55 protein-coding genes are annotated in these 54482 nt (G+C 65.8%); 30 read left to right on the top strand and 25 right to left on the bottom strand.

What is annotated here, in order from left to right; all coding sequences use genetic code 11:
* The first annotated feature begins 144 nt into the window (after positions 1–144).
* Positions 145–1053 carry a LysR substrate-binding domain-containing protein gene (locus FXN65_RS27435; protein WP_151138480.1) on the top strand — a complete coding sequence of 303 codons (909 nt, stop codon included), beginning with the start codon at positions 145–147 and terminating at the stop codon, positions 1051–1053.
* A gap of 20 nt (positions 1054–1073) precedes the next feature.
* Here the strand turns inward: FXN65_RS27435 and adhP are convergent, their stop codons facing one another.
* Positions 1074–2153, bottom strand: a complete 1080-nt coding sequence (adhP, locus tag FXN65_RS27430) for an alcohol dehydrogenase AdhP (RefSeq protein ID WP_394351309.1) — start codon at positions 2151–2153, stop codon at positions 1074–1076.
* Between the two features lie 219 nt (positions 2154–2372).
* On the opposite strand from adhP, the gene purE reads away from it, so the two are divergent.
* From purE to FXN65_RS27410, 4 genes are all read left to right on the top strand, one after another.
* The gene (gene purE, locus FXN65_RS27425; RefSeq protein WP_151138478.1) at positions 2373–2864 is read left to right on the top strand and encodes a 5-(carboxyamino)imidazole ribonucleotide mutase; all 492 of its coding nucleotides are present in this window, start codon (positions 2373–2375) and stop codon (positions 2862–2864) included.
* A 3-nt stretch (positions 2865–2867) separates the two neighbouring features.
* A complete protein-coding gene (locus FXN65_RS27420; RefSeq protein ID WP_151138476.1) occupies positions 2868–3953 on the top strand; it encodes a 5-(carboxyamino)imidazole ribonucleotide synthase in 1086 nt (361 codons plus the stop codon).
* Between the two features lie 95 nt (positions 3954–4048).
* Entirely contained in the window at positions 4049–4294 is a 246-nt protein-coding gene (locus FXN65_RS27415; RefSeq protein WP_151138474.1) for a GlsB/YeaQ/YmgE family stress response membrane protein, read from the top strand.
* An 85-nt stretch (positions 4295–4379) separates the two neighbouring features.
* The gene (locus FXN65_RS27410) at positions 4380–4916 is read left to right on the top strand and encodes a DUF3299 domain-containing protein (RefSeq protein WP_151138472.1); all 537 of its coding nucleotides are present in this window, start codon (positions 4380–4382) and stop codon (positions 4914–4916) included.
* 140 nt (positions 4917–5056) lie between these two features.
* Here FXN65_RS27410 and FXN65_RS27405 read toward each other — a convergent pair whose 3' ends face one another.
* Entirely contained in the window at positions 5057–5965 is a 909-nt protein-coding gene (locus FXN65_RS27405; protein WP_151138471.1) for a D-hexose-6-phosphate mutarotase, read from the bottom strand.
* 359 nt (positions 5966–6324) lie between these two features.
* Between FXN65_RS27405 and FXN65_RS27400 the strand changes: the two genes are divergently transcribed.
* Genes FXN65_RS27400 through FXN65_RS27385 form a run of 4 tightly spaced genes read left to right on the top strand, consistent with a single transcriptional unit; the run spans position 6325 to position 10569 of the window.
* Entirely contained in the window at positions 6325–7479 is a 1155-nt protein-coding gene (locus FXN65_RS27400) for an efflux RND transporter periplasmic adaptor subunit (RefSeq protein WP_151138470.1), read from the top strand.
* Positions 7476–8162, top strand: a complete 687-nt coding sequence (locus FXN65_RS27395; RefSeq protein ID WP_151138469.1) for an ABC transporter ATP-binding protein — start codon at positions 7476–7478, stop codon at positions 8160–8162. The genes FXN65_RS27400 and FXN65_RS27395 overlap by 4 nt, the downstream gene beginning before the upstream one ends.
* The gene (locus FXN65_RS27390; RefSeq protein ID WP_151138468.1) at positions 8162–9373 is read left to right on the top strand and encodes an ABC transporter permease; all 1212 of its coding nucleotides are present in this window, start codon (positions 8162–8164) and stop codon (positions 9371–9373) included. The genes FXN65_RS27395 and FXN65_RS27390 overlap by 1 nt, the downstream gene beginning before the upstream one ends.
* On the top strand, positions 9373–10569 hold the full coding sequence (locus FXN65_RS27385; protein WP_151138467.1) for an ABC transporter permease: 1197 nt from the start codon (positions 9373–9375) through the stop codon (positions 10567–10569). Before FXN65_RS27390 ends, FXN65_RS27385 begins: the two co-directional genes overlap by 1 nt.
* Before the next feature lie 128 nt (positions 10570–10697).
* Here FXN65_RS27385 and FXN65_RS27380 read toward each other — a convergent pair whose 3' ends face one another.
* Positions 10698–11105 (bottom strand): acyl-CoA thioesterase, encoded by a 408-nt coding sequence (locus tag FXN65_RS27380; protein ID WP_120653904.1) that lies wholly within the window; start codon positions 11103–11105, stop codon positions 10698–10700.
* A 276-nt stretch (positions 11106–11381) separates the two neighbouring features.
* Between FXN65_RS27380 and FXN65_RS27375 the strand changes: the two genes are divergently transcribed.
* Positions 11382–12671: an MFS transporter gene (locus tag FXN65_RS27375; RefSeq protein WP_151138466.1), complete on the top strand. Its 1290-nt coding sequence runs from the start codon at positions 11382–11384 to the stop codon at positions 12669–12671.
* Positions 12672–12815: 144 nt separating this feature from the next.
* On the opposite strand, the gene FXN65_RS27370 is transcribed toward FXN65_RS27375, so the two are convergent.
* Positions 12816–14120, bottom strand: coding sequence for a PQQ-dependent sugar dehydrogenase (locus tag FXN65_RS27370; protein WP_151138465.1), 1305 nt, complete (start codon positions 14118–14120; stop codon positions 12816–12818).
* 159 nt (positions 14121–14279) lie between these two features.
* On the opposite strand from FXN65_RS27370, the gene FXN65_RS27365 reads away from it, so the two are divergent.
* The 7 genes from FXN65_RS27365 (at position 14280) to FXN65_RS27335 (ending at position 23469) form a co-directional block, all read left to right on the top strand.
* A complete protein-coding gene (locus FXN65_RS27365) occupies positions 14280–15251 on the top strand; it encodes a phosphate ABC transporter substrate-binding protein PstS family protein (protein ID WP_151138464.1) in 972 nt (323 codons plus the stop codon).
* Positions 15252–15465: 214 nt separating this feature from the next.
* Positions 15466–17757 carry an ABC transporter permease subunit gene (locus FXN65_RS27360; protein ID WP_151138462.1) on the top strand — a complete coding sequence of 764 codons (2292 nt, stop codon included), beginning with the start codon at positions 15466–15468 and terminating at the stop codon, positions 17755–17757.
* A 167-nt stretch (positions 17758–17924) separates the two neighbouring features.
* The gene (gene pstA / locus FXN65_RS27355) at positions 17925–19595 is read left to right on the top strand and encodes a phosphate ABC transporter permease PstA (protein WP_178119407.1); all 1671 of its coding nucleotides are present in this window, start codon (positions 17925–17927) and stop codon (positions 19593–19595) included.
* A 69-nt stretch (positions 19596–19664) separates the two neighbouring features.
* Complete coding sequence (gene pstB / locus FXN65_RS27350; RefSeq protein ID WP_151138458.1) at positions 19665–20498, top strand: phosphate ABC transporter ATP-binding protein PstB; 834 nt, start codon at positions 19665–19667, stop codon at positions 20496–20498.
* Positions 20499–20640: 142 nt separating this feature from the next.
* Positions 20641–21387: a phosphate signaling complex protein PhoU gene (gene phoU / locus FXN65_RS27345; protein WP_151138456.1), complete on the top strand. Its 747-nt coding sequence runs from the start codon at positions 20641–20643 to the stop codon at positions 21385–21387.
* Between the two features lie 163 nt (positions 21388–21550).
* The gene (locus FXN65_RS27340; protein WP_151138455.1) at positions 21551–22468 is read left to right on the top strand and encodes a response regulator; all 918 of its coding nucleotides are present in this window, start codon (positions 21551–21553) and stop codon (positions 22466–22468) included.
* A gap of 104 nt (positions 22469–22572) precedes the next feature.
* Positions 22573–23469 (top strand): peptidoglycan DD-metalloendopeptidase family protein, encoded by an 897-nt coding sequence (locus FXN65_RS27335; RefSeq protein ID WP_151138452.1) that lies wholly within the window; start codon positions 22573–22575, stop codon positions 23467–23469.
* A gap of 96 nt (positions 23470–23565) precedes the next feature.
* On the opposite strand, the gene FXN65_RS27330 is transcribed toward FXN65_RS27335, so the two are convergent.
* From FXN65_RS27330 to phoB, 3 genes are all read right to left on the bottom strand, one after another.
* On the bottom strand, positions 23566–24906 hold the full coding sequence (locus FXN65_RS27330) for a hemolysin family protein (RefSeq protein WP_151138450.1): 1341 nt from the start codon (positions 24904–24906) through the stop codon (positions 23566–23568).
* Between the two features lie 74 nt (positions 24907–24980).
* Positions 24981–26285, bottom strand: coding sequence for a phosphate regulon sensor histidine kinase PhoR (gene phoR, locus FXN65_RS27325; protein WP_151138448.1), 1305 nt, complete (start codon positions 26283–26285; stop codon positions 24981–24983).
* Between the two features lie 40 nt (positions 26286–26325).
* Entirely contained in the window at positions 26326–27015 is a 690-nt protein-coding gene (gene phoB, locus FXN65_RS27320; RefSeq protein WP_028626921.1) for a phosphate regulon transcriptional regulator PhoB, read from the bottom strand.
* A gap of 329 nt (positions 27016–27344) precedes the next feature.
* Here phoB and FXN65_RS27315 point away from each other — a divergent pair, with 329 nt between their 5' ends.
* Positions 27345–27731 (top strand): COG4315 family predicted lipoprotein, encoded by a 387-nt coding sequence (locus FXN65_RS27315; protein WP_151138446.1) that lies wholly within the window; start codon positions 27345–27347, stop codon positions 27729–27731.
* Between the two features lie 78 nt (positions 27732–27809).
* Here the strand turns inward: FXN65_RS27315 and ubiA are convergent, their stop codons facing one another.
* Both ubiA and FXN65_RS27305 read right to left on the bottom strand, forming a co-directional pair.
* Positions 27810–28700: a 4-hydroxybenzoate octaprenyltransferase gene (ubiA, locus tag FXN65_RS27310; protein WP_151138444.1), complete on the bottom strand. Its 891-nt coding sequence runs from the start codon at positions 28698–28700 to the stop codon at positions 27810–27812.
* A gap of 27 nt (positions 28701–28727) precedes the next feature.
* Positions 28728–29282 (bottom strand): chorismate--pyruvate lyase family protein, encoded by a 555-nt coding sequence (locus tag FXN65_RS27305; RefSeq protein WP_151138442.1) that lies wholly within the window; start codon positions 29280–29282, stop codon positions 28728–28730.
* 164 nt (positions 29283–29446) lie between these two features.
* Between FXN65_RS27305 and FXN65_RS27300 the strand changes: the two genes are divergently transcribed.
* The 5 genes from FXN65_RS27300 (at position 29447) to FXN65_RS27280 (ending at position 32200) form a co-directional block, all read left to right on the top strand.
* The gene (locus FXN65_RS27300) at positions 29447–29614 is read left to right on the top strand and encodes a rubredoxin (protein ID WP_077524852.1); all 168 of its coding nucleotides are present in this window, start codon (positions 29447–29449) and stop codon (positions 29612–29614) included.
* Positions 29615–29819: 205 nt separating this feature from the next.
* Complete coding sequence (locus FXN65_RS27295; RefSeq protein ID WP_151138440.1) at positions 29820–29987, top strand: rubredoxin; 168 nt, start codon at positions 29820–29822, stop codon at positions 29985–29987.
* A 74-nt stretch (positions 29988–30061) separates the two neighbouring features.
* Positions 30062–31210, top strand: a complete 1149-nt coding sequence (locus FXN65_RS27290) for an NAD(P)/FAD-dependent oxidoreductase (protein WP_151138438.1) — start codon at positions 30062–30064, stop codon at positions 31208–31210.
* A 188-nt stretch (positions 31211–31398) separates the two neighbouring features.
* Positions 31399–31671, top strand: a complete 273-nt coding sequence (locus tag FXN65_RS27285; protein WP_016495401.1) for an HU family DNA-binding protein — start codon at positions 31399–31401, stop codon at positions 31669–31671.
* 136 nt (positions 31672–31807) lie between these two features.
* Entirely contained in the window at positions 31808–32200 is a 393-nt protein-coding gene (locus tag FXN65_RS27280; RefSeq protein ID WP_151138436.1) for a helicase, read from the top strand.
* 113 nt (positions 32201–32313) lie between these two features.
* Here FXN65_RS27280 and FXN65_RS27275 read toward each other — a convergent pair whose 3' ends face one another.
* From FXN65_RS27275 to exbB, 6 genes are all read right to left on the bottom strand, one after another.
* Positions 32314–33720 carry an HDOD domain-containing protein gene (locus FXN65_RS27275; RefSeq protein ID WP_151138434.1) on the bottom strand — a complete coding sequence of 469 codons (1407 nt, stop codon included), beginning with the start codon at positions 33718–33720 and terminating at the stop codon, positions 32314–32316.
* A gap of 91 nt (positions 33721–33811) precedes the next feature.
* A complete protein-coding gene (recG, locus tag FXN65_RS27270; protein ID WP_151138432.1) occupies positions 33812–35887 on the bottom strand; it encodes an ATP-dependent DNA helicase RecG in 2076 nt (691 codons plus the stop codon).
* Entirely contained in the window at positions 35884–36822 is a 939-nt protein-coding gene (locus tag FXN65_RS27265; protein WP_151138430.1) for a hydrogen peroxide-inducible genes activator, read from the bottom strand. The genes recG and FXN65_RS27265 overlap by 4 nt, the downstream gene beginning before the upstream one ends.
* Before the next feature lie 86 nt (positions 36823–36908).
* On the bottom strand, positions 36909–37646 hold the full coding sequence (locus FXN65_RS27260) for an energy transducer TonB (RefSeq protein WP_151138428.1): 738 nt from the start codon (positions 37644–37646) through the stop codon (positions 36909–36911).
* On the bottom strand, positions 37643–38068 hold the full coding sequence (gene exbD / locus FXN65_RS27255; RefSeq protein ID WP_151138426.1) for a TonB system transport protein ExbD: 426 nt from the start codon (positions 38066–38068) through the stop codon (positions 37643–37645). Before exbD ends, FXN65_RS27260 begins: the two co-directional genes overlap by 4 nt.
* Before the next feature lie 3 nt (positions 38069–38071).
* The gene (gene exbB, locus FXN65_RS27250; protein WP_151138424.1) at positions 38072–39076 is read right to left on the bottom strand and encodes a tonB-system energizer ExbB; all 1005 of its coding nucleotides are present in this window, start codon (positions 39074–39076) and stop codon (positions 38072–38074) included.
* Positions 39077–39289: 213 nt separating this feature from the next.
* Here exbB and FXN65_RS27245 point away from each other — a divergent pair, with 213 nt between their 5' ends.
* The 3 genes from FXN65_RS27245 to FXN65_RS27235 all read left to right on the top strand — a co-directional run bounded on the left by FXN65_RS27245 (position 39290) and on the right by FXN65_RS27235 (position 41777).
* Positions 39290–40147 carry an SDR family oxidoreductase gene (locus tag FXN65_RS27245; RefSeq protein ID WP_151138422.1) on the top strand — a complete coding sequence of 286 codons (858 nt, stop codon included), beginning with the start codon at positions 39290–39292 and terminating at the stop codon, positions 40145–40147.
* Positions 40148–40149: 2 nt separating this feature from the next.
* Complete coding sequence (locus FXN65_RS27240; RefSeq protein ID WP_151138420.1) at positions 40150–40950, top strand: AraC family transcriptional regulator; 801 nt, start codon at positions 40150–40152, stop codon at positions 40948–40950.
* 212 nt (positions 40951–41162) lie between these two features.
* A complete protein-coding gene (locus FXN65_RS27235) occupies positions 41163–41777 on the top strand; it encodes a LysE family translocator (protein WP_151138418.1) in 615 nt (204 codons plus the stop codon).
* An 81-nt stretch (positions 41778–41858) separates the two neighbouring features.
* Here the strand turns inward: FXN65_RS27235 and FXN65_RS27230 are convergent, their stop codons facing one another.
* The 6 genes from FXN65_RS27230 to FXN65_RS27205 all read right to left on the bottom strand — a co-directional run bounded on the left by FXN65_RS27230 (position 41859) and on the right by FXN65_RS27205 (position 47165).
* Complete coding sequence (locus FXN65_RS27230) at positions 41859–42593, bottom strand: hypothetical protein (RefSeq protein WP_151138416.1); 735 nt, start codon at positions 42591–42593, stop codon at positions 41859–41861.
* A gap of 55 nt (positions 42594–42648) precedes the next feature.
* Positions 42649–43029, bottom strand: a complete 381-nt coding sequence (locus FXN65_RS27225; RefSeq protein ID WP_077524919.1) for a RidA family protein — start codon at positions 43027–43029, stop codon at positions 42649–42651.
* A gap of 28 nt (positions 43030–43057) precedes the next feature.
* Positions 43058–45166, bottom strand: coding sequence for a bifunctional GTP diphosphokinase/guanosine-3',5'-bis pyrophosphate 3'-pyrophosphohydrolase (gene spoT / locus FXN65_RS27220; RefSeq protein WP_151138414.1), 2109 nt, complete (start codon positions 45164–45166; stop codon positions 43058–43060).
* A gap of 60 nt (positions 45167–45226) precedes the next feature.
* Complete coding sequence (gene rpoZ, locus FXN65_RS27215) at positions 45227–45490, bottom strand: DNA-directed RNA polymerase subunit omega (protein WP_151138412.1); 264 nt, start codon at positions 45488–45490, stop codon at positions 45227–45229.
* 178 nt (positions 45491–45668) lie between these two features.
* Positions 45669–46289, bottom strand: a complete 621-nt coding sequence (gene gmk, locus FXN65_RS27210) for a guanylate kinase (RefSeq protein WP_151138410.1) — start codon at positions 46287–46289, stop codon at positions 45669–45671.
* Positions 46290–46301: 12 nt separating this feature from the next.
* Positions 46302–47165, bottom strand: coding sequence for a YicC/YloC family endoribonuclease (locus tag FXN65_RS27205; RefSeq protein WP_151138408.1), 864 nt, complete (start codon positions 47163–47165; stop codon positions 46302–46304).
* Positions 47166–47305: 140 nt separating this feature from the next.
* Between FXN65_RS27205 and rph the strand changes: the two genes are divergently transcribed.
* Both rph and FXN65_RS27195 read left to right on the top strand, forming a co-directional pair.
* Positions 47306–48025 (top strand): ribonuclease PH, encoded by a 720-nt coding sequence (gene rph / locus FXN65_RS27200; RefSeq protein ID WP_151138406.1) that lies wholly within the window; start codon positions 47306–47308, stop codon positions 48023–48025.
* A gap of 28 nt (positions 48026–48053) precedes the next feature.
* Positions 48054–48419: a DUF4870 domain-containing protein gene (locus FXN65_RS27195; protein ID WP_151138404.1), complete on the top strand. Its 366-nt coding sequence runs from the start codon at positions 48054–48056 to the stop codon at positions 48417–48419.
* A gap of 55 nt (positions 48420–48474) precedes the next feature.
* Here FXN65_RS27195 and FXN65_RS27190 read toward each other — a convergent pair whose 3' ends face one another.
* A complete protein-coding gene (locus FXN65_RS27190) occupies positions 48475–49254 on the bottom strand; it encodes an exodeoxyribonuclease III (RefSeq protein ID WP_069086259.1) in 780 nt (259 codons plus the stop codon).
* 80 nt (positions 49255–49334) lie between these two features.
* Here FXN65_RS27190 and pyrE point away from each other — a divergent pair, with 80 nt between their 5' ends.
* Together pyrE and FXN65_RS27180 are read left to right on the top strand one after the other, a co-directional pair.
* Positions 49335–49976, top strand: coding sequence for an orotate phosphoribosyltransferase (gene pyrE, locus FXN65_RS27185; RefSeq protein WP_151138403.1), 642 nt, complete (start codon positions 49335–49337; stop codon positions 49974–49976).
* A 22-nt stretch (positions 49977–49998) separates the two neighbouring features.
* Entirely contained in the window at positions 49999–50592 is a 594-nt protein-coding gene (locus FXN65_RS27180; RefSeq protein WP_151138401.1) for a DUF4124 domain-containing protein, read from the top strand.
* A gap of 6 nt (positions 50593–50598) precedes the next feature.
* Here FXN65_RS27180 and FXN65_RS27175 read toward each other — a convergent pair whose 3' ends face one another.
* From FXN65_RS27175 to algC, 3 genes are read right to left on the bottom strand one after another with little or no spacing between them, the layout of a single operon-like run.
* On the bottom strand, positions 50599–51042 hold the full coding sequence (locus FXN65_RS27175; RefSeq protein ID WP_151138399.1) for an acyl-CoA thioesterase: 444 nt from the start codon (positions 51040–51042) through the stop codon (positions 50599–50601).
* A 59-nt stretch (positions 51043–51101) separates the two neighbouring features.
* Complete coding sequence (gene argB, locus FXN65_RS27170; RefSeq protein ID WP_151138397.1) at positions 51102–52007, bottom strand: acetylglutamate kinase; 906 nt, start codon at positions 52005–52007, stop codon at positions 51102–51104.
* Between the two features lie 21 nt (positions 52008–52028).
* Positions 52029–53426 carry a phosphomannomutase/phosphoglucomutase gene (gene algC, locus FXN65_RS28595; protein WP_394351308.1) on the bottom strand — a complete coding sequence of 466 codons (1398 nt, stop codon included), beginning with the start codon at positions 53424–53426 and terminating at the stop codon, positions 52029–52031.
* Positions 53427–54482: the final 1056 nt, after the last annotated feature.

Here is a 54482-nt window from a genome sequence, read left to right as displayed (position 1 = left end):
CGCGATGCCCAATAATCTAGGCTTGTAGCCGTTTGTCGGCCAATGCTGTTATTCGCTGGGTCATGCACAATCGGCATAATGTCCGCGTGACGTGGGTTGGGCTGCGAACGTGCGCACCAAAATCGAGCATTCCGGAAGGCAGAGATGAACCTGGAAACCAAATGGCTGGAAGACTTCGTCGCCCTGGCCAATACCCGCAGCTTTTCCCAGGCCGCCGAGCGGCGTTTCGTGACCCAGCCGGCCTTCAGCCGGCGCATCCGAAGTCTGGAAGCGGCACTGGGGCTGACCCTGGTGAACCGCTCGCGAACGCCGGTCGAGTTGACCGAGTCGGGCCAGCTGTTCCTGGTTACCGCGCGCAGCATGGTGGACCAGCTGGGCGAGGTGGTGCGTCACCTGCATCACCTGGAAGGCCAACAGGGTGAAGTGCTGCAGTTCGCTGCCGCCCACTCCCTGGCGCTGGGTTTCTTCCCGCAGTGGATCTCGCGGCTGCGTGCTGACGGCCTGAATATCGCCAGTCGCCTGATCGCCACCAACGTGGGCGAGGCGGTGCACTCTCTGCGCGAGGGCGGCTGTGACCTGATCCTGGCCTTCTACGACCCGGATGCGGCCCTGCAGATGGACCCGGAAATCTTCCCCTCCATGCACCTGGGCCGTACCGAGATGCTGCCGGTGTGCGCCGTGGATGCCAGCGGCAAGCCGCTCTATGAGCTGGACAGCGGCCAGAGCGTGCCGCTGCTGGCCTACAGCGCTGGTGCCTTTCTCGGTCGCTCGGTGAACATCCTGCTGCGCCAGCGCGCGCTGCGCTCCACCACTGTGTACGAAACCGCCATGGCGGACAGCCTGAAGAGCATGGCCTTGCAGGGCATGGGCGTGGCCTGGGTGCCGCGCTTCAGCGCACAGGCCGAACTGGCTCGTGGTGATCTGGTGGTGTGTGGAGGAAGCCAGTGGCATGTGCCGCTGGAAATCCGCCTGTACCGCTGCGCCCTGGTGCGCAAGGCGTCCGTGCGGCTGTTGTGGCGCAAGCTGGAAGGTGGGGTGGGCGGCGAGAGCTGATCGCTGTAGGCGCGAGTTCCCTATATCTCGACCACGATGCGGCCTTCGATCTTCCCGGCGCGCATCTGCTCGAAGATGCCGTTGATGTTGTCCAGCTTGTCGCGGTGGATGGTGGCCTTGACCAGGCCTTCACCGGCGAAGTCCAGGGCTTCCTGGAGGTCGGCGCGGGTGCCGACGATGGAACCGGTGATGCTGATGGCTTTGAGCACCACGTCGAAGATCGGCGTGGGGAAGTCGCCCGGCGGCAGGCCCACCAGCGCCACTGTGCCGCCGCGCCGGGCCATGCCGATGCCCTGGCCGAAGGCGCTGTTGGAGACGGCCGTGACCAGCACGCCGTGGGCGCCGCCGATGTTGCGCTGGATCACTTCGGCGGGGTTCTCATCGAGTGCGTTGATGGTCAGGCTGGCGCCGAGCTTGCGCGCCAGTTCCAGCTTGGCGTCATCGACATCCACGGCGGCTACGTGCAGCCCCATGGCGCGGGCGTACTGGACCGCCACATGGCCGAGGCCGCCAATGCCGGAAATCGCCACCCACTGGCCGGGCCGCGCACCGGTGACTTTCAGGCCCTTGTAGACGGTGACGCCGGCACAAAGAATCGGCGCGATCTCGGCGAATTCGACGTTTTTCGGCAGGATTCCGACGAAGTTAGGGTCTGCCAGCACGTATTCGGCGTAGCCGCCGTTCACCGAGTAGCCGGTGTTCTGCTGGCTCTCGCAGAGGGTTTCCCAGCCGGTCAGGCAGTGTTCGCAGCAGCCGCAGGCGGTGTAGAGCCAGGGCACGCCGACGCGGTCGCCCTCCTTGACTCGACTGACGCCGGCACCCACCGCCGCGACGTAGCCCACGCCCTCGTGGCCGGGAATGAAGGGCAGGCTGGGTTTCACCGGCCAGTCGCCTTCGGCGGCATGCAGGTCGGTGTGGCACACGCCCGAGGCTTCTATCTTCACGAGAATCTGCCCCGGGCCGGGCAGGGGAACCTTCACTTCCTCGATCCGTAGCGGCTCGCCGAAGGCGTGGACTACCGCGGCTTTCATGGTCTGGTTCAAGACATGCACCTCCTTGGAAGAGGTTTCCGATTCTGCGCCGCTACCGCTTGCGAGCATTGCGCTGGAGCAAGGTTTGGCCGCGTCCATGCGCCTGCGGCGCCAGCTCTGGACGAGCGGTAAGGGCAAATGCACGCCAGCTGCGGCTTTGCGTTATACTGCGCGGCCTTCGGCCGGCAGCGCGCCCCGCAGCACGGCCCACATTGCAGACAAGCCACGCCATTGCGTGGCTTGTTGTTTTTGGTCGCGCCAACCGGCGCACTTTGATGAGGCACGACGATGAGCGCACTGGTAGGCGTGATCATGGGCTCCAAGTCCGATTGGAGCACCCTCAGCCACACCGCCGACATGCTGGAAAAGCTGGGCATTCCCTATGAAGTGAAGGTGGTATCCGCCCACCGCACCCCGGACCTGCTGTTCCAGTACGCCGAAGAGGCCGAAGGCCGTGGCATCGAGGTGATCATTGCCGGTGCCGGCGGTGCCGCCCACCTGCCGGGCATGTGCGCCGCCAAGACCCACTTGCCGGTACTCGGCGTGCCGGTGCAGTCGTCCATGCTCTCGGGCGTCGACTCCCTGCTGTCCATCGTGCAGATGCCCGCCGGCATCCCGGTCGCCACCCTGGCCATCGGCAAGGCCGGTGCGATCAACGCCGCCCTGCTGGCCGCGAGCATCCTCGGCGGCAAGTACCCGAAATACCACGTGGCGCTGAAGGACTTCCGCCGCGAGCAGACCGACATGGTCCTGGACAACCCGGACCCGCGTGAGGCCTGAGTCATGAAGATCGGCGTAATCGGTGGCGGCCAGCTCGGCCGCATGATGGCCCTGGCGGGCACCCCGCTGGGCATGACCTTCGCTTTCCTCGACCCGGCGCCGGACGCCTGCGCCCAGGCACTTGGCGAGCACATCCGCGCCGACTACGGCGACCAGGACCACCTGCGCCAGCTGGCCGATGAAGTGGACCTGGTGACCTTCGAGTTCGAGAGCGTGCCGGCCGAGACCGTGGCCTTCCTCTCGCAGTTCGTGCCGGTCTACCCGAGCGCCGAAGCCCTGCGCATCGCCCGCGACCGCTGGTTCGAGAAGTCGATGTTCAAGGACCTCGGCATCCCCACCCCGGAATTCGCCGATATCCAGTCCCAGGCCGACCTCGACGCCGCAGCCGCCAGCATCGGCCTGCCGGCCGTGCTCAAGACCCGCACCCTGGGCTACGACGGCAAGGGCCAGAAGGTCCTGCGCAAGCCCGAGGATGTGGTCGGCGCCTTCGCCGAACTGGGCAGCGTGCCCTGCATCCTCGAAGGTTTCGTGCCCTTCACCGGCGAAGTCTCGCTGGTGGCGGTGCGTGCCCGTGATGGCCAGACCCGCTTCTACCCGCTGGTGCACAACACCCACGAGAACGGCATCCTGCGCCTGTCCATCGCCAGCACCGAGCATCCGTTGCAGGCCCTGGCCGAGGACTACGTCGGCCGCGTGCTGACCCAGCTGGACTACGTCGGCGTGCTGGCCTTCGAGTTCTTCGAAGTGGACGGCGGCCTGAAGGCCAACGAGATCGCCCCGCGCGTGCACAACTCCGGCCACTGGACCATCGAAGGCGCCGAGTGCAGCCAGTTCGAGAACCACCTGCGTGCCGTCGCCGGCCTGCCGCTGGGCTCCACTGCCAAGCTGGGCGAGAGCGCGATGCTCAACTTCATCGGCGAAGTACCGGCTGTGGACAAGGTGATCGCCGTCGACGACTGCCACCTGCACCACTATGGCAAGGCCTTCAAGGCTGGCCGCAAGGTGGGCCACGCCACCCTGCGTTGCGCGGACCGCGCCACCCTCGATCGCCAGATCGCTGCAGTGGAAGCGCTGATCGTCAAAGCCTGACGCCCATCGGCCGCCCCTCCGGGGCGGCCGATGGCAGGCATTCTCAAGTGCATCTAGGCTCAGGCATGCCTCAACTACATTCGGGAGGGCATGACATGGGCATCATCGGCACTATCATCATCGGGCTGATCGTTGGCCTGATCGCACGTTTCATCAAACCTGGCGACGACAGCATGGGCTGGATCATGACGATTCTGCTCGGTGTCGGTGGTTCGCTGCTGGCCACCTATGGCGGCCAGGCCGTGGGCATATACCAGGCCGGGCAGGCCGCGGGCTTCATCGGTGCGGTGGTAGGCGCGGTGGTGCTGCTGGTGATCTACAACTTCGTCAAGAAAAGCTGACCGCCCGGTGGGGCTGGGAACCGGTCCGCCGAGGCTTTAGTCTTAGCGCCTGACGTCCCCGCCCCACGCTTTCACGAGTCCGCCCATGCGCCGCCTTGCCTGCCTGCTCCTGCTGTTCTGCTGCACCCTCGCCCGCGCTGAACTTCCCGAAACCGACTGGCTGGAACTCATGCCGCCAGAGGACCGCAAGGCCCTCGAGGAAATGCCGGACATCAGCCACGACACGCCCGAGGCCGACGGCACCTTCGGCCAGCAGGGCGGCCTGAAGCAGCAGGACAAGAACCTGCCGGCGGTGATGTATTCCGCGAAGACCGTGGCGGCGTTCAACGGCAAGAAGATCCACATCGGCGGCTACCCGGTGCCGCTGGAGAGCGATGCCAAGGGCCGCAGCACGCTGTTCTTCCTGGTGCCGTATCCCGGCGCCTGCATCCATGTTCCGCCGCCGCCGCCGAACCAGATCGTGCTGGTGCGCTACCCCGAGGGCATCCAGCTCGACGACATCTACGCGCCCATCTGGGTCGACGGCACCCTCAAGGTGGAACAGGTCAGCAACGACCTGGCCGACGCCGCCTATGCCATGGATGCCGGCAGCGTACGGTTGGTCGAGGAAGGGGACCTGTAGCAATCGGTACCGCGTGTCCGCCCCTGGGGTGCGCTGCGTGTTCAAGGGAAGGGCGAGGTGCCTCGGCTGACCTTGCAATCGGTGCGCATGGCGCACCCTGCAGGGATGAATTCATCCCCATAGAGAGCCCACTACCGGCATCAGAGTGGCGTGCTGCTGATGTTGAGCACCATCCGCTGTTCTTCGCCGGGTCGCAGCACCAGGAAGTCGTCCATCACCCGCGCGGTTTCGATGCAGAGCATGCCCTTCCAGGCATCCTCGGCGAACTGGGACAGGCGCCGGGACTTGTCGATCCAGGGGTTCCACACCACGGCGGACGCGGAACCGTCGGCTTCCAGCAGGATGCGGCGCTTCCAGGCGCGGTCGACGATGGCCATGCGTCGCGGCGTTTCCAGGTAGATGCGGTCGGTTTCGCCGCGGAAGGAGACAGGCCCCTTCTGCTTGCGCTCCTGCCAGTCTTCCAGGGTCTCGATGTAGCGGCAGTCGTCGAGGCCTTCCACTTCCACGCCCTGGATATCGCTGACGGCGAAGTAGCTGTGCAATGCCTGGCTGATGGCCAGGGGGCGGTCGCCGGTATTGCGGGTGGACAGGGTCAACCGCAGTTGCTCATCCATCAGGATGGACAGCTTCAGTTCGGCGGCATGGGGCCAGCCGGGCAGCGGTTCGCTGGCGGTGTCGAGGGCGAAGTCCAGGCGCACCGCCGGGCCTTCGCTGTCGATGCCAAGCAGCGTCCAGTCGCGCTCGCGTACCAGGCCGTGGGCCGGGCAGATCGGGCCGCCCTGGTGCATGCCCTGGATTTCGGCGGGGTTGCGCCGCAGGTCGCCGAACCAGGGCCAGCACACCGGTACGCCGCCGCGCACCGCCTTGCCCTTCTGGTAGGCGGCCTGGCCGCTGAGCCAGATCACCGGCTCTTCGCCGTGGGGCTGGTAGCTCAGGACCTGCGCGCCTTGTTGTGTCATCAGCAATTCCCCGTGACGGGTATGCACCCGCCAGCAGACCAGTTCATCCACCTCCAGCTGTTCCACGGTGGGCAGGGTTTCGTCGTACATCGCAATCTCCGCTTGCTGTGCTGTTGGGCCGCCAGGGCGCCATCTGCTATTCGAAACAGCATGGCAGAGGCGGCGGGGGCTTTCTCGGGATTCGACCAGGAACCAGGCGGCGAGGTTGCCGATGACCTTATTTTGACGCGTTGTCGTCTGCTGCTCGTAACCTATCTTCCACTTGTCGGCAATTTGACATGGATGGTCAGAGGCCCGGCTGGCGGGGGTTGGCTGGCTCCATCGCTAAGCTCTTCATTTATGGGCGGTCCTTCCCCGAATCCGCGCAATAGCGGCACGCAGGTACCGGAAAGAGCCCGCAACGGCGCACCTAGACTCAACGTCACCCACTGGTAAGTGGAGTCGGTGCCATGCGCAAGTTACTGATAATTATTCCTATTTTTGCCTCCCTGGCGATGTTGCTGGGGCTCTGGGCGCGGCCCGATCCGGTGCCCGTGCAACTGGTGGAAGTGGGTAAAGGTGAAGTGGAAACCCTGGTGGCCAACACCCGAGCGGGTACGGTGAAGGCCTGCCGGCGCGCGCACCTGTCGTTCAAGACTGGCGGGCAGGTCAGCGAACTGCTGATCCATGCCGGGCAGCGGGTGCAGGCGGGGGACGTGCTGATGCGCCTGCGCCAGGACGACCTGCAGGCGCGGGTGGAGGAAGCCCGCGCGCGCCTCGATGCCCAGCGCAACCTGCGCGAACAGAGCTGCCGCCAGGCCAGCCAGGACAGCCGCGACCAGCAGCGTCTCGAACGCCTGGCCGAGCGCAAGCTGGCCTCCGAGGATCTGATGGACCAGAGCGTTACCCGCGCGCGGCTCTCGCAGCTGCTGTGCAGTGGTGGCGAGGCGAAGATCCGCGAGGCCGAAGCCAGCCTCGACCTGCAACTGGCGCAACTGGACCAGGCCACCCTGCGGGCGCCCTTCGCCGGCATAGTCGCGGAGATCAACGGCGAGCTGGGCGAGGTGGTGACGCCCTCGCCACCGGGCATCCCCACGCCGCCGGCGGTGGATCTGATCGACGACCAATGCCTCTATGTGGAAGCGCCCATCGACGAAGTGGACGCCGCCCTGGTGCGTCCGGGCATGCCGGTGCGCATCACCCTGGACGCCTTCCGTGGGCGCAGCTTCGCGGGCCGGGTGAGCCGCATAGCGCCCTTCGTGCAAGAGCTGGAAAAGCAGGCGCGCACGGTGGACGTGGAAGTGAAGTTCGAACAGGTTCCGGCGGACCTGATGCTGCTCAGCGGCTACAGCGCCGATGTGGAGATCCTCCTGGCCCAGCGGGAACAGACCCTTCGGGTGCCTACGGAAAGCCTGCTGGACGGCGGCAAGGTGCTGCGCTACGACCCGAGCAACGGCCACCTGCGGGAGCAGAAAGTGGAGATCGGCCTGGCCAACTGGCGCTGGAGCGAGGTGAAGGGCGGGCTGGCTGCCGGCGATCGTATCCTGCCCAGCCTGCAGCATGAGGGCCTGGCCGACGGCAGTGTGGTCAGCCCCCGCGCCGACGCCGGAGAGGCGGCGCCATGATTCTCATGCACCAGGTCAGCCGCTGCTTCCAGTTGGGGCAGGAGCGGGTGCGCGGCGTCGACCATCTCGACCTGGACGTGGCCGATGGCGAGTACCTGGCCATTACCGGCGCGTCCGGTTCGGGCAAGTCCACCCTGCTGAATATCCTCGGGCTGCTGGATGCGCCGGACAGCGGCGAGTTCTGGCTGGACGAGGAGCCCACCGCCGGTTTGAGTGAAGCGCGCCGTGCGGCCCTGCGCAGCCGGCTGATCGGCTTCGTGTTCCAGTCCTTCCACTTGATTCCGCGCCTGACCGCGCTGGAGAACATCGAGCTGCCCATGCTGCTGGCCGGCATCGAGCCCGGCGAGCGTCGCCGCCGCAGCCTGCAGCTGGCCGAGCGCCTCGGCCTGGCCGAGCGGCTGCGGCATCATCCGGCCGAGCTGTCCGGCGGCCAGCGCCAGCGGGTGGCCATCGCCCGCGCCATGGTGATGCGGCCGCGCCTGCTGCTGGCCGATGAGCCCACCGGCAACCTCGACAGCCAGTCCGGCGCCGAGGTGGTGGAGTTGCTGGAGGAGCTCAATGCCGAGGGCCTGACCCTGATCCTGGTGACCCACGACGCCCAACACGCTGCCCGCGCCCACCGCCAGATCCAGATGCGCGACGGCTGCATTCTCTGCGACCGGCGCCAGGGAGCGCTGCACTGATGGACCCGCTGGACGCCTGTCGCTTCTGGCTCGGCGCGATGCGTGGACATGGATCACGCAGTGCCATGCTGCTGCTGGCGATGGCCGTGGGGGTGTTCTTCGTGACCCTGCTGGGCGGCCTGGGGGAGGGCGCGCGGGCCTACGTGCTGGGGGAGTTCTCCCTGCTCGGGCGCGACATTCTCATCGTCCTGCCCGGCCGTAATGAAACCACGGGCGGCATGCCGCCCATCACCGGCATGGCGCCCCGGTCCCTGACCCAGGCGGATGCCGCCGCCCTCGGCCGCTTGCCAGCGGTACGCCGCGTGGCGCCGCTGCATGCCGGGCAGGTGGAAATCAGCCACGACAACCGCAATCGCGAGGCCCTGACCCTGGGCACCACCCGTGACTTCTTCGCCCTCCGCCAGCTTCGCCTCGCCCAAGGGCAACCGCTGCCGGTGCTGGAGCCGGGGCAGGGGGGCGAGGTCTGCGTGATCGGCAGCCGTCTGCGTCAGGAACTGTTCGGCAGCACCCCGGTCCTGGGCCAGTGGCTGCGGGCCGGCGACCGGCGCTTCCGGGTGATCGGGGTGCTGGACCAGCGCGGCGAATCCCTGGGGATGGACTTTTCGGAGGCGCTGATCGTGCCGGTGGCCAGCGCCGAGGCGTTGTTCGATCGCGAGGGACTGTTTCGTGTGTTCGTCGAGGCCCGTGGCCCCAGTTACCTCGAAAGTGCGCGGCGGCAGGTCCTGGCGACCCTGACCGAGCGCCATCAGGGGGAGGAAGACGTCACTCTGCTCAGCCAGGACTCCATGCTCGCGGCCTTCGACGGCATCCTCAGCGGGCTGACCCTGGCCTTGGCCGGCATCGCGGCCATCAGCCTGCTGGTGGCCGGCATCCTGATCATGAACGTCACCTGGATCGCCGTGTTGCAGCGCACCGCCGAGATCGGCCTGCTCAAGGCGGTGGGCGCCAGTTCGGCACAGGTGCGGCTGCTGTTCCTCGGCGAGGCGGCCCTGCTGGCGTTGCTGGGGGCCGGTACCGGGCTGGCGCTGGGTGAGTTGCTGCTCTGGGTTGGACGGCTGGCCACCGACCTGCCGCTGCATGCGCCCTGGTGGGCGCGCTTGGGTGCGCCGTCACTCGCGGTGGCGGCGGCGCTGCTGTTCGCCTGGCTGCCGGCCAGGCACGCCGCGGCCCAGGTGCCGGTGCAGGCGTTGCAGCCGAAAGGGAGCCATTGATGCGCTGGCGCGATGGCCTCGGCCTGTGCGGCTCGGCCCTTTCCAGCCAGCCCCTGCGCAGCCTGCTGACCCTGCTCGGCGTGGCCATCGGCATTGCCGCCGTGGCGCTGCTCACTGCCATGGGCGAGGGCGTGCGCAACCGCGTGCTGGACAGCTTCGCGCAGTTCGGTACGCGAGTCGTCACGGTGCGTCCGGGCACCCTGCCCACGGGCGGCATCGGCGGCATTCTCGCCAGCGCGCGGCCCCTGACCATCGCCGATGCCGACGCCCTGGGTCGCCTGCCTCATGCCGACGCCGTGGTGCCAATCATCCAGGGCAATGGCGATATCCAGGCGGAAGGCCGGCAGCGGCGCGTGGATATCCTCGGCACCGGTTCGCAGCTGGCGGAGGCCTGGCGCGTGCATATGGCCCTGGGGCAGTTCCTGCCACCCTCGCGGGACGGCCGCACGCCTCCTTATGTGGTGCTCGGTGCGAAGCTGGCGACAGAGCTGTTCGGCGGCGCCAGCCCGGTGGGTCAGCGGGTGCGGGTGGGCGGAATGAGCTTCCGGGTGATCGGGGTAATGGCGAGCAAGGGCAACCTGCTGGGCTTCGACCTCGACGACATCGCCTACATCCCGGTGGACTGGGCGGAGAGTCTGTTCAACCGCGAGGGCCTGGTGAAGATCCACGTGCTGTTCGACGACAGCACGCCGGCCGAACCCTTCGCCGACGCGGTGCGCCGGTTGCTGGTGGAGCGCCACGGCCGTGAGGATTTCCGCATGACCTCCCAGGGCGACCTGCTGGGCAGCCTGAATCGCATCCTCGCCACCATCACCCTGGGTATCGCGGCGCTGGGCGGGGTTTCCCTGTTCGTGGGGGCGGTGGGCATCCTCACCATCATGACCACCACCGTTGGCGAACGGACCGCCGAGATCGGCCTGCTCCGCGCCCTGGGGGCCGCGCCGCGCCAGGTGCTGGCGCTGTTCCTCGTCGAGGCGACGCTGCTGTCGCTGCTGGGTGGGGTGCTGGGGCTGGTGATGGTGGGCGTCATGCTTGGGCTGTTGCAGCTGATGTTGCCTGGGCTGCCGCTGAGCCTGAGCCCGCCGCTGGTGCTGCTGGCGTTGTTGCTGTCGGTGCTGGTGGGGATGGGCGCGGGTCTGGCACCGGCCCGGCGCGCGGCGAGATTGCACCCGGTGGATGCCTTGCGCCTGGAGTGATGGCCGGACGGTTATGCGACCGGGAGAGAGGCTGGTCGTGGGAGCGAATTCATTCGCGATTGAAATCGCGCCCGACAGGTGTCCGCCAATGAAAAAGGGCCGCTGATGCGGCCCTTTGTGCGATGGCGTCAGCCCCGGCGCGGCGGGACCGGGCGGGTACGACCGCTGCCGTCGATGGCGACGAAGACGAACACCGCTTCGGTGACCTTGCGCCATTCGCTGGAAAGCGGGTCGTCGCTCCAGACTTCGACCAGCATCTGGATCGAGCTGCGGCCGATCTCCAGGGTCTGGGTATAGAAGGAGAGCTGGGCGCCCACGGCCACCGGTACCAGGAAGGCCATGCGGTCGATGGCCACGGTGGCCACGCGGCCCGCAGCCACCTTGCTGGCCATTGCGGTACCGGCCAGGTCCATCTGGGAAACCAGCCAGCCGCCGTAGATATCGCCAAAGCCGTTGGTTTCCCGCGGGAGCGCGGTGATCTGGAGGGCGAGGTCGCCTTGCGGGGTGAGGTTCTCTTCTTCTTCGATATCGATCATGCCGGAACTGCCTGTTTCGTGTGTGTGGCGCCAATGCCCGGAGAGGGGCGGGCCCTTCTCCTTCCCAATGCGCCAGCCGACCCACTGCATGCCGACCTGCGCTGAACAGCGCGCAGTATATAGCCATGAGGCGGCGCCAGACGACCGCTGTGACGCGCCAGCGGCGGTTTTGTGGCTCGGGCTGTGTACATTTGACGGTTTTTGATATGTTCCCTGGCGATTTTGCCGCCCAAGTAGCGGCAAACGCCCCGCACCCCCAGACGAGAATCTCCCTACATGTCTTCCGTGCTCGCCTCCGAGGCGTCCGCCTCGCGCCCGCTGACCCGCAGCGACTACAAGACCCTGTCGCTCTCTGCCCTTGGCGGCGCGCTGGAGTTCTACGACTTCATCATCTTCGTGTTCTTCGCCGCTGTGGTGGGCAAGCTGTTCTTCCCCGCCGAGATGCCGGAATGGCTGCGCCAGCTGCAGACCTTCGGCATCTTCGCCGCCGGCTACCTGGCACGCCCCCTGGGTGGCATCGTCATGGCGCACTTCGGCGACCTGCTGGGCCGCAAGCGCATGTTCACCCTGAGCATCTTCCTGATGGCGGTGCCGACCCTGGTGATGGGCCTGTTGCCCACCTACGAGCAGATCGGCATCTGGGCTCCCCTGGCCCTGCTGCTGATGCGCGTGGTGCAGGGCGCCGCCATTGGCGGTGAAGTGCCGGGCGCCTGGGTCTTCGTGGCCGAGCACGTGCCGTCGCGCCACATCGGCTACGCCTGCGGCACCCTGACTTCGGGCCTGACCGCCGGCATTCTGCTGGGTTCGCTGATGGCGACCCTGATCAACAGCATCTACAGCCCGGCCGAAGTGCTGGATTGGGCCTGGCGCCTGCCCTTCCTGGTGGGCGGTGTGTTCGGCCTGTTCTCCGTCTACCTGCGCCAGTGGCTCCACGAGACCCCGGTGTTCGCCGAGATGCAGCAGCGCAAGGCGCTGGCCGAGGAAGTGCCGCTGAAGGCCGTGCTGCGTGAACATCGCGGCGCCATCGTGCTGTCGATGCTGCTGACCTGGGTGCTGTCGGCGGCCATCGTGGTCGTGATCCTGATGACCCCCACGCTGTTGCAGACCGTCTACGGCTTCGACGCGGCCACTGCGCTCAAGGCCAACAGCCTGGCCATCGTGCTGCTCTCCATCGGCTGCGTGGCCGCTGGCGCCATCGCTGACCGCATCGGTGCGGGCCGCACCTTCCTGGTGGGCGGCGCGCTGCTGGCCATCAGTTCCTGGAGCCTCTACACCGGCCTCAAGACCAACCCGGACTTGCTGTTCCCGCTCTACGCGGTGACCGGCCTGTTCGTCGGCACCATCGGCGCCGTGCCCTATGTGATGGTCAAGGCGTTCCCGCCGGTGGTGCGTTTCTCCGGCCTGTCGTTCTCCTACAACCTGGCTTACGCCATCTTCGGCGGCCTGACGCCGATGGTGGTTTCCCTGCTGATGAAGTGGGACAGCCTCGGCCCGGCCTATTACGTGGCGTCGCTGTGCGGCGTGGCGATGCTGATCGGGTTGTTCCTGATCGCGAAGAAGCGCTGAGTTTCCTCCCGCCCCTCACCCCAACCCTCTCCCGGAGGGAGAGGGGGCTGACCGTGCAGGATGGTCAATGCGTGCCAGGCGTGATTCACCCCTCTCCCCTTGGGAGAGGGGCTGGGGGTGAGGGTAGCCGGCCCCGCTCGGTCCTCACTTCTTCGCCGCACTCACCCGCCATACCTTGTTGCCCACATCGTCGGTCACCAGCAGCGCGCCCTTGCTGTCGAGCTTCACGTCCACCGGGCGGCCCTGGGCGTTGCCCTGCTCGTCGAGAAAGCCGGTGAGCACGTCCACTGGCTGGCCCGTGGGCTTGCCGCCCTTGAAGGGTACGTAGATCACCTTGTAGCCGCTGCGGGGCTCGCGGTTCCAGGAGCCGTGCTGACCGACGAAGAGGCCGTTCTGGAGCTTCGGCAACTTGCTGCCTTTGGCAAAAGCGATGCCCAGGGAGGCGGTGTGCGGGCCGAGGGCATAGTCGGGGACGATGGCCTTGGCCACCAGGTCAGGGCGCGGCGGCTGGACGCGCTCGTCCACGTGCTGGCCGAAGTAGCTGTAAGGCCAGCCGTAGAAGCCGCCGTCCTTCACCGAGGTGATGTAGTCGGGCACCAGGTCGCTGCCCAGTTCGTCGCGTTCGTTCACCGCCGTCCACAGCTTGCCGGTCTGCGGTTCCCAGGCCATGCCCACCGGGTTGCGCAGGCCGGTGGCATAGAGGCGCTTGTTGCCGCTGGCACGGTCCAGTTCCCAGATCGCCGCGCGGCCTTCTTCCATCTCCATGCCGTTTTCGCCCACGTTGCTGTTGGAGCCCACCGTTATATAGAGCTTGCGGCCATTGCGGCTGGCGATGACGTTCTTGGTCCAGTGGTGATTGAGGCCGGCGGGCAGGTCGGTGACCCTGGTGCCCGGTGCGTCGATCTCGGTGGCGCCCTTCTCATAGGGGAAGCGCAGCAGTGCGTCGGCGTTGGCGACGTAGAGGTCCTTGCCCACCAGCACCATGCCCAAGGGTGAGTTGAGTCCCTTGAGGAAGGTACTGCGCAGGTCAGCGACGCCATCGCCGTTGATGTCCCGCAGCAGGGAAATGCGATTGGCGCTCGGCACCTGGGCACCGGCGCGCTTCATGAAGAAGCCCGAGACCCAGCCCTTGATGCCTGCCGGCCTGGCGGTGCCCGGCGCGGCGCTTTCGGCCACCAGCACATCGCCGTTGGGCAGCACATAGAGCCAGCGCGGGTGCTGCAGGTTTTCGGCGAAGGCCTGGACGCGGGTGCCCTTGGCCGCCACGGGAGCGGCGCCCTGTGCCCAGCCGACGGCGGGGGCGACATTGACGGTGGGGATGATGCTCCGGCTCGGTGGTGGCAGCAGCGGGTCGGGACCGGTGCCGTCCTCGACCGTCAACGTGGCCATTTCGCTGCACGCGGTGCAGAGCGCCAGAAGGGCGAAGGGCAGCAGGGGAAGGGGCTTCATGGGGACTGTCTCCGTACGAATCGCGGGTCTTGATCCACCTTGGACAGCGGATGATGGCCATTCATCCAATTGTCACAATCAATTCATAGAGTGGTCATGCGGCCTCTCGATACTGGCCCCCGTTGCATTCAACCCCCTCGTCCTGCTTAGGAGCAAGGCATGAAACTGAAGCGTTTGATGGCGGCCCTGACCTTCGTCGCCGCCGGCGTCGCTACCGCCAGCGCGGTCGCTGCTGTCGATCCGTCCATTCCGGCCTATCAGAAGACCACTGGTGTTTCCGGCAACCTGTCCAGCGTTGGTTCCGACACCCTGGCCAACCTGATGACCCTGTGGGCCGAGGCTTACAAGCGCGAATACCCGAACGTGAACATCCAGATCCAGGCCGCCGGTTCCTCCACCGCGCCGCCGGCTCTGACCGAAGGCACCGCCAACCTGGGCCCGATGAGCCGCAAGATGAAGGACGTCGAGCTGCAGGCCTTCGAGCAGAAGTACGGCTACAAGCCGACTGCTGTTCCGGTTGCCGTCGACGCCCTGGCGATCTTCGTCCACAAGGACAACCCGATCAAAGGCCTGACCATGCAGCAGGTCGATGCGATCTTCTCCGCCAACCGCCTGTGCGGTGGCACCTCCAACATCAAGACCTGGGGTGACCTGGGTGTGACCGGCGATCTGGCTTCCAAGCCGATCCAGCTGTTCGGTCGTAACTCCGTATCCGGCACCTACGGCTACTTCAAGGAAGAAGCCCTGTGCAAAGGCGACTTCAAGCCGAACGTGAACGAGCAGCCGGGTTCCGCTTCCGTCGTTCAGTCCATCAGCCAGTCCGTTAACGGCATCGGCTACTCTGGTATCGGCTACAAGACTTCCAGCGTGAAGACTGTCGCCCTGGCCAAGAAAGAAGGTGGCGAGTTCGTTGAAGACAACGAGCAGAACGCCCTGAACGGCAGCTACCCGCTGTCCCGCTTCCTGTACGTCTACGTGAACAAGGCGCCGAACAAGCCGCTGGCTCCCCTGGAAGCCGAGTTCGTGAAGATGGTGCTGTCCAAGCAGGGCCAGGAAATCGTTGTAAAAGACGGTTACATCCCGGTCCCGGCCAAAGTGGCCGAGAAGACCCTGAAGGAACTGGGCCTGTAATCCAGGCCGGATAAGGGAGCGGCGGCCTGGCGCACGCCGCTCCGCAAGGACGCAAGGGCGACGGGAGACCCCTGTCGCAGAAGCCCGCCCGAGGACTCCTCCGGGCGGGCTTCGCCACGTCAACTCGCTGTAATTTTTCTGTCACACGAAGTCCGTAGTCTTTGCGCCCATCGTAAAAGCCTGCGCGAACCGAAAGTGGCAAGAGCCCGAATCCATGACTGACCTGGCCAATTCCCTGACTTCTTCGAAGAACCCGCCCGCCCGCATCGACTTCAATACGCCTGCGCTGCAACGCAAGCGGCGGATGCGAGCGCTGATGGACCACCTGACTCGCTGGTACGTGCTGGTCGGTGGCCTCGCCGTTCTTGGCGCCATCACCCTGATCTTCTTCTACCTGGCCTATGTGGTGCTTCCGCTGTTCCAGGGCGCCGAGCTGACGGCGAAGAAGGCGCAGAGCCCGGCCTGGCTGCAACAGCAGGACGCCGGCAAGCCGCTGCTGCTGGCCCTGGAAGAGCAGAACATGGTGGGCATGCGCGTTGCCGACAAAGGCGAAGTGCAGTTCTTCTCGGTGAAGGACGCTAGCCTGCTCAAGCGCCAGCAGCTGCCACTGCCGGCCGGCGCCAGTGTGGTGTCCATCGGCCAGGACCAGCCGGGTAGCCCGCTGGTGGTGCTGGGCCTGTCCAACGGCCAGGCGCTGATCTTCAAGCACAGCTACAACGTCACCTACCCGGACAACAAGAAAGCCATCGAGCCCCTGGTCAGCTTCCCCTACGGCGAGGCGCCCATGGCCCTCGACGCCCAGGGGCGCGCGCTGGAGCACGTGGCGCTGAGCATCAATGACGAGACCATGGTGCTGGCCGGTTCCACCGGCAGCCAGCTGCATGTGCAGCAGGTCGTCAGCGAAGAGAACATGCTGACCGGCGAAACCACCCAGGAGCAGAGCAGCATCGAGCTGCCGCAGATCGCCGAGCCGATCAAGGCCATCTATATCGATCCGCGCCACCAATGGCTGTACGTGCTCAACGGCCGTGCCCACGCCGATGTCTTCAGCCTGCGCGAGAAGGCCCTGAACGGCCGCTACAAGCTGCTGGAAGACGGCGAGCGCGAAGTCACTGCCAGCACCATGCTGCTGGGCGGCATCTCCCTGATGGTGGGTGATTCCAAGGGCGGCATCACCCAGTGGTTCATGGCCCGCGATCCGGACGGCTCCTCACGCCTGAAGCACATCCGTGACTTCCAGCTGGGCACCAACCCGGTGGTACAGATCAACGCCGAAGAGCGCCGCAAGGGCTTCATCGCCCTGGACTCCAGCGGCCACCTCGGTGTGTTCCACAGCACCGCCAACCGCACCCTGCTGGTCGAGTCCGTGACCGACGGCTCCGGCCTGATGGCCCTGTCGCCGCGCGCCAACCGCATCGTGGTCGAGGAAGGCAGCCAGCTGATGCCGTTCAGCCTGCGCAACCCGCACCCGGAAGTCTCCTGGAGCGCGCTGTGGGGCAAGGTCTGGTACGAGAGCTACGAGGAGCCGAAGTACGTCTGGCAGTCCACCGCCGCCAACACTGACTTCGAGCCCAAGCTGAGCCTGGCTCCGCTGACCTGGGGCACCCTGAAGGCGGCCTTCTACGCCATGCTGCTGGCCGCTCCGCTGGCCATCGCTGCCGCCATCTACACCGCCTACTTCATGGCGCCGGCCATGCGCCGCAAGGTGAAGCCGGTGATCGAACTGATGGAAGCCCTGCCCACTGTGATCCTGGGCTTCTTCGCCGGCCTGTTCCTGGCGCCCTACGTGGAAGGCCACCTGCCGGGCATCTTCAGCCTGTTGCTGCTGACCCCCATCGGTATCCTGCTGGCCGGCTTCATCTGGAGCCGCTTGCCGGAGTCCATCCGCCTGCGCGTGCCGGACGGCTGGGAAGCGGCGATCCTGATCCCGGTGGTGGGCCTCACCGCCTGGTTCGCCCTTGGCATGAGCCCGATCCTGGAAAGCTGGTTCTTCGGCGGCGACATGCGCCTGTGGATCAGCAATGACCTGGGCATCACCTACGACCAGCGCAATGCCCTGATCGTCGGCCTGGCCATGGGCTTCGCGGTGATCCCGAACATCTTCTCCATCGCCGAGGACGCCGTGTTCAGCGTGCCGCGCAGCCTCACCTACGGCTCCCTGGCCCTGGGTGCGACGCCCTGGCAGACCATGACCCGCGTGGTCCTGCTGACCGCCAGCCCGGGCATCTTCTCGGCGCTGATGATCGGCCTCGGCCGCGCCGTGGGCGAGACCATGATCGTGCTGATGGCCACCGGCAACACCCCGGTGATGGAAGTGAACATCTTCGAAGGCATGCGCACCCTGGCCGCCAACGTGGCGGTGGAAATGCCGGAGTCCGAAGTCGGTGGCACCCACTACCGAGTGCTGTTCCTCTCGGCCCTCGTGCTGCTGACGTTCACCTTCGTCATGAACACCCTGGCCGAGCTGATCCGTCAGCGACTGCGCAAGAAGTACGCCTCTCTATAAGAGCGACGCCCAGGCGTCGCATCCGATCCCCTCTCCCTTTGGGAGAGGGTGGTCCGAAGGACCGGGTGAGGGAAGTTTGGCCCAGTGCCGTATCCCCTCGTCCCAGAAATACGAAACCTCCGGCCCCTGGCGGGAGGAACTGAAAGACTCACGCGTTGGAGAAATCCGTGAAAAAGGTTTCCCTGAAAAACTGGTTCAAGAGTGGCGCACCGGGCGTCTGGATAAGCGGTGGCGCGGTTTCCATCGCGGTCATCATGACCATCGGCCTGCTGGCGGTGATCGCCGTGCGCGGTCTGGCCCACTTCTGGCCGGCGGATCTGGTGGAGGCGCAGTACTCCATTCCCGGCCAGCCAGCCAAGCCGGTCATCGGCGAAGCGGTGCAGATCGAGGAAGTGTCCCGTGCGCGCCTGAAGGGTGCCGGCCTGCCGGTACCCGAAGACGGCCCGGAATTCATGACCCGCGAACTGCTCAAGGTGGGCAACCGTGACGTCTATGGCAGCGACTTCACCTGGGTGGTGGGCGACTGGCTGCTGGACCAGAAATACCCGGCCGACCTGGTGGCGCTGGAGCGTCGCGAGTGGGGCAACTTCTACGGCCGCCTGGTGGCGGTGAAGGAAAACGGCCAGGTAGTGGCCGAAGGCGACGCCGCCATGCCCGCGCTGCTGGAGCGCCTGAAGCGCGTGAACGACCTCTACGGCAAGCTCTACCAGCTGGAGAAGAAGGACATCGGCGGCATCAACCACGGCCTGGAGCGCCTGCGCCTGCAGACCCGCAAGCTGGAGCTGAACAATGCCCTGACCCCCGAGGCCCAGGCCGACATCGCCGCCCAGCGCGCGGAGCTGGAGAAGCGCTACAAGGGCCTGGAAGAGCAGCTCATGGGCCTGCACCAGGAGTTCAACCGCGACAGCGTGGTGGTCCGTGAAGCCGGCGGCAAGGAGCAGGAAATCAGCCTTGGCAAGGTGGTTCATGCCTACCAGCCGAACGCCATGGGCGTCGGTGCCAAGTTCAGCTTCTACTTCTCCAAGCTGTGGGAATTCCTCGCCGACGACCCGCGTGAAGCCAACACCGAAGGCGGTATTTTCCCGGCCATCTTCGGCACCATCATGATGACCCTGATCATGGCCGTGATCGTCACCCCCTTCGGTGTGATCGCCGCCATTTACCTGCGCGAATACGCCAAGCAGGGCCCGCTGACCCGCGTGATCCGCATCGCGGTGAACAACCTGGCGGGCGTTCCGGCCATCGTCTACGGCGTGTTCGGCCTGGGCTTCTTCGTCTATGTGCTCGGGGGGTCGCTGGACCGCATGTTCTTCCCCGAGTCCGCGCCGGCGCCGACCTTCGGCACCCCGGGCCTGCTCTGGGCGTCCCTGACCCTGGCGATCCTCGCCGTACCGGTGGTGATCGTGGCCACCGAGGAAGGCCTGGCGCGTATTCCGCGTGCCGTGCGTGAAGGCTCCCTGGCCCTCGGTGCGACCAAGGCCGAAACCCTGTGGAAAGTGGTCCTGCCCATGGCCAGCCCGGCCATGATGACCGGCCTGATCCTCGCCGTGGCCCGCGCGGCCGGTGAAGTGGCCCCGCTGATGCTGGTGGGTGTGGTGAAGCTGGCGCCGAGCCTGCCGGTGGACGGCAACTACCCGTACCTGCACCTGGACCAGAAGATCATGCACCTGGGCTTCCACATCTATGACGTCGGCTTCCAGAGCCCGAACGTAGAAGCCGCGCGCCCGCTGGTCTATGCGACCGCGCTGCTGCTGGTGATGGTGATCGCCCTGCTGAACTTCTCGGCCGTCGCCATCCGTAACCACCTGCGCGAGAAATACAAGGCGCTGGACAGCTGATCGTCCGCCGCCCAACGAATTGCCTGAGGCTTACAGCTTGTAGCTCGAAGCTACGAACGGAGTGAACACATGCAACATGAAACCCACAGCCACGGCGTCAACATTTCCGCCCTCGGCCGCGACAAGCAGAACCTGAGCCTGGCGAACGAGACCGTCGCCCTCGAAGTGCCGGGACTGTCTCTGTTCTACGGTGAGAAGCAGGCGCTGCACAACGTCAGCATGAACATCCCGAAGCAGCGCGTGACCGCCTTCATTGGCCCGTCCGGTTGCGGCAAGTCCACCCTGCTGCGCTGCTTCAACCGCATGAACGACCTGGTGGACGGCTGCCGCGTCGACGGTGAGATCCGCCTCGACGGCAACAACATCTACCGCAAGGGCGAGGACGTGGCCGAGCTGCGCCGCCGTGTGGGCATGGTGTTCCAGAAGCCGAACCCCTTCCCCAAGAGCATCTACGAGAACGTGGTGTACGGCCTGCGCATCCAGGGCATCAACAAGAAGCGCGTGCTGGATGAAGCCGTGGAGTGGGCGCTGAAGGGCGCCGCCCTGTGGGACGAGGTGAAGGATCGCCTGCACGAATCCGCCCTCGGCCTCTCCGGCGGTCAGCAGCAGCGTCTGGTGATCGCCCGTACCATCGCCGTGGAGCCGGAAGTCCTGCTGCTCGACGAACCCTGCTCGGCCCTGGACCCGATCTCCACCCTGAAGGTGGAAGAGCTGATCTATGAGCTCAAGAGCAAGTACACCATCGTCATCGTGACCCACAACATGCAGCAGGCGGCACGTGTTTCCGACTACACCGCTTTCATGTACATGGGCAAGCTTATCGAGTTCGGTGATACCGATACCCTGTTCACCAATCCGGCCAAGAAGCAGACCGAAGACTACATCACCGGTCGCTACGGCTAGTGGCCACCCCCAATCGCGCTGGACTGTGTCGGCGAAGCTTGCCGTACTACTCGTACTGTCTTCGCTTCGCCTCCTTGCCCAGCACGATTGGTTGAAGGCCATTACCAACAGGAAAAGCATTCTGCTCAACAAGGGTTAGAAAATGATCGACAAAGACAGCCTCACCCATCACATCTCCCAGCAGTTCAACGCCGAACTGGAGGAAGTGCGCAGCCACCTCCTGGCGATGGGCGGCCTGGTCGAGAAGCAGGTCAACGACGCGGTCACCGCGCTGATCGACGCCGACTCGGGCCTCGCCCAGCAAGTGCGCGAGATCGACGACCAGATCAACCAGATGGAGCGCAACATCGACGAGGAGTGCGTGCGCATCCTCGCCCGTCGCCAGCCGGCGGCCTCCGACCTGCGCCTGATCATCAGCATCTCCAAGTCGGTGATCGACCTCGAGCGCATCGGCGACGAAGCCTCGAAGATCGCCCGTCGCGCCATTCAGCTCTGCGAGGAAGGGGTTGCCCCGCGCGGCTACGTCGAGGTGCGCCACATCGGTGACCAGGTGCGCAAGATGGTCCAGGAAGCCCTGGACGCCTTCGCCCGCTTCGACGCCGACCTCGCCCTGTCGGTGGCCCAGTACGACAAGAACATCGACCGCGAATACAAGACCGCGCTGCGTGAACTGGTCACCTACATGATGGAAGACCCGCGCGCCATCAGCCGCGTGCTCAACGTCATCTGGGCCCTGCGTTCCCTTGAGCGTATCGGCGACCATGCGCGCAACATTTCCGAGCTGGTGATCTACCTGGTGCGGGGCACCGACGTTCGCCATATGGGCCTGGCGCGCATGACCGAGGAAGTGAAGGGCAATGGCGCCAACAAGGATGCCACCCAGGGCTGATCCTGCTCCTCGTGTCCAGAGCGCCCGGCCTCGTGCCGGGCGTTCTGCTTTCCGGGACTGTGGATGACCCGTCGGTCGCGGACCGGGTGCAGGTCGCAAATCAGGCTTGGCAATTGGCTATCAGCCAAGGCTATGCTTAGCCCGGTTTTCCAAGGAGTAGTCGATGGGCAAGGTCAACGTGCTGGTGGTGGACGATGCGTCCTTTATCCGCGATCTGGTGAAGAAGGGGCTGCGCGACAACTTTCCCGGTATCCAGATCGAAGAGGCGATCAATGGGCGCAAGGCCCAGCAATTGCTCGCCCGCGCCAGTATCGACCTGATCCTCTGCGACTGGGAAATGCCCGAGATGTCGGGGCTGGAATTGCTCACCTGGTGCCGTGAGCAGGACAACCTGAAGACCACGCCCTTCATCATGGTCACCAGCCGTGGTGACAAGGAGAACGTCATCCAGGCCATCCAGGCCGGCGTCTCCGACTACATTGGCAAACCCTTCTCCAACGATCAGTTGGTCACCAAGGTGAAGAAGGCCCTGGCCCGCAGCGGCAAGCTCGAAGCCCTGATGTCCAGCGCGCCGGTCAAGCTGCCCAACGCCGGCGGCTTTGCCAACGACTCCCTCGCAGCGCTCACCGGCGGCAAGGCCGAGGTGGTCCGTCCTGCGACCGCGCCGGCACCTGCCGCCCCCGCGCCCGCGGCCAGACCCGCCGCGCCGACCCCGTCGGCGAAATCCGCCTCCCAGGCCCCCGGTGGCCGGGGCCAGGCCCAGCTACGGTTGCCGGCGGGTGTGCTGGCCTGTGTGATCAAGGCCCTGAGCCTGAAGGATGCACAGCTTGTGGTGCGCCGTGGCGAACCGCTGCCGCAGGTGCTGGAGAGCGCGGTGCTCGACCTGGAGCAGGGCGAGGGTGGCGAAGTGGCGCGGCTCAACGGCTACCTGCACTCGGTGGCGGCGCTGGAGCCGAAGCCCGACAGCGAGTGGCTGCAGCTGACCTTCCGCTTTGTCGATCGCGACCCGCAGAAGCTCGATTACCTGTCCCGTCTGATCGCCCGCGGCACCGCGCAGAAGCATTTCGTCCCCGGCGCCTGACCGTCCAGCCAACCCCGTCACAGCCCGACGGGCGACGTCTCGCCGCCGTTGGGCTGCACTGCTAGTCTTCGGCTTCTCGGAGCACAAAAAGACAACGGGACGAGATGCTGGGGCGACTTCTTTCTCTGGCGCTGCTGCTCGGCATGAGCCTGCCGGCCGCTGCGTTGACCATCTACAAGTACACCGACGCCAATGGTGTGGTGACCTACACCGACAAGGCCGTGTCCGGTGCCCAGGTGTTCGTCTTCCGTGACCGCATGGTGGAGCGCCTGGACCGGTCGGTGAAGCTGGAGACGAAGAAGCACGACGCCGGCGAGACCCTGCTGCTGCGCAACGACCTGTTCGCCCCGGTGGAGGTGGAATTGCGCATCGACCAGGCGGAAAACGTCTCGGGCGCTCCCGGCCAGCCCATTCGCTGGGTGCTGGCACCGCGCAGCAGCATGCGCATGGCCACCCTGGCCCCGGCCGACCCGAGCCGTCCCATGCGCTACAAGCCCAAGCTGCGCTACGCCATGGGCGACCCGCGCCTGCAGCCGGTGCTCTACCGCTATCCGCTGCCCTGGATGGGCGGCCCCTTCCGCCTGACCCAGGGCGCCAACGGTCGCTACAGTCACTTCACCCCCAAGGGCCGCTACGCCCTGGACATCGCCATGCCCGAAGGCACGCCCATCGTCGCGGCCCGTCCCGGCGTGGTGGTGAAGATCGAGAACGACCAGAGTGGCCGGGGCAACAACCCGTCCGGCAACTTCGTGCGCATCCTGCACGACGACGGCACCATGGGCGTCTACCTGCACCTGATGCGGGGTTCGGTGCAGGTGCGCGAGGGGCAGCAGGTGGCCATCGGCGAACGCATCGCCCGGTCCGGCAATACCGGCAACAGCACCGGCCCGCACCTGCACTTCGTCATCCAGCGCAACATGGGCCTGGCGCTGGAATCCATTCCCTTCGACTTCGCCCAGCCGGTGGATACCCTGCCGAACTTCGCGGTGGGGGGGGAGTAGGGGCCTTATCTCCCCTCTCCCTTTGGCAGAGCTCGCTCCTACAGAGAATCCGACTTCAACCTGTCAATCGGAGCATTTCGGTGGTCACACTGGTGCTCAGTCGAGCTTGAGCACCTTGGCGAGGACGATTTTCGGGCCCTTCATCTTCTTCACGATGATGCGCAGGCCGTCGGTTTCCAGCACTTCTTCCTCTTCCGGCACGCGGTTGAGGGTCTCATAGACGAGGCCGGCGAGGGTGTCGGCTTCGACGTGGTCGAGGTTGATGCCCAGCAGGCGTTCCACCTTGAACAGCGGGGTGTCGCCGCGCACCAGCAGCTTGCCCGGCTGGTAGGCGAGCACGCCGCGTTCGGTCTTGCGGTGTTCGTCCTGGATATCGCCCACCAGCACTTCCAGCACGTCTTCCATGGTCAGGAAGCCCACCACCTTGCCGTCGGCTTCTTCAACCAGGGCGAAGTGCGCGCCGCCCTGGCGGAACTGCTCCAGCAGGCGCGACAGCGGCATGTGCTTGGTCACGCGTTCCAGCGGGTGGGTGAGTTCGGCGAGGTCGAAGGATTCCGGCAGGCTGTCCAGCGCCGACAGGGCCAGCAGCAGGTCCTTGATGTGCAGGACGCCGATGAATTCGCCTTTCTGGTCGTCGTGCACCGGGTAGCGGCTGTACTTGTGGCGGCGGATCACGCTGAGGATGTCCGCCAGCGGTGCGTCGTGCTCCAGGTAGATCAGGTCTTCGCGGGAGTTGGCCCAGTCCACCACTTCCAGTTCGCCCATCTCCACCGCCGAGGCCAGCACGCGCATGTCCTGGTCGCTGGGGTCGCGGGCGCGGCTGGAGTGGAGAATCAGCTTCAGTTCGTCGCGGCTGTAGTGATGCTCGTGGTGCGGGCCGGGTTCGCCTTGTCCGGCGATGCGCAGGATGGTGTTGGCGCTGGCGTTGAGCAGCCAGATGGCCGGGTACATCAGCCAGTAGAAGGCGTACAGCGGCGCGGCGGTCCACAGCGAGAGCAGCTCGGGCTTGCGGATGGCCCAGGACTTGGGGGCCAGCTCACCGACCACGATGTGCAGGTAGGAAATGATGAAGAACGCAGTGAAGAAGGCGATGCCGTGGACCAGCTTCTGCGATTCGATGCCGACGGACTCGAGCAGCGGCTGCAGCAGGTGGGCGAAGGCCGGCTCACCGACCCAGCCGAGGCCAAGGGAGGCCAGGGTAATGCCCAACTGGCAGGCCGACAGGTAGGCGTCCAGCTGGTTGTGTACGGTGCGCAGGATGCGGCCACGCCAGCCGTGCTGGTCGGCGATGGCTTCGACGCGGGTTGAGCGCAGCTTGACCATGGCGAACTCGGCGGCCACGAAGAAGCCGTTGAGCAGCACGAGGAAAAGGGCGAAGAGAATCAGGCCGAAATCGGCGAAGTAACTGAGAAAGCTGGAACTAGGGGAAGGGTCCATGGAGGTTTTTGCTTGGAAATGACCGGCTAAGGTTGAAGGCTGACCCCCGACTTTGCAAGTCGGGGGCTTGGGCTTCAGGTGCGCCGGACCACCTGCGTGCCGGGGAAATGGCAGGTGAAGGTACTGCCGTGGTTGAGCACCGAACTGATGTCGAGGCGGCCGCGATGGCGGATCAGCACATGCTTGACGATGGCAAGGCCCAGGCCCGTGCCGCCGGTGCTGCTGTTGCGGCTGGAGTCGACACGGTAGAAGCGCTCGGTCAGGCGGGGCAGGTGCTTGACCTCGATGCCGATGCCGCTGTCCTGCACGGAGAGGTGCGCACCCGTCTCATCGCCCCACCAGCGGATGCGGATCTCGCCTTCGTCCGGGGTGTACTTCACCGCATTGAACACCAGATTGGAGAAGGCGCTGCGCAGTTCGGCCTCGCTGCCGCGGAGCTTGAAGTTGTGGTCGGCTTCGAGGCTGACGCGGTGGTGGCGGTTGCCGGACAGGGCGATGGCGTCGGCCTTGATCTGCAGCAGCAGCAGGTCCACGGCTACCGGCTGGTTGTCCGAGGGGTAGTCGGTGGCTTCCAGCTTGGCCAGCAGCAGCAGGTCGTTGAGCAGGTTCTGCATGCGCTTGCCCTGCTGGCTCATCTGCTGCAGCGCGCGGGTCCAGCGCGGGTTCACGTCCTCGACGTTGTCCAGCAGGGTCTCCAGGTAGCCGGCGATCACCGTCAGCGGCGTGCGCAGCTCGTGGGAGACGTTGGCGACGAAGTCCTTGCGCATCTGCTCCAGCTGGTGGAGGCGGGTGACGTCGCGCACCAGCATCAGGTGCTCGCTGTTGCCGTACTTGGTGATGTGGAACTGCAGGCGCAGGCGGTCGTTGACCGGCGAGGGCAGGTCCAGCGGCTCGTGGTACTGGCCTTGCTCGAAGTATTCCTTGAAGCGCGGGTGACGGATCAGGTTGGTCACCGGCTGGCCGCTGTCCTGCGGGGTCTTCAGGCCCAGCAGGGTCTCCGCGGCGCGGTTCCACCAGTCGAGGTTGCCATCGCTGTCGAGCATCACCACGGCGTCCTTCAGGGCGGCGGTGGACTCCTGCACGCGGTCGATCACCGCCTGCAGGCGGCCACGCACGCGCTGGTCGCGGCGCTGGAGGTGGTAGATGCTGTCGAACACCTCGCCCCACAGGCCGTAACCGTCAGGCGGCGGTTCGTCGGGCTGGTGTTCCTTGAGCCATTTGTACAGGCGCAGGAGTTGCGCCAGGGTCCAGCCAAGATAGGCGCCCAGGCCGATCACCAGGGCCCAGGCATATTGGCCGGTGACCAGGCCGGCCAGCAGGCAGGCGCCGATCAGCAGAAGCAGGCGGCGGATGACTACGCCGCGCCAGTCTTGATTCACCTATCGCGTCCTTGTGCTCGGCCCTGCGCGGGGCCCTGGGTCAGCTTTTGGTGGAGAAACGATAGCCTGTGCCGCGAACGGTCTGAACCAGATTTTCGTATACCTCGCCGAGGGCCTTGCGCAGGCGGCGGATGTGCACGTCGACGGTGCGCTCCTCGACGTAGACGTTGCCGCCCCAGACCTGGTCCAGCAGTTGGCCGCGAGTATAGGCGCGCTCCTGGTGGGTCATGAAGAACTGCAGCAGGCGGTATTCGGTCGGTCCCATCTCGGCGGGCTTGCCGTCGATGGTCACGCGGTGGCTGATCGGGTCCAGCAGCAGGCCACCGATGGCGATCGGCGCTTCGCTGTCGCTGGGGCCGGCGCGGCGCAGCACGGCCTTCAGGCGCGCCACCAGTTCGCGCGGGGAGAAGGGCTTGGTGATGTAGTCATCGGCGCCCACTTCCAGGCCCTGGATCTTGTTGTCCTCTTCACCCTTGGCGGTGAGCATGATGATCGGGATGTCGCTGGTGAGGTCGTCGCGCTTCAGGCGTCGGGCCAGTTCGATGCCGGAGGTACCGGGCAGCATCCAGTCGAGGAGGATCAGATCGGGTTTGCGGTCGACGATGATGGCGTGCGCCTGCTGGGTGTTTTCAGCTTCCAGGCAGTCGTAGCCGGCCATCTCGAGGGCGACGGCGATCATCTCGCGGATCGGCGCTTCGTCGTCGACTATCAGGATGTTCTTGCCAACCATGTTCAAGCCTCAAGAAAAGGTCGCGTGTATGACTGATTGCGCCGCATTAGATAACGGAATTATTGCAGGGATGTGACACGCCAGGGTTCGACCTCCTGACTGCCGGCACAGCCCGCGATATCGCGCATTCCGTCACGGAACCCGGGCGAAGTGGCCTCGTCTATGCTCAATGAGGCCGCCGCCAATCAGGGGCGGCCCGGAGCCTGGCACAGGACCCCATCGGCCCGATGGGTGTTCGTGGCTCCTTCCGTCCTGTTCCGCTGCGACCTCCAGCCGTGATCACAGCTGCCGCCAGGCTGTCGCTGTTCATTCCGAGGAGAGGCTAGAAAATGAGAAGAATTTCCCCGCGGTTCGTTCCGTTGCTCGCTGGCGCATTGCTGAGCTGGCCCCTGATGGGCCTGGCGGCCGAGCCGGCAATGGAGAAGGACGGCATGCTCGTGGATCAAAACGGTATGACCCTCTACACCTACGACAAGGACTCCGACGGCAAGTCCGCCTGCAACGGCCAGTGCGCACAGAACTGGCCGCCGCTGATGGCCGAGGCCGGGGCCAAGGCCGAAGGCGAGTGGAGCGTGGTCAAGCGCGACGATGGCTCCATGCAGTGGGCCTACGACGGCAAGCCGGTGTACACCTTCATCATGGACAAGAAGGCCGGTGACGTGACCGGTGACGGCAAGATGGGGGTTTGGCACGTCGTCAAGCCCGAAGCTTACTAGCGGGCTGGAAAACTGCCTGCGTTGCCGATGTTGCGTTCTCCAACCGACCAGGAACGGTGGTGATCTGCGCGCTGCGCCTCAGCGCAGCGCGTAGTCGGCGACTATGCCGGCGAGGATTGCCAGGCCCGCCCAGTGGTTGTGCAGGAAGGCCTTGAAGCAGGCCTGCGGGTCCTTGCTGCGGGTGCTGTAGAACTCCCAGGCGAAGCAGGCGGCGGCGGCCACCAGGCCCAGGTGGAAACAGGTCCCCAGTTCGAAGCGGTTGCCCGCCAGCAGCAGGCAGAGCAGCGCCAGGCCCTGGAGGATGGCGATGATCAGGCGGTCGGCGTCGCCGAAGAGGATGGCGGTGGATTTCACCCCGATCTTCAAGTCGTCTTCGCGGTCGGTCATCGCGTAGTAGGTGTCGTAGGCCACGGTCCACAGCAGGTTGGCGATGTACAGCAGCCAGGCCGCGGCCGGCAGCTCGCCGGTCTCGGCGGTGAAGGCCATCGGCATGCCCCAGGAGAAGGCCGCGCCCAGCACCACCTGCGGGTAGTAGGTGTAGCGCTTCATGAAGGGATAGCAGGCGGCCAGTGCCAGGCCGCCGAAGGACAGCCAGATGGTCGTGGCGTTGGTGAACAGCACCAGCAAGAAGCTGATGGCCACCAGAACGGCGAAGAACACCAGCGCTTCCCGCGCGGTCACCCGGCCGCTGGCCAGGGGGCGGGCGCGGGTGCGGCTGACGTGGCCGTCGAAATTGCGGTCGGCGTAGTCGTTGATCACGCAGCCGGCGGCGCGCATCAGGTTCACGCCGAGGATGAAGATCACCAGGTTGGCCAGGCTGGGGCTGCCTTCACCGGCGATCCACAGCGCCCACAGCGTGGGCCAGAGCAGCAGGTAGATGCCGATGGGCTTGTCCAGCCGGGTCAGCTGGATGAAATCCATGGCGCGGGGATGCAGGCGGTTCAGCGATTGCAACAGCGTGAGGTACATCGGCGGCTCTCCCGTTGAAGGCCGGGATTATAAGGCCTCGATGCCCGCCTCACGCCACAGCCCGGGCAGGAAGATTTCCGCCACCAGCACCCCCAGTTCGCCTCGCGAGAAGCACGAACGGCGCCCCCAGAGGCGATCGTCGCGCACCTCGGCCGGCAGCAGCGGCGCCGGATAGCGGGTGACTTCGATGGCGCCGCGGTCGAAGGCGCGGTCGCTGAACAAGAGTTCGCCGAGGGAGCGGCTGCCGAGCTGGTGCAGGTCCAGCCCCGAGCCTTCCAGGGCACTGCGTGCCGCCACGCTGCGGGCGAACACCCAGATCTCGCCGTGGCCGCGCAGGTAGACCTCGCGTACCCAGCCCTGGCTGCCGGCGGGGATTCCCAGGGCCGCGCACTCGTCGGCGCGCAGGGTCTGCCAGCCTTCTTCCAGCGGGGTGATGCTGAAGGCGTCGTTCGACAGCGCGGTCAGCCGGCGGGTCAGCGAGCCCTGGTCGAACAGCCAGTCGCGGACAGCGGCGCAGGGGGCGGGATGGAGCTGGGCGGCGGTTAGCCAGCGGGGCGGATGGGCGAGGGCGGCGTGGGGCACGGGCTGGGCTTGGACGGTGGAAGACGGCGCAGATTAGCACGGCCGATGGCCGTCGGCTGCCTCTTGCCCACCGGCGGATGAACCAGTACAAAGCGGCCCTGAGATGTCCGGAAAGCCCGCCAGAGGCTGCGGCCTGAGAACGCGTGATCGATGAGGTAGGAACGATGAAGAAGTGGCAATGCGTGGTATGTGGCCTGGTCTACGACGAGTCCCAGGGCTGGCCGGATGACGGCATCGCCGCCGGCACCCGCTGGGAAGACGTCCCGCAGGACTGGATCTGCCCGGACTGCGGCGTGGGCAAGCTGGATTTCGAGATGATCGAAATCAACTGATCGCCCGATCCGGAAAGGCCGGCCGGCAGGCCGGGGTGGCAACGTCGCAGGATCCAGCGCGACGGAAGCCACCCGGTCTGCCGAGCCGGCTTTTTCGTGTCCGCGGGTTGGGCCTATCCTCTGTCTGGACTGGTCCGGCGGCCCTTGGCGGGTGCCGGTCGATTGGAGTAGGTTCAGTACGGTATCCGCGCCGGCGGAGGTGGTCATGCGCAAGTGGCAATGCATTGTCTGCGGTTTCATCTACGACGAAGCCGAAGGGCTGCCCGAAGAGGGCATCGCGCCCGGTACGCGCTGGGAAGACATCCCGCCGGACTGGTGCTGCCCCGATTGCGGCGTCGGCAAGATCGATTTCGAGATGATCGAGATCGCCTGATCCTCCCCGCCATCCAACCCCATTCAAGCGACGGCCCATGGGCCGTCGAGTCGTTTCACGAGCAGGAGTGAGCAATGAGTGCACCCGTGGTGATAGTCGGCACCGGCCTGGCCGGTTACAACCTGGCCAAGGAGTTTCGCAAGCTGGACAGCGAAACCCCGCTGTTGCTGATCAGCGCCGACGACGGTCGCTCCTACTCCAAGCCCATGCTGTCCACCGGTTTCGGCAAGAACAAGGACGCCGACGGCCTGGCCATGGCCGAGGCCGGCGCCATGGCCGAACAGCTCAAGGCGGAAATCCGCACCCATACCCGCATTACCGGCATCGATCCGGCTCACAAGCGCCTGTGGATAGGCGAAGAGGCCGTGTCCTATCGCGACCTGGTGCTGGCCTGGGGCGCCGACACCATTCGCGTGCCGGTGGAAGGCGATGCCCAGGACGCGATCTTCCCGATCAACGACCTCGAAGACTACGCACGCTTCCGCGTTGCATCCGCCGGCAAGCGCCGGGTGCTGATCCTGGGCGCGGGCCTTATCGGCTGCGAATTCGCCAACGACCTCAGCCTGGGGGGCCTGGAAGTGGAACTGGTGGCCCCTTGCGAACAGGTCATGCCTGGCCTGCTGCATTCGGCAGCCGCGGCGGCCGTACAGGCCGGGCTGGAAAGCCTGGGGGCGCGCTTCCACCTGGGGCCGGTGCTGGCGCGCCTGGACCGTGGCGAGAACGGCCTCGATGCGCTGCTCTCCGACGGTACCCGCATCTCCTGCGACCTGGTGGTATCCGCCGTCGGCCTGCGCCCGCGCACCGACATGGCCGCTGCAGCGGGCCTGGCAGTGAACCGTGGCGTGGTGGTCGACCGCGAGCTGCGCACCTCCCACAGCAACGTCTACGCCCTGGGTGACTGCGCCGAGGTGGATGGCCTCAACCTGCTCTATGTGATGCCGCTGATGGCCTGCGCCCGCGCCCTGGCGCAGACCCTGGCGGGCAATCCCACGGCGGTGGCTTATGGCGCCATGCCGGTGACGGTGAAGACGCCGGTGTGCCCACTGGTGGTATCGCCGCCGCCCCGCGGCTCGGAGGGCAGTTGGACGGTGGAAGGCTCTGGGGCGGACATCAAGGCGCTCTGCCGCGACGCCACAGGCCGCCTGCTCGGTTATGCCCTGACCGGCGCTGCGGTGCAGGAAAAACTGGCCCTGAACCGCGAGCTGCCGCCGTTGCTGGCGTAAATGTCAGCCCTTCTGTCGGAATAATCGTTCTGTTCTTTCGGAATTCCCGCCGAGGACACTGGCGGAGTGCCCATTGGCGTGCCATCCTCCCCGTGGTCTGCCGCAGCGCAGAGCCGTTGCGGCGCCTTGGGCGCTGTTCTGGAAGGACAGCACGGACACAAAAACAACAAACCGTCAAAGAGGCATCTATGCGTAAACCGGAACTCGCCGCCGCTATCGCCGAAAAGGCCGATCTCACCAAGGATCAGGCCAATCGCGTACTCAATGCGGTGCTCGAAGAAATCACCAACGCGCTGAACCGCAAGGACAGCGTGACGCTGGTGGGCTTCGGCACCTTCCTGCAACGTCATCGTGGTGCCCGCACCGGCAAGAACCCGCAGACGGGTCAGCCGGTCAAGATCAAGGCCAGCAACACTGTCGCCTTCAAACCGGGCAAATCGCTGAAAGAAGCCGTGAACTAAGCTTCTTCTGCCCGGAACCGGGGAGGTTCCGGGCAGTTCACCCGCTCTCTCGTCATACCCTCCTTTGGCTGGCTGTAGTCCTGCCGGCAAACCGCTACAATGCGCCGCTTTCTCAATCCTTCGAGGCCGTGCGCGCATGAAATTCCGCTTTCTTCTCTGGATGCTGGGTCGCCTGATGGCCAAGGCCAGCCGTGACAATGCCGACTTCCAGCAGCAGCTGGCGGGCAAGGACCTGGTGTTCCAGCTGCACACCCTGGACGGCAAGATCGCCCGTCACTTCATCGTCAGGGACCAGCGCGTCGTCAGCAAACGCGGCGTTGCAAGCGCGCCTGCCTTCGCCATCGGTTTCAAGGACGGTGCCTACGGTTTCGCCACCATGAGCGCGAAGAACAAGCAGCTCGCCTTCATGCAGGGTATCCAGAACAAGGACATCCAGATCCAGGGCAATCCGGCGCTGGTGATCTGGTTCCAGGGCCTGACCAAGCACCTGGTGCCGAAGAAAAAGGCCGTCGAGAAGAAAGCCGCCTGACCTTGTTTCCCCCCGTAGGAGTGAGTTCATTCGCGATTGAAATCGCTCCAACAGCGTGCGGAAAGGGGATGAAAAAAGGGGCGCCAGTGGCGCCCCTTTTCATGCCTGCAGGATCAATGCGGCGCGTTGAACTGCGACGCCAGTTCGCGCAGCGCGGCTTCCGCCTGCAGCACCTTGCTCACGGCGTCATCCGCTTTCTCGCGGCTGATACCCAGGGCTTCGAACAGGTCGTCCGGAATCACGGCTTCCGGGCCTGAGCCGATGCCGCGATTGCGCAGCAGGCTGACCGCCAGGCACACCAGGTTGGGGTAGGCGGCGTTGTCGTTCTGGTAGTCGGGATCGTGCTGGAAGCGCAGGGCGGTGTAGAGCTCTTCCGGCATGTCCCAGAAGCGCATCAGCCAGCTGCCGATCTGCTCGCGGGTGATGCCCAGCAGATGTTGCTCGATGTAGCTGTGGGAAAGGTGCGGGTTGACCTCCAGATGCCGGCAGATCAGCGAGAAATGCGGCGGGAAGACGTGGGCCAGCACCAGGTAGCCAAAGTTGTGCAGCAGCCCGGCGAGGTAGGTCAGGCCGGTCTCGGGACGCTGGGCGCGGGGCATGGCGCGGGTCAGGCCTTCGATTACCGCAGCGGTGTAGATCGCCTGCTGCCAGTAAGGTGTGGCCTGCTGCGGCTGGTCCTTGGGCAGGCTCAGGGATTTGCCCAGGGCCAGGCCAAGGGCAAGGTTGATCACCAGGTCGAAGCCGAGCACGCGCACGATGGCGTCTTCCACCGAGCGGATCTTGCCGGGGGCGGCGTAGTAGGGCGAGGCCGCCCAGCTGACCACCTGGGCGGCCAGGGCCGGGTCGGTTTCCACCACGCCGGTGATGTCTTCCACGGTGGCATTGGGGTCGACCCTGAGCTTGATGATCTTCTGCGCGGATTCGGCCAGCGGCGGAATCTCGATGGTCTCTTCCAGGCGCTGCTGGATACGGCGCGCGGTGAAGGCCTGCACGGCCTGGGTGATTTCGGCGCGGTCGTCGGCCGGACGGTCGAGGTTCGGACGGATGCTTGCCAGGGGTTCGCCGAAGCGTGCGGCGCTGGCTTTGCCCAGCAGGCTGCGGTAGTCCTCGCTGGCCAGCTCGAGCAATACGCCGGGTTGGCCGGACTCCACCAGCAGGCGCGGCTCCTGCAGCAGGCGCTCGTCATACAGGCACGGCGAGCTGGTCAGCGGTGGCAGGCCCGGCAGGGTGCCCAGCTGGTGCTTGCCGAGCATGCGTTCGAGGCGCTCGGGCTTGACCGCCACCAGCTTGCGGCCGGTGAGTTCGGCGAGGCGGTTGAGGTCCAGCAGTTGGCTGCGCGGGAAGAGCACAAGGAGTGCGCCGACGGCGTCTTCCAGCAGCACCGACTGGACCCGCTGCGCAGCAGCCAGGCCCGGATGCTCCAGACGAACCTGGAAGGCCAGGCCGAGCTTCTCCAGCAGCTGCACTATCACTTCGGGCGGTTGTGGCGAGGAATCCGGTGCGAGGGCGACTTCGGTCATGGCAGCATCCAGCTTTGAATTTTTCTGCCCGGAGTATAACGAGCAGCCAGGAAGTGGTCGGGGCGAGGCGACGGTTGAGCTGTGAACTGCATCACACTTGGCCGTACTGTTGGCCGTGGCGCAGCCAGCGTTCCAATAGTGGACTGACATGCTGAGGCCAATGGGCCAGCAGCGCCTGGGCTGCGTCGCGCACGGCCGGCAGCAGGTCGGCGTCGCGCATCAGGTCGGCCACCTTGAATTGCAGCAGGCCCGTCTGGCGGGTACCGAGCATCTCGCCGGGACCGCGCAACTCCAGGTCCTTCTCGGCGATGACGAAGCCGTCGCAAGTCTCGCGCATGATCGCCAGGCGCTCGCGGCCGAGTTGCGACAGCGGCGCGTGATAGAGCAGCACGCAGTGGCTGGCGGCGCTGCCCCGGCCGACGCGTCCGCGCAGCTGGTGCAACTGGGCGAGGCCGAGGCGCTCGGGGTTCTCGATGATCATCAGGCTGGCGTTGGGCACGTCCACGCCCACCTCGATCACGGTGGTGGCCACCAGCAGTTGCAAGGCGCCGGCTTTGAACTCGGCCATTACTTCGGCCTTTTCGGCGGGTTTCATGCGCCCGTGGATCAAGCCCACACGCAGTTCTCCCAACGCCGAGGAGAGCTCTTCGAAGGTGGTTTCCGCCGCCTGGCAGGTCAGCTCTTCGGATTCTTCGATCAGGGTGCAGACCCAGTAGGCCTGGCGACCCTCGTGGCACGCCGCCCGGACCCGCTCGATCACTTCGATGCGGCGGCTGTCGGCCACCAGCACGGTATTCACCGGGGTACGGCCGGGGGGCAGTTCGTCGAGGATCGAGGTGTCCAGGTCGGCGTAGGCGCTCATGGCGAGAGTCCGTGGGATCGGCGTGGCGGTCATGATCAACTGGTGCGGGCAGAGGCGGCCGTCCACACCCTTCTGGCGCAGGGCCAGGCGCTGCTGGACGCCGAAGCGGTGCTGCTCGTCGATGATCACCAGGGCCAGGCGCTTGAACTTCACCTCGTCCTGGAACAGCGCGTGGGTGCCGACGACCATTGGCGTGCCACCGGCGATCTGCTCCAGGGCGGCGGCACGGGCCTTGCCCTTGAGCTTGCCGGCAAGCCAGGCGACTTCGATGCCGAGTGGCTGGAGCCACTTGCTGAAGTTCAGGAAGTGCTGCTCGGCGAGGATTTCCGTAGGCGCCATCAGCGCCACCTGGTAGCCGGCCTCCAGGGCCTGCAAGGCGGCAAGGGCGGCGACCACTGTCTTGCCGGCGCCGACGTCGCCCTGCACCAGGCGCAGCATGGGTTCCTGCTGTGCCAGGTCATAGGCGATTTCCGCGCCGACCCGCTGCTGGGCGCCGGTGGGCTGGAAGCCGAGGTTGGCCAGGTACTGCTTCGGCAGCTTGCGCGCGGGCGGCAGCTGCGGCGCATGCTGGGCCCGAAGGCTTTCGCGCAGGCGTTGCAGGGACAGCTGGTGGGTCAGCAGTTCCTCGAAGGCCAGGCGCTGCTGGGCCCAGTGCTGGCCTTCGGCGAGCTCCTCCAGGTCAGCGTCCGGCGGCGGCCGGTGCAGGTAGCGGATCGCATCGTCCAGCGAGCCCAGGTGGTAGTCGCGCGCCAGCTCCCTGGGCAGCCAGTCGGGCAGGCTCCGGGGGCCGAGGCGGGCCAGTGCGAGCTGGCTGAGGCTACGCAGGCGCTGCTGGGTAAGGCCTTCGGTAGTGGGGTAGATCGGTGTCAGGGTCTGTTCCACCGGTGGCGGTTCATCGCCACTGAGGGAGCGGTACTCCGGGTGGTAGATCTCCAGGCCGGTGGCGCCGGGGCGCACTTCGCCGTAGCAGCGCAACTGGGTGCCGCGCTTGAGGCCTTCCTTCTGCGCCTGGCTGAAGTGGAAGAAGCGCAAGGAGAGCGTGCCGGTGCCGTCCTGCAGGCGCACCAGCAGGCTGCGGCGGCGGCCCATGACGACATCGGCGCCGGCGACTGTGCCTTCCACCACCGCGTCCTGTCCGGGGCGCAGCTCACCGATGGGGGTGATGCGGGTGCGATCCTGATAGCGGGTGGGCAGGTGGAAGAGGATGTCCTGCAGGTTCTCCAGGCCCACCTTGGCGAGCTTTTCCGCCAGGGCGGCGCCCACGCCCTTGAGCACGGTGACCGGGACTTGCGACAGCTCGGTCATGCCGGCTGTGGTTCGCCCTGGGTTGCCGGGTGGGCCACGGAGCAGAGGCGGATGGAGTCCGCCAGTACTTCGATGGCACGCGGGCGCGGGAAGCTGGCGCGCCAGGCGATGGCCACGGTGCGGAAGGGCACCGGCGGCGTCAGCGGGCGGATCTCGATCACGCCGGGGGCGTAGTGATGGCTGTCCACCGCGGAGAACGGCAGGATCGATACGCCCAGGCCAGAGGCGACCATGTGGCGGATGGTTTCCAGGGAGCTGGATTCCACCGTGGTGTGCTTGGCGCTGTCTTCACCGCCCTTGCGCAGGCTCGGACAGGCTTCCAGCACCTGGTCGCGGAAGCAGTGGCCTTCGCCGAGCAGCAGCAGGCTCTTGTCGTTGAGCATCTCGCTGTCGATGGACTCGCGGGCGGTCCAGGGGTGGCCGGACGGCAGCAGCACGTAGAAGGGTTCGTCGTAGAGCGGCTTGGTCAGCACGTCGGCTTCGGCGAAGGGCAGGGCGATGATGATCGCGTCCAGCTCGCCGGTGCGCAGCTTGTCGCGCAGGACGTGGGTGAAGTTCTCTTCGATGTACAGCGGCATCTGCGGGGCAACCCGGTGCAGCTGCGGAATCAGGTGCGGGAAGAGGTAGGGGCCGACGGTGTAGATGGCGCCCACCTTGAGCGGCGCGGCGAGCTGATTCTTGCCGGCCTGTGCCATCTCGCGGATGCCCTGGGCCTGTTCCAGCACCTTCTGCGCCTGGGTGACGATGCCTTCACCGACCGGAGTCAGGCGTACCGCGCTCTTGCTGCGTTCGAAGATGAGCACGCCGAGCTCGTCTTCCAGCTTCTTCACCCCGACCGACAGGGTCGGCTGGCTCACGTGGCAGCGCTCGGCAGCACGGCCGAAATGCTGTTCCTGGGCAAGGGTGACGATGTAGCGCAATTCGGTGAGGGTCATAGCATTTTTCCATTGAGGTCCGGCAAGCATAGCGGCTGGAGTCAATGGAACCAAGCGCCTGCGCGAGGTGCGCAGACGCTTGGAAATCAGCGGCGGTCCAGCGAGTAGACGAAGGGCGCGACCACTTCCAGGGAGCCGTTGTTGAGCAGTTCCGGCGGAGGTGGCGGCAGCGGCTGGGCACGGCGGATCATCTCCAGGGTGGCACGATCCAGCGAGGCGCTGCCGGACTTGCCGACCAGGGAATAGGAGATCACCTTGCCTTCGGCATCGACCACGAAGCGCAGGCGGTTGACCCCTTCGAAACCGCGACGGCGGGCGTCATCCGGATAACGCTTGTAGCGGGCCAGGTGGCTGAGCAGCTTGCTCTGCCAGGTCGGCTTGGCGTCGGACGGTGCGCTGGCGGCGGCCTGCTGCTGGGCAGCGGGCGTGCTGTCGCTCGGAGCCGGAGTGGTCGGCGCGGCGACGCTTTCCTTCACGCTCTCGGTTTCCCGCGGCTTTTCAGGCTTGGGTTCCGGCGGCTTCGGCTTCGGCGGCTTGGGTTTCGGCTTGGGCTTGGGCGCGATGGCGATCTTCGGCTTCGGCGCTTCGACCAGCTTGGGCAGCGGCTCGGGTTCGGGCTCGACCTGGGGTGGCGGCGGAGGCGCCGGCGTGGGTGCAGGGGCCGGCAAGGGCTCCAGCTCCACCATCATGGCGGCCGGCGGCAGCTCGATCGGCTCGGCATGGGGGCGCCAGTAGAGCGCCCAGAGGCCGAGGCCGATGTGCAGGCCGAGCACGACCACCAGGCTGACGCCCCATTGCGACAGCTTGCGTTTGCCTTGGCTCATTTAGTCCCGACCGTCTCGAGTCCGACCAGGCCGATCTTCAGGTAGCCGGCGCTGCGCAGGGCATCCATGACTTCCATCAGGCGACCGTATTCGACGACCTTGTCGCCGCGCACGAAGATGGTCTTTTCCTTGTCAGCCTTGGTCAGCTTGTCCAGCACGCCGCCCAATTGCTCTTCGGTGACCTGCTCGTTGTCCAGGTACAGGCTCTTGTCTTCCTTGATGCTCAGGTAGATCGGCTTGTCCGGCCTCGGCGCGGGCTTGGCGGTGGAGGCGGGGAGGTCGACCTTGATGTCGACCGTCGCCAGGGGGGCCGCGACCATGAAGATGATCAGCAGCACCAGCATCACGTCGATGAAGGGGGTGACGTTGATCTCGTGGGTTTCCTGGAGATCATCGCCACCATCGTTCAGATGGATTCCCATGGATCAGCCCACTTTTGCCATGTGCGGAGACTGGCCACGGTCGGCCGGCTGGTGGTCGAGGTCGCGGCTGACCAGCAGCAGTACCTGGGCCGAAGCATCGGAAACTTGCGCCTTGTAGCCGGCAATGGAGCGGGCGAAGACGTTGTAGATGACCACCGCCGGGATCGCCGCGACCAGGCCCAGGGCGGTGGCCAGCAGCGCTTCGGCGATACCGGGGGCGACCACGGCGAGGTTGGTGGTCTGGGATTTGGCGATGCCGATGAAGCTGTTCATGATGCCCCAGACGGTGCCGAACAGGCCGACGAAGGGCGCCGTGGAACCGATGGTGGCGAGCACGCCGGTGCCCTGGCTCATCTGGCGGCCGCTGGCGGCGACCAGGCGCTCGAGGCGGAAACTGACGCGCTCCTTGATACCGTCCTTCTCGCGCAGGTTGCTGGAGAGCTTCAGCTCTTCCTGGGCGTCCTGCACCAGCAAGTGGGACACGCAGTTGCCGTTGCTGACCTTCTCACTGGCGTCGTTCAGGGTGCGGGCGGACTTCAGGGTGGCCAGTTCACGACGCAGGCGGCGCTTGGCGGAGGTCAGCTCGAAGCCCTTGGCGATCCATACGGTCCAGGTCAGGACGGAAGCCAGGGCCAGGCCGATCATCACGGCTTTCACCACGATGTCGGCGTTCTGGTACATGCCCCAGGGCGACAGGTCGTGGGCCAGCATCTGCTCGCCTTCTGCCTCGGCGGCCAACGGATCGGTCGGCAGGGCGTTCGGGTTCTGGGCGGCGGCGTCGACAGCCGGAGCGGCACCGTTGGCCGGGGCGGTGGCGGGCGCGTTGCCGGCGCCAGCGGCAGGGGCCGGTGCGGCGGCCTGGCTGGTGGTAGCCGGGACGGATTGCGCAGTTGGCTCCTCGGCGAAGGAAGCGTTGGGCGTCAGCATCAGGCTGATCAGCAGGGCCGCGAGCAGGCGTGGCGGGCGGGAGGCGGTGTTGGGCTGTGCGTTGCGGGCGTTGGAATTCATGCTGGCCGGACCTGAAGGAAAGGAGGCGGTTTCGTCCATCGGCGCTGGAGCGTCGGCCTGGACCGAAGGGTTCGCATTATTGCAAGTAATTCTTGTTTGTAAAAGTGACTTTATAACAACTGCTCCTTGACTTTGCATTTCGCCCCCTTCGCCGCCCGATTTGGCGATAGCCGGTAGTGCCCCTATCCTGAGCACTTTTTCGGAGCCTCCCCGATGTCCGATACCCCTACTCTCCTGATCGCCGGTTGTGGCGATGTCGGCAGCCGCCTGGCGCAACAGATGCTGCAGGCCGGTTGGACCGTCCATGGCCTGCGTCGCCAGGTCGCAGCGCTGCCGGCGGGTGTCCTGCCGGTGGCCGGCGACCTGGAGCAGCCCGCCTGCCCGCCCGCCTGGCCGCAGGGGCCGCTGGATTACCTGGTTTATTGCGTGGCAGCTTCCCAGTCTGACGAAGCCGGTTACCGCGCTGCCTATGTCGAGGGACTGCGTCACGTCCTCGGCTGGCTGGCTGAGCGTGGCCAGAAGCCGCGCCGCCTGCTGTTCGTCTCCAGCAGCGGCGTCTATGGCCAGCGCGATGGCGAATGGATCGACGAAACGTCACCCGCCGAAGCCGAAAGCTTTTCCGGCAGCGTGATGCTGGAAGCCGAGCGCACGGCCCTTGGCAGCGGCATCCCCGCGACGCTGGTGCGTCTGACGGGGATCTACGGGCCCGGACGCGAATGGCTGCTCAAGCAGGTGCGCATGGGCTACCGGGTGGTCAGCGAGCCGCCGCTCTATGCCAACCGCATCCATGTCGACGATTGCGCCGGGCTCCTGGCTCATTTGCTCAAGGCCGACGCTAGCGGTGCGGCGCTGCAGGATTGCTACATCGGCGTCGACGATGCGCCGGCTCCGCTGCACGAGGTGGTGGGCTGGCTGCGCGAGCGAATGGGAGTGACCGCGTGGGCCGAGGAGTCCACCGTGCGCCGCTCGGGCAGCAAACGCTGCAGCAACGCCCGTGCCCGCGCCCTGGGCTGGGAGCCGCGCTACCCGAGCTATCGCGAAGGTTACGCGGCCATCCTCGGCGAGCCTTGAGAATGGACGCCAATCGCATGCTGGCGCGCCCCTGGTTGCCTGGGGTGGAGCTGTTCCATGCGGATTTTTCCGGGCAGCAGTTCGGCCGGCATAGCCATGATGCCTTCGCCATCGGAGCCATCCTCGAAGGCGTCGGCGGCTATCAATGCCGGGGAGCGCGGCATGCGCTGCCGGCCGGCACCCTGTCGCTGATGAACCCCGAGGAGCCGCATACCGGCCATGCCGAGTCCGAGCGTCTGGTCTATCGCATGCTCTACGTCGAAGAGTCGCGCCTGCCTGCATTGCTTGGGCGCAAGCGCCTGCCCAGTGGCTTCCGCGAGCTGAATCCGGCCGATGACGGGCAGGTGGCGACCGGGCTGGCACGTCTGGCCGAGGCGTTCGAGCGCGGCGATGCGCTGGCCGTGGAAAGCGAGCTGCTGGAGGTGCTGGAGCGGGTGTTCATCCGCCACGGTGGCTTGCGTGCGGCAGCGCCGGCCGCGCGCGATGGCGGCGTGACGGCGTTCCTGCGCGATTACCTGGAAGCTCACTACGCCGAGGCGGTGAGCCTCGAGCAGCTGGCGGGCCTGGTCCAGCGCCATCCGCGCCACCTGATCGAAGCCTTCCGTCGCGCCTACGGCGTGCCGCCGCATACCTACTTGCTGCAACGCCGGGTACGCGAGGCCAAGCGCCTCTTGCTGGGTGACCAGTCGCCGCTGGATGTGGCGCTGTCCCTGGGCTTCTACGACCAGGCGCACTTTTCCGGCACCTTCAAACGCTTCACCGGTGTTACGCCGGGGCATTTCCGTCGCGCCGCGCGTACCTGAGAGCCCGCTCACGATCTGCTGCGCGTCGGCCCTGCTGCGTTAAAAGCAGGTTCGGAGTGCTCATTTACAGGTCGTAAACTCCGCCTCCTTACCTCCTTTTGCCTTGCATGGCTTTAGCTCGCGAAATCGTGATCAGACTCTGAGTTTTCTCCAAGACCTCTGCCCCCGCTGGCTTCGACACTGCCCGCCGTGTTCCATGGAGGTCCGAAGCCATGCTCGCGTTATTCCTGCTGGTCGCCAGCACCCATTTCGCCGCCCTGCTGTCGCCAGGGCCGGATTTCTTCCTGTTGCTGCGCGCCGGGCTGGTGAAAGGGCTGCGCCATGCCGACGGCTGCGTGGCGGGCATCGCCCTGGCCAATCTCTTGTCGATGCTGGTGGTACTGCTGGCCCTGAGCCTGTTGCCCGAATCCGGCGGTCCGGTCTGGCAGCTGCTGCAACTGGCGGGAGGAGGCTATTTCGTCTGGATCGGCAGCCGAGCGCTGCTGGCTCAGCGGGACCTGGCGCTGCCGGACGGTGCTGCCCAGGGGCAAGGGCGTTGGTGGAGCGGATTCGTTGAGGGCCTGCTGGCCAGCAGCCTGAATCCCAAGCTGCCGATCTTTTATGCCGGTCTGTTCGGGGTGTTGCGCGCGGCGGCCATGCCCGCCTGGGGGATGGCCTTCAGCATGGGCTGGATGACGCTGGTGGTGCTGATCTGGGACATGGCCCTGGTGCGGCTGCTGGGCCATCCGCGCTGGCGCGAGTGGCTGCAATTGCGGGTCAGGGTGCTGGACAGGCTTTGCGGCGCTTTGTTGCTGGCGCTGGGGCTGTGGCTGGTGGTCAGCGTGTAGGAGCGAGCGCCGCTCGCGATCGGCACGGCGCGGAGCTTCGCGAACAGCGCTCGCTCCTGCGCCCGTGCCCGCGGGCGAAACTCAGTCGCGTTCCAGCAGCCAGGCGCGCTTGCCGGGGAAGTATTCGGGCATTTCGTCGATCTGGGCGCGGTTGCGCGCTTCGAGGATTTCCAGTTCATCACCATCGTGAACGAAGATCCATGCGGCGCCCTGGTTGCCGTTCTGCAACCAGATGCTGTCGTTTTCGCCACTCATGGCCGCGCAGTCGCCGGCCAGGCAGAGAGCGTAACGATCCGCGCCCGGCAGGCCCTCCAGGCTGCCATCGGCGTTGAACCTGACCAGGCCGCCCTCGCCCTGGCCTTCGACGATCTTCCAGTCGCCGCCGAGGTAGGCGGAGTAGAGGGCGTGCTCGAAGGCGCTGCCCGGTGGGGCACCGTCTGCCGGAGCCGTCTGCGGATGGACGAAACGTTGCTCGGGGAGGTTCTCGCTGGCCTGCTGCACCAGTTCCTTGCCGTCCACTTCCAGCACTTCGTGGTAGTCGCCGTAGAAGTCCACCCGCCAGTTGCCATCTTCCTGGGCCGCGAGGTGGCCTTCACCCAGCTCGAAGCCGTTGCTGTAGTGGGCTTCGCCGGTTTTCTGGTCGATCTGCCATTCCAGGTTGGGACCGTAGGCGAGCAGGGATTCTCGCAACTTGCCCTCCTTGGCCGCGGCATTGATCGCCGCCTGGTTGATCCAGATGCCGCTGGGGTCCGATGGGGTGCCGGAGCAGCCGCCAAGAATGGCCGCGCAAAGCAGCAGGGGGAGGGTATGACGCATTTCGGATTCCTTCCGGAACGATGCCACGGGCCGGACGGCCCGTGGCGGTGACGAATTATTCGAGGACCAGGATGGCGTCCATTTCCACCTGGGAGCCGCGCGGCAGGGCGGCAACGCCAATGGCGGCGCGGGCCGGGTAGGGCTGCTCGAAGTAACGGCCCATGACCTCGTTGACCTTGGCGAAGTGGGACAGGTCGGTCAGGAAGATGTTCAGCTTGACGATGTCCTTGAAAGAACCGCCGGCGGCTTCGGCCACGGCCTTCAGGTTCTCGAACACCTGCACGGTCTGGGCTTCGAAGCCTTCGACCAGTTCCATGGTTTTCGGGTCCAGCGGGATCTGGCCGGACATGTAGACGGTGTTGCCGGCCTTGATGGCCTGGGAGTAAGTGCCGATGGCGGCGGGGGCCTTGTCGCTGCTGATGACGGTCTTGCTCATGAGAACTCCTTGGGTCTCTTGGGATCGGCTACGCCCGCACGCGGGTGATGCGGATCACCCCCTTGAGCGCGCGCAGCTTCTTGATCACGCGGGCCAGGTGCACACGGTCGTGCACGCTGACCACCAGCTGGACCACGCTGATGCGGCCATCGCGCTCGTCCATGCTGATTTTCTCGATATTGCCATCGGCGGCATTGACGCTGCTGGCGAGCAGGGCGATCAGGCCGCGCTGGTGTTCCAGCTCCACGCGCAGTTCGACATTGAACTCGCCGGCAACGTCCTTGGCCCAGGACAGCTGGATGCATTTCTCCGGGTTGTGCCGGATTTCGCTGATGTTCTTGCAATTTTCCAGGTGCACCACCATGCCCTTGCCGGCGGACAGGTGGCCGACGATGGGGTCGCCCGGGATCGGCGTGCAGCACTTGGCGTAGCTCAGCACCAGGCCCTCGGTGCCACGGATCGCCAATGGGCCTTCGGGGTTTGGCAGCTGCTCGCCATCGCTGGCCAGCAGGCGGCGGGCGACCACGTAGGCCATGCGATTGCCGAGGCCGACGTCTTCCAGCAGGTCTTCGATCACGTCCAGGCGGTACTCGCCGAGAACGGCCTGGATGCGCTCGGGGCTGATCTTGTCCAGGTGGCTCTCGAAGCCGGCCAGGGCCTTGTTCAGCAGGCGCTCGCCAAGGCTGATGGACTCGGAGCGGCGCTGTTGCTTGAGGGCATGGCGGATATGAGTGCGTGCCTTGCCGGTGACAACGAAATTCAGCCAGGCCGGGTTCGGCCGGGCGCCCGGCGCGGTGACGATCTCGACCGTTTCGCCGCTCTGCAGCGGCTCGGACAGCGGCGCCAGGCGGCGATTGATGCGGCAGGCGATGCAGGTGTTGCCAACGTCGGTGTGCACCGCGTAGGCGAAGTCCACCGCGGTGGAGCCCTTCGGCAACTCCATGATGCGGCCCTTGGGCGTGAACACGTAGACCTCGTCGGGGAAGAGGTCGATCTTCACGCTTTCGATGAATTCCAGGGAATTGCCGGCTCGTTGCTGCAGTTCCAGGATACCCTTGACCCACTGCCGGGCGCGGGCATGGGTGCTCTTGGGCTGGTCGTCTTCGGTGGACTTGTACAGCCAGTGGGCGGCGATGCCGTTGTTGGCCATCTCTTCCATCTCGCGGGTGCGGATCTGGATCTCGATGGGCACGCCGTGCATGCCGAACAGGGTGGTGTGCAGCGACTGGTAGCCGTTGGCCTTGGGAATCGCGATGTAGTCCTTGAAGCGGCCGGGCAGTGGCTTGTACAGGTTGTGCACGGCGCCGAGCACGCGGTAGCAGGTGTCGACCTTGTCGACGATGATGCGGAAGGCGTAGACGTCCATGATCTCGTTGAACGCCCGGCGCTTGCCGCGCATCTTCTTGTAGATGCTGTAGAGGTGCTTCTCGCGGCCGATGACCTCGCCTTCCATGCCCTCACGGCGCAGGCAGTTGGTCAGCGATTCCTCGATCTTGTTGACGATTTCCTTGCGGTTGCCGCGGGCGCGGCGCACTGCGGCGCGGATGCGCTCGGAGCGCATCGGATGCATCGCCTTGAAGCCGAGGTCCTCGAATTCCACGCGCATGCTGTGCATACCCAGCCGGTTGGCGATGGGGGCGTAGATTTCCAGGGTTTCCTTGGCGATGCGCCGGCGCTTCTCGCCGGACAGCACTTCCAGGGTGCGCATGTTATGCAGGCGGTCGGCCAGCTTGACCAGGATCACGCGGATGTCGCGGGCCATGGCCATGGCCATCTTCTGGAAGTTCTCGGCCTGGGCTTCGGCCTTGGACTCGAAGTTCATCTGGGTCAGCTTGCTGACCCCGTCAACCAGTTCGGCGACGGTTTCGCCGAATTGCCCGCTGAGGGCTTCCTTGGCGATGCCGGTGTCCTCGATCACGTCGTGCAGCATCGCGGCCATCAGGCTCTGATGGTCCATGTGCATGTCGGCAAGGATGCTGGCTACGGCGAGCGGGTGGGTGACATAGGCTTCACCGCTGCGACGGCGCTGACCGTCGTGCGCCTGCTCGGCGTAGAAATAGGCTCGGCGCACCAGGTTGACCTGGTCTGCGCCGAGATAGGTCGAAAGCCGTTCGGCAAGGGTGTCTATGCTCGGCAAGATAATTCTCCTTGCCGGCCTTCGTTATCCTGCGCCGTGCGACGTCGACCAGGCATGGAATCAGAGGGCCTCGTTGGCCTCGTCCTCGAATGCGGCGAACAGCGGCTCTTCTTCAACGATGTCTTCCTGGGCGACGACTTCGTAGTCGACCAGGCCGGCAGCGATTTCGCGCAGGGCGACTACGGTCGGCTTGTCGTTTTCCCAGGCTACCTTCGGCTCCTTGCCGCCGGTAGCCAGCTGACGGGAACGCTTGGTAGCAAGCATGACCAACTCGAAGCGGTTGTCGACGTTTTCCAGGCAATCTTCAACGGTAACGCGGGCCATGGTGTTCCTCGTAGCACGAAATGGGTGGCTGATACTTTGCCCGGATCGGGCGAGCGGACTGAATAGTCTAAAAAATCGCCACCATTTAGGGAAGCGCCGATTTTCGGCGCTCCTGTGGTGGAGTGTGGCTCAAGGCCGGCCAGGCAACCAGCTATCGCCGTGATAGACGCTTGCGCGCTTACTCCAGCAGTCGCGCGAGCAGGGCGCCGTGACGAACCTGCTGCGGGGCGTGAAGCAGCTGGTTGGCGCGGAAGATGGCCTTGAGATCGTCCAGGGCGGTGGCGAAGTCGTCGTTGATCACCAGGTAGTCATACTCGACGTAGTGGCTCATTTCGCTGACCGCTTCGCGCATGCGGCGCTCGATGATCTCGCCGCTGTCCTGGCCGCGGTTGTCCAGGCGCTGGCGCAGCGCCTCCTGGCTTGGCGGCAGGATGAAGATCGACTTGGCCAGGGGCATCAGGTGGCGGACCTGCTGGGCGCCCTGCCAGTCGATTTCGAGGATCAGGTCATGGCCTTCGGCCAGGGTCTGCAGGACCCAGCGCTGGGACGTGCCGTAGAGGTTGCCGAAGACTTCGGCGTGCTCGAGGAAGTCTCCGTGCTCGAGCATTTGCACGAACTCTTCGCGGGACACGAAGTTGTAATTCACGCCATCCGCCTCGCCCGGGCGCATGCCACGGGTGGTGTGGGATACCGAGACGCGGATGTTCGGCTCGGCGTCGATCAGCGCCTTGACCAGACTGGTCTTGCCGGCGCCGGAGGGGGCGGAAACGATGTACAGGGTGCCGGGGGTGGCGGTCATGGGGGCGTACTCTTACTCGATATTCTGGACTTGTTCGCGCATCTGCTCGATCAACACCTTGAGGTTGACCGCGGCCTGGGTGCTGCGCGGGTCGAAGGCCTTGGAGCCCAGGGTATTGGCTTCGCGGTTGAGCTCCTGCATCAGGAAGTCCAGCCGGCGGCCGGCGGCTCCGCCGGCCTTGAGCACGCGGCGGACTTCGCCGATGTGAGTGCCGAGGCGGTCCAGTTCTTCGGCGACGTCGCTCTTCTGCGCCAGCAGCACCATTTCCTGTTCCAGGCGTTGCGGATCCAGTTCGGCCTTCATCTCGTTGAAGCGGTCGAGGATCTTCTGGCGTTGGGCGGCGAGCATCTGCGGAACCAGCGCGCGCAGGGCAGTGACTTCTTCCTGCATGGCATCCAGGCGCTCATTGAGCAGGCGGGCCAGTTCGGCGCCCTCGCGAGAACGGCCGCTCTTCAACTCCGCGAGGGCCTGGGCGAAGGCTTCCATGGCGGCGGCGTTGAGCGCTTGCGGATCGTCGGCATCGGCCACCAGCACCCCCGGCCAGGCGAGGACTTCCAGGGGGTTGAGTGGTGCCGGTTGCTGGATCAGCGCGGCGACGCTCTCGGCAGCCTGGATCAGTTGGCTGGCGCGCTCCCGGTCCACCTGCAGCGGCTTTCCGGCGCCATCTTCGGCCATGCGCAGGGTGCACTCCACCTTGCCGCGGGATAGACCCTGGCGCAGGGCTTCGCGCACCGGACCTTCGAGGTCGCGGAAGGCTTCCGGCAGGCGCAGATGGGGTTCGAGGTAGCGGTGGTTCACCGAGCGCAGTTCCCAGCTCAGGGTGCCGTGGGAGCCGGCCCGTTCGACGCGGGCGAAGGCGGTCATGCTGTGCACCATGGGGTTTCCTCTTCTCGGTTTCGGCGATCAAAGGAGGGGATTGTAGCCCAGGCGGCCTGCGCCTCCCAACGCGGCGATGTCCCCCATGCCGTCGGGCCTCTATAATGGCGGGCAGATTTCTCCCGAACAGGTAAGCCCCCATGAAACGTCCCAGTGGCCGCGCGGCCGATCAGCTGCGCCCGATCCGCATCACCCGTAACTACACCAAGCATGCCGAAGGCTCGGTGCTGGTGGAGTTCGGGGATACCAAAGTGATCTGCACGGCCAGCGTCGAAGCCGGCGTACCGCGCTTCTTGAAGGGCCAGGGCCAGGGTTGGCTGACCGCCGAATACGGCATGCTGCCGCGCGCCACCGGCGAGCGTAACCAGCGTGAAGCCAGCCGTGGCAAGCAGGGCGGCCGCACCCTGGAAATCCAGCGCCTGATCGGCCGCTCGCTGCGCGCCGCGCTGGACATGACCAAGCTGGGCGAGAACACCATCTATCTGGATTGCGATGTGATCCAGGCCGACGGCGGCACCCGCACCGCGTCCATCACCGGCGCCATGGTGGCCCTGGTCGACGCGCTGAAGGTGCTGAAGAAGCGCGGTGCCCTGAAGGGCGAGCCGCTGAAGCAGATGGTCGCCGCGGTGTCCGTGGGCATCTACCAGGGCGAGCCGGTGCTGGACCTGGACTACCTGGAAGACGCCGCCGCCGAAACCGACCTGAACGTGGTCATGACCGATGCCGGCGGCTTCATCGAAGTCCAGGGCACCGCCGAGGGCGCGCCTTTCCAGCCGGAAGAGCTGAACGCCATGCTCGAGCTGGCGCGCAAGGGCCTGAACGATCTGTTCGAGCTGCAGTGTGCCGCCCTGGCCGACTGACGCCGAAATTGCACGAGGAGGTGCAGGAATGGACGAGCCAACTGAGTATCAGGAGCCTACCCGGGAAGCCCGGCAGTGGGCGATGTTCTGCCACTTTTCCGCCTTCCTCGGCCTGGTGTTCCCCTTTGGCAACCTGCTGGGCCCGCTGATCGTCTGGCAGATCAAGAAGGACCTCGATCCCTTCGTCGACGCCCAGGGCAAGGAAGCGCTGAACTTCCAGATCACCGTGGCGCTGGCTGTGGTGTTGTGCTTCCTGCTGATGCTGGTGGTGATCGGTTTCCCGCTGCTCGGCCTGGTGAGCATCGGTGCGCTGGTGCTGACCATCATTGCCGGAATCAAGGCGAACGAGGGGCAGGCGTATCGCTATCCGTTCTGCTGGCGGCTGGTGAAATAGGCCGAGTCGCGGACAAGAAAAAGCCGGCTCGAAAGCCGGCTTTTTTCTGCCTGGATCACACGCTCAGCAGCCAGTCGTAGTCGACGATCAGCGGCGCATGCTGGGAGAAGCGCGGCTGACGCGGCAGCTTGGCGCTGCGTACGAAGCGGCGCAGGCCCGGCGTCAGCACCTGGTAGTCGAAGCGCCAGCCGAGGTTGAGCATCTCGGCCTGCTCGCTGTCCGGCCACCAGCTGAACTGGTCGCCTTCGCGGCTGACTTCGCGCAGGGCATCGACATAGCCCATGTTGCCGAACACTTCGTCCATCCAGGCGCGCTCAGGCGCCAGGAAGCCCGGGATCTGCTGGCAGTCGCGCCAGTTCTTCACATCCAGCTTCTGGTGCGCAACGTACAGCGAGCCGCAGTAGATGTACTCGCGGCGCTTGCGGCGCTGCTTGTTCAGATAATGGGTGAGGTCGTCCATGAACTTGAACTTGTGGTTCAGGTTCTCGTCCCCGCCTTGCCCGGAAGGCAGCAGCAGGGTGGCGATGCTCACTTTGTCGAAATCTGCCTGCAGGTAGCGTCCGTACCGATCGCAGGACTCGAAGCCGAGTCCCCAGATCACCGCCTTGGGTTGCAACCGCGAATAGAGCGCCACGCCACCTTGGGCAGGCACTTCGGCATCGCCGGCATAGAGGAAATAACCATCCAGTTGGAAGGCAGGGTCGTCCAGGTCGAAGGCGGAGGCACGTGTGTCTTGCAGGCAGATCACGTCGGCATTCTGGGCTTGCAGCCAGCTGAGGAGACCTCGCTCGGCTGCTGCCTGAATACCATTCACGTTCACACTGATGATCCGCATAAATGGCCCCCAAAAACACGTGCGTGTATGATACCCGAGCTCTTTCTTTTTAGCTAAATCCGTGCCGTCCGAGGCTTTTCATGCAGGCGTACCAGCGCGATTTCATTCGCTTTGCCATCGAGCGCGGGGTTCTGCGTTTCGGTGAGTTCACTCTCAAGTCCGGGCGTACCAGCCCCTATTTCTTCAATGCCGGCCTGTTCAACAGCGGCCTTGCCCTTGCCCAGCTCGGCCGATTCTATGCGGCCGCCGTGGTCGACAGCGGCATTCCTTTCGATGTGCTGTTCGGCCCGGCCTACAAGGGGATTCCGCTGGCGGCCGCCACTGCCGTGGCGCTGGCCGAACATCATCAGATCGACATCCCGTGGTGCTTCAATCGCAAGGAAGCCAAGGACCATGGCGAAGGCGGCACCCTGGTTGGCGCGCCGCTCGAAGGTCGCGTGCTGATCATCGATGACGTGATCACCGCCGGTACGGCGATCCGCGAAGTCATGCAGATCATCCAGGGGCAGAACGCCCAGGCGGCCGGTGTGCTGATCGCACTGAACCGTCAGGAACGCGGCCAGGGCGAACTCTCGGCTATACAGGAAGTAGAGCGCGACTTCGGCATGCCGGTGGTCAGCATCGTCTCCCTTGAGCAGGTACTGGAGTACCTGGCTGGCGACGCCGAGCTGAAGAAACACCTGCCTGCCGTGGAAACCTATCGCGCGAACTTCGGTATCTGACCACTCGGGGCCGGGAATCCTCATGCTGAAGCCGTTTGCACTTCGCTACAGCCTGGCGCTGGTTATGTTGGCGTCGGCGCTGGCCGGCGCGGCCGAACTGTATCGCTACGTCGACGACAAGGGTGTGACCGTCCTGGATCGCCAGGGCGTTCCGCCGGAATACATCGGCAAGGGCTACGAGGTGCTCAACGAGCAGGGCCGGGTCGTGCGTGTGGTTCCGCCGGCTCCGAGCCGTGAGGAAATGCAGCGTCAGCTGGATGCGAAGGCTCGCGCCAGTTCCGATGCCCAGTTGCTGCGGCTCTACACCAGCGTCGAAGACGTCGATCGCGCCCTGGAGCGCAAGATGGCGGAGCTCGACGGCCTGATCGGCGTCGCCCGTGGCAACCAGCAATCGCTGCGCACCCAGCAGGCCAACCTGCAGAGCCAGGCCGCGGAAAGCGAGCGGGCCGGACGCGAGGTGCCCGCCCACCTGGTGGAGCAGATCGACAACCTGCGCGACCAGCAGAAGAGCCTGGACAAGGACATCGCCCGCTACGAGAAGGACCGCGATGCCGCCAAGGCGGGCTATGCCGCCGACCGTGCGCGGCTGGCCGAACTGCTCGGCGGCACTCGCTAGCCGGCTTCAGTCGGCTGGCGGGAACCGTTCGAATCCCCGCACCCGCTCCCTCAGCCAGTCCGGCAGACGCAGACTCTTGCGGCTGTCGGCGTCCGCGTGGACGTAGACCACCTCGCCCGAGGTGAGTTGTTCTTCCCCGCGCCAGATGCCCAGCTCGAAGGCCATGCTGGCGCCGCCCAGGCGACTGACGCGCACACCGATATCCAACTGGTCGTCGAAGCGCGCCGGCGCCAGGTACTCCAGCAAGGTCTTTACCGCGAAGAAGTCGCCGCCGTCCTTCAGCAGATCGGCCGGATAGGCCACGTCCATGGCGCGGAAGTACTCGGTGATGGCGACGTCGGCGTAGGTCAGGTAGTTGCCGTTGAAGACGATGCCTTGCGGATCGACTTCGGCCCAGCGCACGCGCAGGGGGTGGAAGAAGCGAAAGTCATCACGGGACAGCTTGGCCATTTACTGCTCCTGAAAAAGAACAGGCCGGATCGCTCCGGCCTGTCTGGGTGTCGCTCCGCTCAACCGCGCTTGCGGTTGGTGATCAGCGTGCCGACGCCAGTGTCGGTGAAGATCTCCAGCAGCACGGCGTGGGGTACGCGGCCGTCGATGATGTGCGCGGCATTCACGCCGCCCTGCACGGCATCCAGCGCGCAGCGGATCTTCGGCAGCATGCCGCCGTAGATGGTGCCGTCGGCGATCAGGTCGTTGACCTGCTCGGTCGACAGGCCGGTGAGTACCTGGCCCTGCTTGTCCATCAGGCCGGCGATGTTGGTGAGCAGCATCAGCTTCTCGGCCTTCAGCGCCTCGGCCACCTTGCCGGCTACCAGGTCGGCGTTGATGTTGTAGGACTCGCCGTTGGCGCCCACGCCGATCGGCGCGATCACCGGGATGAAGTCGCCCTGCACCAGCATGTTCAGCAGGTCGGTGTTGACGCTGGCGACCTCGCCCACGTGACCGATGTCGATGATCTCCGGCTGGGTCATCTCGGGGGTCTGGCGGGTGACGGTGAGCTTCTTCGCGCGGATCAGCTCGGCGTCCTTGCCGGTCAGGCCGATGGCGCTGCCGCCGTGGCGGTTGATCAGGTTGACGATGTCCTTGTTCACCTGGCCACCCAGCACCATCTCGACCACGTCCATGGTCTGCGCGTCGGTCACGCGCATGCCGTCGACGAAGTGGCTTTCGATGGACAGGCGCTTGAGCAGGTCACCGATCTGCGGACCGCCGCCGTGCACCACCACCGGATTGATGCCGACAGCCTTCATCAGCACTACATCGCGGGCGAAGCTGGCCTTCAGCTCGTCGCTCTCCATGGCGTTGCCGCCGTACTTGACCACCAGGGTCTTGCCGACGAAGCGGCGGATGTAGGGCAGTGCTTCGGACAAGACCTGGGCGACTTGGGAAGCGGCGTCGAGGCTGAGGGTCATGCTGGGCTCCAGTGACACGGATCAGAACGGCAGGTTGATTTCAGGGGCGATGAGGGTGAGCTGGCTGCGGAACACCTGCTTGATGCGTTCCAGCTCCTCCTCGGTGTCGGCCTCGAAGCGCAGCACCAGCACGGGGGTCGTGTTGGAGGCGCGGCACAGGCCCCAGCCCTTCGGATAATCGACACGCACGCCATCGAGGGTGGTGAGGTTCGCTTCGCCCCAGTTGGCCTCGCGTTGCAGGCGCTCGATCAGGCGGAACTTGCTCTCGTCGGTGACGGTGATGTTGATTTCCGGAGTGGAGACGTCTTTCGGGAAGGCCGAGAACACAAGTTCGGCGTCACGCTTGTCCTGGCTGAGGATTTCCAGCAGGCGCGCGGCGCTGTAGATGCCGTCGTCGAAGCCGTACCAGCGTTCCTTGAAGAAGATGTGGCCGCTCATCTCGCCGGCCAGCAGCGCGCCGGTTTCCTTCATCTTCTTCTTGATCAGCGAGTGGCCGGTCTTCCACATCACCGGGCGGCCGCCGTAGCCGCTGATGAGGGCGGTCAGGCGGCGGGTGCACTTGACGTCGAAGATGATGTCGGCGCCCGGATTGCGCGATACCACGTCCTTGGCGAACAGCATCAGCAGGCGGTCGGGGTAGATGATGGTGCCTTCGTTGGTCACCACGCCGACGCGGTCGCCGTCGCCGTCGAAGGCGAGGCCGAGGTCAGCCTTCTCTTCCTTCACCTTGGCGATCAGGTCTTCCAGGTTCTCGGGCTTGCCCGGATCCGGATGGTGGTTGGGGAAGGTGCCGTCGACGTCGCAGTACAGCGGGATCACGGTGCAGCCCAGGGCCTCGATCAGCTGCGGCGCGATCACGCCGGCTACGCCGTTGCCGCAGTCCACCACCACTTTCATGGGCTTGGCCAAGGCGATGTCGTCGCGGATTTCACGGAAGTAGCGATCCAGCACGTCCACCACTTCGACGCTGCCGACGCCGCTGGCCAGGTCGTTGTTCTGGATGCGGGTATGCAGGGCGGTGATCTGCTCGTTGGCCAGGGTTTCGCCGGCGATCATGATCTTGAAGCCGTTGTAGTCCGGCGGGTTGTGGCTGCCAGTGAGCATCACGCCGGATTTGCCGGCCAGCACATTGGCCGCGTAGTAGAGCGCCGGGGTCGGCACCATGCCGACGTCGCTGACCCGGCAGCCGCAGTCCAGCAGGCCCTGGATCAGCGCCTGGACCAGTTCGGGGCCGGACAGGCGACCGTCGCGGCCGACCGAGACGCAGGGCTCGCCGCGGGCCAGGCTCTCGGAACCGATGGCGCGACCTACCCAGTAGGCGGTCTCGGTGGTGAGGGTGTCGCCGACCACGCCGCGGATGTCATACGCGCGGAAAATGCTGGCGGGCAGGGTGGGGGCGATCTGTTCGATGCTGGTCATGGCGGGGGCTTGCTCCAATCCCAGGAGGTCCTGGTCTTCGTCGAGGATGTCGATATCGAGAATGTCGGTATCTTGGAAAAGTGGGTCAGCCGATACGGCCGGCTGGGCGGGAGCCTGGGCAACGGGGTTGCTGGCGACCGCCTTGGCCTGGCCGTTGTCCGGCACCGGCTCGGGTTTGCGCCTGGGTTGGCGGGCTAGTGCCTGGGCCAGGCTGTCCAGCGCCGGCAGGCGCAGACTGAAGGCTTTGACGCTCTTGCCGTTCGAGAGTTCTTGCAGCAACTGATTGAGCTGCTGAGCGTCATCCCGCAGCTTGCGCTGCAGCGTGCCCTGGTAAAGCTTCAGGCCCAGTAGTGCACCACCCAGGGCGAGCAGGGCGGCCAGTGCCAGCAGCAGCGGGGAAACGCCTTCGCCGGCCAGTGCCGTGCCGGGAACGAAGCTGAGCTTCCAGTTCGGGTTGCCGCTGTCCAGGGCGATGGCCGCGGCGTCGCCGGGCTGCCCGAGCTGGGCCAGTACCTGGGCCGGGGCATTGTCGAACTGCTGGACCAGCTGCAGCTGGCCAACGCCGTCCGGCAGTGCCGGCAGGCTGCGTAGCAGGCGATCCAGGTCGAACACCAGCAACAGCGTGCCCTGGGGGGCGCTCTGATCGTTCAGGCGCAGTGGCGCGGCGCTGTAGATCAGCCAGCGTTCACCCACCTTGTAGGCTTCGGGGCTGGGCTGCTGGCCACCTTCCAGGCGACGCAGCAGGTCCAGCGCGGCGAAGTTCATCGGCGCGGTGCGCTGGGTGTTCTGCTGGGCCTGGCCGGGCAGGTTGAGATGGGCGTCGACCACGCCATCGCGATAGCCCAGCCTGCGTTCGGCGGTCATCAGCTGGCCGGCGTCGCCGCTGTTGAGGGCGTCGATCAGGCTCGGGTCGTGAGCGGCTGCGGCGGTATCGGCCTGCAACTGGGTGATGGCCTGGCGCAGGGCGGAGGCCTGGCTGTCACCCCAGACCTGCGCAAGTTGTCCGGTCCGGCTTTGTTCGGAGGGGACAATTGCGCCGAACCAGAGCAGCGCGCC

This window comes from Pseudomonas lalkuanensis, from assembly GCF_008807375.1.
In the GTDB taxonomy this organism is placed as follows: domain Bacteria; phylum Pseudomonadota; class Gammaproteobacteria; order Pseudomonadales; family Pseudomonadaceae; genus Metapseudomonas; species Metapseudomonas lalkuanensis.
This window is presented reverse-complemented; position numbering and strand designations above follow the sequence as displayed.

Coding starts and splice junctions, on each gene's coding strand:
- FXN65_RS27260 (WP_151138428.1), bottom strand. CDS start 37,646: ATGAGCCAAGGCAAACGCAAGCTGTCGCAATGGGGCGTCAGCCTGGTG.
- purE (WP_151138478.1), top strand. CDS start 2,373: ATGAGCGCACTGGTAGGCGTGATCATGGGCTCCAAGTCCGATTGGAGC.
- exbB (WP_151138424.1), bottom strand. CDS start 39,076: ATGAATTCCAACGCCCGCAACGCACAGCCCAACACCGCCTCCCGCCCG.
- FXN65_RS27240 (WP_151138420.1), top strand. CDS start 40,150: ATGGACGCCAATCGCATGCTGGCGCGCCCCTGGTTGCCTGGGGTGGAG.
- exbD (WP_151138426.1), bottom strand. CDS start 38,068: ATGGGAATCCATCTGAACGATGGTGGCGATGATCTCCAGGAAACCCAC.
- FXN65_RS27245 (WP_151138422.1), top strand. CDS start 39,290: ATGTCCGATACCCCTACTCTCCTGATCGCCGGTTGTGGCGATGTCGGC.
- pstB (WP_151138458.1), top strand. CDS start 19,665: ATGCAACATGAAACCCACAGCCACGGCGTCAACATTTCCGCCCTCGGC.
- FXN65_RS27380 (WP_120653904.1), bottom strand. CDS start 11,105: ATGATCGATATCGAAGAAGAAGAGAACCTCACCCCGCAAGGCGACCTC.
- FXN65_RS27405 (WP_151138471.1), bottom strand. CDS start 5,965: ATGTACGACGAAACCCTGCCCACCGTGGAACAGCTGGAGGTGGATGAA.
- FXN65_RS27415 (WP_151138474.1), top strand. CDS start 4,049: ATGGGCATCATCGGCACTATCATCATCGGGCTGATCGTTGGCCTGATC.
- FXN65_RS27190 (WP_069086259.1), bottom strand. CDS start 49,254: ATGCGGATCATCAGTGTGAACGTGAATGGTATTCAGGCAGCAGCCGAG.
- FXN65_RS27410 (WP_151138472.1), top strand. CDS start 4,380: ATGCGCCGCCTTGCCTGCCTGCTCCTGCTGTTCTGCTGCACCCTCGCC.
- FXN65_RS27285 (WP_016495401.1), top strand. CDS start 31,399: ATGCGTAAACCGGAACTCGCCGCCGCTATCGCCGAAAAGGCCGATCTC.
- FXN65_RS27175 (WP_151138399.1), bottom strand. CDS start 51,042: ATGGCCAAGCTGTCCCGTGATGACTTTCGCTTCTTCCACCCCCTGCGC.
- FXN65_RS27265 (WP_151138430.1), bottom strand. CDS start 36,822: ATGACCCTCACCGAATTGCGCTACATCGTCACCCTTGCCCAGGAACAG.
- FXN65_RS27230 (WP_151138416.1), bottom strand. CDS start 42,593: ATGCGTCATACCCTCCCCCTGCTGCTTTGCGCGGCCATTCTTGGCGGC.
- FXN65_RS27435 (WP_151138480.1), top strand. CDS start 145: ATGAACCTGGAAACCAAATGGCTGGAAGACTTCGTCGCCCTGGCCAAT.
- FXN65_RS27420 (WP_151138476.1), top strand. CDS start 2,868: ATGAAGATCGGCGTAATCGGTGGCGGCCAGCTCGGCCGCATGATGGCC.
- FXN65_RS27280 (WP_151138436.1), top strand. CDS start 31,808: ATGAAATTCCGCTTTCTTCTCTGGATGCTGGGTCGCCTGATGGCCAAG.
- FXN65_RS27335 (WP_151138452.1), top strand. CDS start 22,573: ATGCTGGGGCGACTTCTTTCTCTGGCGCTGCTGCTCGGCATGAGCCTG.
- FXN65_RS27205 (WP_151138408.1), bottom strand. CDS start 47,165: ATGGTGCACAGCATGACCGCCTTCGCCCGCGTCGAACGGGCCGGCTCC.
- rpoZ (WP_151138412.1), bottom strand. CDS start 45,490: ATGGCCCGCGTTACCGTTGAAGATTGCCTGGAAAACGTCGACAACCGC.
- pyrE (WP_151138403.1), top strand. CDS start 49,335: ATGCAGGCGTACCAGCGCGATTTCATTCGCTTTGCCATCGAGCGCGGG.
- algC (WP_394351308.1), bottom strand. CDS start 53,426: ATGACCAGCATCGAACAGATCGCCCCCACCCTGCCCGCCAGCATTTTC.
- rph (WP_151138406.1), top strand. CDS start 47,306: ATGAAACGTCCCAGTGGCCGCGCGGCCGATCAGCTGCGCCCGATCCGC.
- FXN65_RS27360 (WP_151138462.1), top strand. CDS start 15,466: ATGACTGACCTGGCCAATTCCCTGACTTCTTCGAAGAACCCGCCCGCC.
- phoU (WP_151138456.1), top strand. CDS start 20,641: ATGATCGACAAAGACAGCCTCACCCATCACATCTCCCAGCAGTTCAAC.
- FXN65_RS27375 (WP_151138466.1), top strand. CDS start 11,382: ATGTCTTCCGTGCTCGCCTCCGAGGCGTCCGCCTCGCGCCCGCTGACC.
- recG (WP_151138432.1), bottom strand. CDS start 35,887: ATGACCGAGCTGTCGCAAGTCCCGGTCACCGTGCTCAAGGGCGTGGGC.
- FXN65_RS27315 (WP_151138446.1), top strand. CDS start 27,345: ATGAGAAGAATTTCCCCGCGGTTCGTTCCGTTGCTCGCTGGCGCATTG.
- FXN65_RS27290 (WP_151138438.1), top strand. CDS start 30,062: ATGAGTGCACCCGTGGTGATAGTCGGCACCGGCCTGGCCGGTTACAAC.
- FXN65_RS27195 (WP_151138404.1), top strand. CDS start 48,054: ATGGACGAGCCAACTGAGTATCAGGAGCCTACCCGGGAAGCCCGGCAG.
- phoB (WP_028626921.1), bottom strand. CDS start 27,015: ATGGTTGGCAAGAACATCCTGATAGTCGACGACGAAGCGCCGATCCGC.
- FXN65_RS27235 (WP_151138418.1), top strand. CDS start 41,163: ATGCTCGCGTTATTCCTGCTGGTCGCCAGCACCCATTTCGCCGCCCTG.
- FXN65_RS27275 (WP_151138434.1), bottom strand. CDS start 33,720: ATGACCGAAGTCGCCCTCGCACCGGATTCCTCGCCACAACCGCCCGAA.
- FXN65_RS27300 (WP_077524852.1), top strand. CDS start 29,447: ATGAAGAAGTGGCAATGCGTGGTATGTGGCCTGGTCTACGACGAGTCC.
- ubiA (WP_151138444.1), bottom strand. CDS start 28,700: ATGTACCTCACGCTGTTGCAATCGCTGAACCGCCTGCATCCCCGCGCC.
- FXN65_RS27390 (WP_151138468.1), top strand. CDS start 8,162: ATGGACCCGCTGGACGCCTGTCGCTTCTGGCTCGGCGCGATGCGTGGA.
- FXN65_RS27225 (WP_077524919.1), bottom strand. CDS start 43,029: ATGAGCAAGACCGTCATCAGCAGCGACAAGGCCCCCGCCGCCATCGGC.
- FXN65_RS27365 (WP_151138464.1), top strand. CDS start 14,280: ATGAAACTGAAGCGTTTGATGGCGGCCCTGACCTTCGTCGCCGCCGGC.
- FXN65_RS27295 (WP_151138440.1), top strand. CDS start 29,820: ATGCGCAAGTGGCAATGCATTGTCTGCGGTTTCATCTACGACGAAGCC.
- FXN65_RS27370 (WP_151138465.1), bottom strand. CDS start 14,120: ATGAAGCCCCTTCCCCTGCTGCCCTTCGCCCTTCTGGCGCTCTGCACC.
- argB (WP_151138397.1), bottom strand. CDS start 52,007: ATGACCCTCAGCCTCGACGCCGCTTCCCAAGTCGCCCAGGTCTTGTCC.
- FXN65_RS27180 (WP_151138401.1), top strand. CDS start 49,999: ATGCTGAAGCCGTTTGCACTTCGCTACAGCCTGGCGCTGGTTATGTTG.
- FXN65_RS27400 (WP_151138470.1), top strand. CDS start 6,325: ATGCGCAAGTTACTGATAATTATTCCTATTTTTGCCTCCCTGGCGATG.
- FXN65_RS27385 (WP_151138467.1), top strand. CDS start 9,373: ATGCGCTGGCGCGATGGCCTCGGCCTGTGCGGCTCGGCCCTTTCCAGC.
- FXN65_RS27340 (WP_151138455.1), top strand. CDS start 21,551: ATGGGCAAGGTCAACGTGCTGGTGGTGGACGATGCGTCCTTTATCCGC.
- gmk (WP_151138410.1), bottom strand. CDS start 46,289: ATGACCGCCACCCCCGGCACCCTGTACATCGTTTCCGCCCCCTCCGGC.
- adhP (WP_394351309.1), bottom strand. CDS start 2,153: ATGCTCGCAAGCGGTAGCGGCGCAGAATCGGAAACCTCTTCCAAGGAG.
- FXN65_RS27330 (WP_151138450.1), bottom strand. CDS start 24,906: ATGGACCCTTCCCCTAGTTCCAGCTTTCTCAGTTACTTCGCCGATTTC.
- FXN65_RS27395 (WP_151138469.1), top strand. CDS start 7,476: ATGATTCTCATGCACCAGGTCAGCCGCTGCTTCCAGTTGGGGCAGGAG.